The sequence below is a fragment of the Streptomyces sp. NPDC002076 genome, assembly GCF_053593835.1.
Genome location: NZ_JBSFDI010000017.1, coordinates 1 through 57,266 on the forward strand (window position 1 = coordinate 1; position 57,266 = coordinate 57,266).

Annotated in this window: 45 protein-coding genes and 1 pseudogene (1 of these 46 running past the window's edge); 19 read left to right on the top strand and 27 right to left on the bottom strand. The window is 72.5% G+C overall.

Annotated elements, in window-relative coordinates:
* The first annotated feature begins 404 nt into the window (after positions 1-404).
* Positions 405-854 (top strand): PTS sugar transporter subunit IIA, encoded by a 450-nt coding sequence (locus ACWCQS_RS30730; RefSeq protein ID WP_451007480.1) that lies wholly within the window; start codon positions 405-407, stop codon positions 852-854.
* 78 nt (positions 855-932) lie between these two features.
* On the top strand, positions 933-2,603 hold the full coding sequence (gene ptsP / locus ACWCQS_RS30735) for a phosphoenolpyruvate--protein phosphotransferase (RefSeq protein ID WP_451007481.1): 1,671 nt from the start codon (positions 933-935) through the stop codon (positions 2,601-2,603).
* Between the two features lie 130 nt (positions 2,604-2,733).
* Here the strand turns inward: ptsP and ACWCQS_RS30740 are convergent, their stop codons facing one another.
* Entirely contained in the window at positions 2,734-3,627 is an 894-nt protein-coding gene (locus ACWCQS_RS30740; RefSeq protein ID WP_451007482.1) for a hypothetical protein, read from the bottom strand.
* 96 nt (positions 3,628-3,723) lie between these two features.
* The gene (locus ACWCQS_RS30745) at positions 3,724-5,163 is read right to left on the bottom strand and encodes an amidase (RefSeq protein WP_451007483.1); all 1,440 of its coding nucleotides are present in this window, start codon (positions 5,161-5,163) and stop codon (positions 3,724-3,726) included.
* A gap of 96 nt (positions 5,164-5,259) precedes the next feature.
* Here ACWCQS_RS30745 and ACWCQS_RS30750 point away from each other — a divergent pair, with 96 nt between their 5' ends.
* The gene (locus ACWCQS_RS30750) at positions 5,260-6,111 is read left to right on the top strand and encodes a helix-turn-helix domain-containing protein (RefSeq protein WP_451007484.1); all 852 of its coding nucleotides are present in this window, start codon (positions 5,260-5,262) and stop codon (positions 6,109-6,111) included.
* A 219-nt stretch (positions 6,112-6,330) separates the two neighbouring features.
* On the opposite strand, the gene ACWCQS_RS30755 is transcribed toward ACWCQS_RS30750, so the two are convergent.
* Positions 6,331-8,307 carry an acetoacetate--CoA ligase gene (locus tag ACWCQS_RS30755; protein WP_451007485.1) on the bottom strand — a complete coding sequence of 659 codons (1,977 nt, stop codon included), beginning with the start codon at positions 8,305-8,307 and terminating at the stop codon, positions 6,331-6,333.
* Positions 8,308-8,522: 215 nt separating this feature from the next.
* On the opposite strand from ACWCQS_RS30755, the gene ACWCQS_RS30760 reads away from it, so the two are divergent.
* Positions 8,523-10,883 carry a glycoside hydrolase family 31 protein gene (locus tag ACWCQS_RS30760; RefSeq protein WP_451007486.1) on the top strand — a complete coding sequence of 787 codons (2,361 nt, stop codon included), beginning with the start codon at positions 8,523-8,525 and terminating at the stop codon, positions 10,881-10,883.
* 10 nt (positions 10,884-10,893) lie between these two features.
* On the opposite strand, the gene ACWCQS_RS30765 is transcribed toward ACWCQS_RS30760, so the two are convergent.
* Entirely contained in the window at positions 10,894-11,427 is a 534-nt protein-coding gene (locus tag ACWCQS_RS30765) for an NUDIX domain-containing protein (RefSeq protein WP_451007487.1), read from the bottom strand.
* A 46-nt stretch (positions 11,428-11,473) separates the two neighbouring features.
* A complete protein-coding gene (locus ACWCQS_RS30770; RefSeq protein WP_451007488.1) occupies positions 11,474-12,283 on the bottom strand; it encodes a M15 family metallopeptidase in 810 nt (269 codons plus the stop codon).
* A gap of 98 nt (positions 12,284-12,381) precedes the next feature.
* On the opposite strand from ACWCQS_RS30770, the gene ACWCQS_RS30775 reads away from it, so the two are divergent.
* From ACWCQS_RS30775 to glpK, 5 genes are all read left to right on the top strand, one after another.
* Positions 12,382-12,807 (top strand): Zn-ribbon domain-containing OB-fold protein, encoded by a 426-nt coding sequence (locus ACWCQS_RS30775; protein ID WP_451007624.1) that lies wholly within the window; start codon positions 12,382-12,384, stop codon positions 12,805-12,807.
* Positions 12,804-13,994, top strand: coding sequence for a lipid-transfer protein (locus ACWCQS_RS30780; protein WP_451007489.1), 1,191 nt, complete (start codon positions 12,804-12,806; stop codon positions 13,992-13,994). Before ACWCQS_RS30775 ends, ACWCQS_RS30780 begins: the two co-directional genes overlap by 4 nt.
* Positions 13,995-14,150: 156 nt before the next feature.
* A complete protein-coding gene (locus ACWCQS_RS30785) occupies positions 14,151-15,800 on the top strand; it encodes an EAL domain-containing protein (protein WP_451007490.1) in 1,650 nt (549 codons plus the stop codon).
* A gap of 380 nt (positions 15,801-16,180) precedes the next feature.
* Positions 16,181-16,930 (top strand): MIP/aquaporin family protein, encoded by a 750-nt coding sequence (locus ACWCQS_RS30790; RefSeq protein ID WP_451007491.1) that lies wholly within the window; start codon positions 16,181-16,183, stop codon positions 16,928-16,930.
* Between the two features lie 66 nt (positions 16,931-16,996).
* The gene (gene glpK / locus ACWCQS_RS30795) at positions 16,997-18,517 is read left to right on the top strand and encodes a glycerol kinase GlpK (protein ID WP_451007492.1); all 1,521 of its coding nucleotides are present in this window, start codon (positions 16,997-16,999) and stop codon (positions 18,515-18,517) included.
* 169 nt (positions 18,518-18,686) lie between these two features.
* Here glpK and ACWCQS_RS30800 read toward each other — a convergent pair whose 3' ends face one another.
* Genes ACWCQS_RS30800 through ACWCQS_RS30815 form a run of 4 tightly spaced genes read right to left on the bottom strand, consistent with a single transcriptional unit; the run spans position 18,687 to position 23,190 of the window.
* Positions 18,687-19,292, bottom strand: a complete 606-nt coding sequence (locus ACWCQS_RS30800) for a GTP-binding protein (protein ID WP_450983252.1) — start codon at positions 19,290-19,292, stop codon at positions 18,687-18,689.
* Between the two features lie 38 nt (positions 19,293-19,330).
* Positions 19,331-19,726, bottom strand: coding sequence for a DUF742 domain-containing protein (locus ACWCQS_RS30805; protein WP_451007493.1), 396 nt, complete (start codon positions 19,724-19,726; stop codon positions 19,331-19,333).
* A gap of 9 nt (positions 19,727-19,735) precedes the next feature.
* A complete protein-coding gene (locus tag ACWCQS_RS30810; protein WP_450983250.1) occupies positions 19,736-20,170 on the bottom strand; it encodes a roadblock/LC7 domain-containing protein in 435 nt (144 codons plus the stop codon).
* Entirely contained in the window at positions 20,167-23,190 is a 3,024-nt protein-coding gene (locus ACWCQS_RS30815; protein WP_451007494.1) for a nitrate- and nitrite sensing domain-containing protein, read from the bottom strand. Before ACWCQS_RS30815 ends, ACWCQS_RS30810 begins: the two co-directional genes overlap by 4 nt.
* 419 nt (positions 23,191-23,609) lie before the next feature.
* Between ACWCQS_RS30815 and ACWCQS_RS30820 the strand changes: the two genes are divergently transcribed.
* Positions 23,610-24,140 (top strand): hypothetical protein, encoded by a 531-nt coding sequence (locus ACWCQS_RS30820; protein WP_451007495.1) that lies wholly within the window; start codon positions 23,610-23,612, stop codon positions 24,138-24,140.
* 32 nt (positions 24,141-24,172) lie between these two features.
* Here the strand turns inward: ACWCQS_RS30820 and ACWCQS_RS30825 are convergent, their stop codons facing one another.
* The 4 genes from ACWCQS_RS30825 to ACWCQS_RS30840 all read right to left on the bottom strand — a co-directional run bounded on the left by ACWCQS_RS30825 (position 24,173) and on the right by ACWCQS_RS30840 (position 32,164).
* Entirely contained in the window at positions 24,173-28,888 is a 4,716-nt protein-coding gene (locus ACWCQS_RS30825; protein ID WP_451007496.1) for a hypothetical protein, read from the bottom strand.
* Between the two features lie 68 nt (positions 28,889-28,956).
* Complete coding sequence (locus ACWCQS_RS30830) at positions 28,957-29,835, bottom strand: hypothetical protein (protein WP_451007497.1); 879 nt, start codon at positions 29,833-29,835, stop codon at positions 28,957-28,959.
* Between the two features lie 31 nt (positions 29,836-29,866).
* Complete coding sequence (locus tag ACWCQS_RS30835) at positions 29,867-31,396, bottom strand: hypothetical protein (protein WP_451007498.1); 1,530 nt, start codon at positions 31,394-31,396, stop codon at positions 29,867-29,869.
* 78 nt (positions 31,397-31,474) lie between these two features.
* The gene (locus ACWCQS_RS30840; protein WP_451007499.1) at positions 31,475-32,164 is read right to left on the bottom strand and encodes a GntR family transcriptional regulator; all 690 of its coding nucleotides are present in this window, start codon (positions 32,162-32,164) and stop codon (positions 31,475-31,477) included.
* Positions 32,165-32,275: 111 nt separating this feature from the next.
* On the opposite strand from ACWCQS_RS30840, the gene ACWCQS_RS30845 reads away from it, so the two are divergent.
* Entirely contained in the window at positions 32,276-33,115 is an 840-nt protein-coding gene (locus ACWCQS_RS30845; protein ID WP_451007500.1) for a putative hydro-lyase, read from the top strand.
* A 768-nt stretch (positions 33,116-33,883) separates the two neighbouring features.
* Here the strand turns inward: ACWCQS_RS30845 and ACWCQS_RS30850 are convergent.
* From ACWCQS_RS30850 to ACWCQS_RS30870, 5 genes and pseudogenes are all read right to left on the bottom strand, one after another.
* Positions 33,884-34,708: pseudogene (locus ACWCQS_RS30850) on the bottom strand (SGNH/GDSL hydrolase family protein); the annotation flags it as partial.
* Entirely contained in the window at positions 34,705-35,880 is a 1,176-nt protein-coding gene (locus tag ACWCQS_RS30855) for a glycosyltransferase (protein ID WP_451007501.1), read from the bottom strand. The gene ACWCQS_RS30855 and the pseudogene ACWCQS_RS30850, both read right to left, overlap by 4 nt.
* Positions 35,877-37,004: a glycosyltransferase family 4 protein gene (locus tag ACWCQS_RS30860; protein ID WP_451007502.1), complete on the bottom strand. Its 1,128-nt coding sequence runs from the start codon at positions 37,002-37,004 to the stop codon at positions 35,877-35,879. Before ACWCQS_RS30860 ends, ACWCQS_RS30855 begins: the two co-directional genes overlap by 4 nt.
* A gap of 185 nt (positions 37,005-37,189) precedes the next feature.
* The gene (locus ACWCQS_RS30865) at positions 37,190-38,608 is read right to left on the bottom strand and encodes a HEAT repeat domain-containing protein (protein WP_451007503.1); all 1,419 of its coding nucleotides are present in this window, start codon (positions 38,606-38,608) and stop codon (positions 37,190-37,192) included.
* Between the two features lie 301 nt (positions 38,609-38,909).
* Positions 38,910-39,302 carry an ankyrin repeat domain-containing protein gene (locus ACWCQS_RS30870; protein WP_450673428.1) on the bottom strand — a complete coding sequence of 131 codons (393 nt, stop codon included), beginning with the start codon at positions 39,300-39,302 and terminating at the stop codon, positions 38,910-38,912.
* A gap of 318 nt (positions 39,303-39,620) precedes the next feature.
* Here ACWCQS_RS30870 and ACWCQS_RS30875 point away from each other — a divergent pair, with 318 nt between their 5' ends.
* The gene (locus tag ACWCQS_RS30875; RefSeq protein ID WP_055706964.1) at positions 39,621-39,815 is read left to right on the top strand and encodes a hypothetical protein; all 195 of its coding nucleotides are present in this window, start codon (positions 39,621-39,623) and stop codon (positions 39,813-39,815) included.
* A 39-nt stretch (positions 39,816-39,854) separates the two neighbouring features.
* Positions 39,855-41,468, top strand: coding sequence for a hypothetical protein (locus ACWCQS_RS30880; protein WP_451007504.1), 1,614 nt, complete (start codon positions 39,855-39,857; stop codon positions 41,466-41,468).
* 112 nt (positions 41,469-41,580) lie between these two features.
* Here the strand turns inward: ACWCQS_RS30880 and ACWCQS_RS30885 are convergent, their stop codons facing one another.
* On the bottom strand, positions 41,581-43,089 hold the full coding sequence (locus ACWCQS_RS30885) for an SCO1417 family MocR-like transcription factor (RefSeq protein WP_451007505.1): 1,509 nt from the start codon (positions 43,087-43,089) through the stop codon (positions 41,581-41,583).
* 102 nt (positions 43,090-43,191) lie between these two features.
* Between ACWCQS_RS30885 and yczE the strand changes: the two genes are divergently transcribed.
* The 4 genes from yczE (at position 43,192) to ACWCQS_RS30905 (ending at position 46,683) form a co-directional block, all read left to right on the top strand.
* Positions 43,192-43,845, top strand: a complete 654-nt coding sequence (yczE, locus tag ACWCQS_RS30890; RefSeq protein ID WP_451007506.1) for a membrane protein YczE — start codon at positions 43,192-43,194, stop codon at positions 43,843-43,845.
* 17 nt (positions 43,846-43,862) lie between these two features.
* On the top strand, positions 43,863-44,618 hold the full coding sequence (locus ACWCQS_RS30895; protein ID WP_451007625.1) for a glycerophosphodiester phosphodiesterase: 756 nt from the start codon (positions 43,863-43,865) through the stop codon (positions 44,616-44,618).
* 65 nt (positions 44,619-44,683) lie between these two features.
* Complete coding sequence (locus tag ACWCQS_RS30900; RefSeq protein ID WP_451007507.1) at positions 44,684-46,030, top strand: MFS transporter; 1,347 nt, start codon at positions 44,684-44,686, stop codon at positions 46,028-46,030.
* Between the two features lie 278 nt (positions 46,031-46,308).
* Positions 46,309-46,683 carry an RNA polymerase-binding protein RbpA gene (locus ACWCQS_RS30905; protein ID WP_003977404.1) on the top strand — a complete coding sequence of 125 codons (375 nt, stop codon included), beginning with the start codon at positions 46,309-46,311 and terminating at the stop codon, positions 46,681-46,683.
* A 109-nt stretch (positions 46,684-46,792) separates the two neighbouring features.
* Here the strand turns inward: ACWCQS_RS30905 and fxsA are convergent, their stop codons facing one another.
* The 4 genes from fxsA to ACWCQS_RS30925 form a co-directional block, all read right to left on the bottom strand.
* Positions 46,793-47,350 (bottom strand): FxsA family membrane protein, encoded by a 558-nt coding sequence (gene fxsA, locus ACWCQS_RS30910; RefSeq protein ID WP_451007508.1) that lies wholly within the window; start codon positions 47,348-47,350, stop codon positions 46,793-46,795.
* Between the two features lie 67 nt (positions 47,351-47,417).
* The gene (locus tag ACWCQS_RS30915; protein ID WP_451007509.1) at positions 47,418-48,215 is read right to left on the bottom strand and encodes a polyprenol monophosphomannose synthase; all 798 of its coding nucleotides are present in this window, start codon (positions 48,213-48,215) and stop codon (positions 47,418-47,420) included.
* Between the two features lie 558 nt (positions 48,216-48,773).
* The gene (locus ACWCQS_RS30920; RefSeq protein ID WP_451007510.1) at positions 48,774-50,387 is read right to left on the bottom strand and encodes an amidohydrolase; all 1,614 of its coding nucleotides are present in this window, start codon (positions 50,385-50,387) and stop codon (positions 48,774-48,776) included.
* Positions 50,388-50,449: 62 nt separating this feature from the next.
* Complete coding sequence (locus ACWCQS_RS30925) at positions 50,450-50,890, bottom strand: Lrp/AsnC family transcriptional regulator (protein WP_069782031.1); 441 nt, start codon at positions 50,888-50,890, stop codon at positions 50,450-50,452.
* A gap of 244 nt (positions 50,891-51,134) precedes the next feature.
* Here ACWCQS_RS30925 and ACWCQS_RS30930 point away from each other — a divergent pair, with 244 nt between their 5' ends.
* Positions 51,135-51,569 (top strand): hypothetical protein, encoded by a 435-nt coding sequence (locus ACWCQS_RS30930; RefSeq protein WP_451007511.1) that lies wholly within the window; start codon positions 51,135-51,137, stop codon positions 51,567-51,569.
* A 6-nt stretch (positions 51,570-51,575) separates the two neighbouring features.
* On the opposite strand, the gene ACWCQS_RS30935 is transcribed toward ACWCQS_RS30930, so the two are convergent.
* From ACWCQS_RS30935 to ACWCQS_RS30945, 3 genes are all read right to left on the bottom strand, one after another.
* Complete coding sequence (locus ACWCQS_RS30935) at positions 51,576-52,673, bottom strand: phosphotransferase family protein (protein ID WP_451007512.1); 1,098 nt, start codon at positions 52,671-52,673, stop codon at positions 51,576-51,578.
* A 144-nt stretch (positions 52,674-52,817) separates the two neighbouring features.
* Entirely contained in the window at positions 52,818-53,918 is a 1,101-nt protein-coding gene (locus ACWCQS_RS30940) for a hypothetical protein (protein WP_451007513.1), read from the bottom strand.
* Positions 53,919-54,260: 342 nt separating this feature from the next.
* Positions 54,261-55,433 (bottom strand): acyl-CoA dehydrogenase family protein, encoded by a 1,173-nt coding sequence (locus ACWCQS_RS30945; protein WP_451007514.1) that lies wholly within the window; start codon positions 55,431-55,433, stop codon positions 54,261-54,263.
* Positions 55,434-55,766: 333 nt separating this feature from the next.
* Between ACWCQS_RS30945 and ACWCQS_RS30950 the strand changes: the two genes are divergently transcribed.
* Positions 55,767-56,999 (top strand): glycoside hydrolase family 18 protein, encoded by a 1,233-nt coding sequence (locus ACWCQS_RS30950; protein WP_451007515.1) that lies wholly within the window; start codon positions 55,767-55,769, stop codon positions 56,997-56,999.
* A 57-nt stretch (positions 57,000-57,056) separates the two neighbouring features.
* Here the strand turns inward: ACWCQS_RS30950 and ACWCQS_RS30955 are convergent, their stop codons facing one another.
* Positions 57,057-57,266, bottom strand: partial view of a TetR/AcrR family transcriptional regulator gene (locus ACWCQS_RS30955; RefSeq protein ID WP_451007516.1) — the 3' portion only. The gene runs 444 nt beyond the window's last position; 210 of the gene's 654 nt are visible here — the last part of the coding sequence; the start codon falls outside the window, past its right edge; it ends in the stop codon at positions 57,057-57,059.

Consider the following 57,266-nt stretch of genomic DNA (forward strand, 5'->3'; position numbering starts at 1 on the left):
TGATTTTTGGCACGCTGTTGAGTTCTCAAGGAACGGTCGCTTCCTTTGTACTCACCCTCTCGGGCTTTCCTCCGGGCGCTTCCCTTCGGTGTTTCAAACTCTACCAGGCTTTTTCCGTCTCTCTGACCACCCCTCTGCGGACATGCAGAAGCGGATCCAGAGATAGGATCTGACGAGTTTGGGTTCTGCTGAGTGGGCGCTCTTGCGGCGCTCCGCCCCAAGCAGGAGTACGACTGTACACGGAGTCTCGAAGGCGGTGCAAATCCATGGAGCTGGTGGTCTAGACCACTAACTGGTAGCTTCTATACGGAACCACCAGTTCATCTGACATACGCTGCTGCCAGCGCCGTCCGGCACAGGCAGTGACGGCCCGTAAGCAAGCTCCACTCCTTGGGAGGCTTCCCATGACCACCGTGACGTCCCCGCTCGCTGGACGGGCCATCGGACTGGCCGAAGTGCCGGATCCGGTTTTCTCCGGGGCCATGGTCGGCCCGGGCACCGCCATCGACCCCGTGCGTGAGCCGTCCGAGGCCGTGGCGCCCGTGGACGGCGTCATCGTCTCCCTGCACCCGCACGCCTTCGTCGTGGTGGACAAGAGTGGGCACGGCGTGCTCACCCACCTCGGCATCGACACGGTGCAGCTCAACGGCGAGGGTTTCGAGGTGCTCGTCAACAAGGGCGACACGGTGACGCGCGGCCAGGCCGTCGTGCGCTGGAACCCCTCCGCGGTCGAGGCCGCCGGCAAGTCCCCGGTGTGCCCCGTCGTCGCCCTCGAAGCCACCGCCGAGTCTCTCTCCGACGTCCGTGACAGCGGAGACGTGAAGGCCGGCGACAGTCTCTTCGCCTGGAACTGACGGCAGTGCCGTCGTCGGACGGCGATCAGGACAACCACCGCGGCGGCGGGACCCGCCGCACTATCGGAGACGGGTGAGATGGAGACAACGCTGCGAGGCGTCGGCGTGAGCCATGGCGTGGCGATCGGCGAGGTTCGGCACATGGGTACGGCGGTGCTGGAGCCGCCGGCCAAGCAGATCCCCGCGCAGGAGGCCGAGCGTGAGCAGGGGCGCGCCCGCCAGGCCGTGGACGCCGTGGCCGCCGATCTGATGGCGCGCGGCAATCTGGCCGGGGGCGAGGCCCAGGCCGTGCTCGAGGCGCAGGCCATGATGGCGCAGGACCCCGAGCTGATGGCGGACGTGGACCGGCGGATCGCCGTCGGCAGCACGGCCGAGCGTGCGGTGTACGACGCGTTCGCCGCGTACCGGGAGCTGCTGGCCGGTGCCGGTGAGTACCTCGCCGGCCGCGTGGCCGACCTCGACGATGTGCGGAATCGTATCGTCGCCCGGCTGCTGGGCGTTCCGATGCCGGGTGTCCCGGACAGCGACCAGCCCTATGTGCTCGTGGCGCGGGATCTTGCTCCCGCCGACACCGCGCTGCTGGATCCCTCCCTGGTGCTCGGTTTCGTGACCGAGGAGGGCGGGCCGACCAGCCACAGCGCAATCCTGGCGCGGGCGCTGGGTGTGCCGGCGGTCGTGGCGCTGCCGGGTGCCGGTGAGCTGACCGAGGGCACGGTGATCGCCGTGGACGGCAGCACCGGCGACATCTTCGTGAACCCGAGCGAGGCGAAGAAGGCGGAGCTGGAGGCCGCGGCCGCCGAGCGCAAGGCCGCGCTGTCCGCCTCGACCGGGCCGGGTGCGACCGCGGACGGGCACAAGGTGCCGCTGCTCGCCAATGTGGGCGGTCCGGCGGACGTGCCTGCCGCTGTGGAGGCCGGGGCCGAGGGCGTCGGTCTGTTCCGTACCGAGTTCCTGTTCCTGGACGACAGCAAGAACGCTCCTTCCGAGGCGAAGCAGGTGGAGGCCTACCGGCAGGTGCTGGAGGCGTTCCCCGAGGGTCGTGTGGTCGTGCGGGTGCTGGACGCGGGTGCGGACAAACCGCTGGACTTCCTGACCCCGGCCGACGAGCCGAACCCGGCGCTGGGCGTGCGGGGTCTGCGCACGCTGCTGGACCACCCCGAGATCCTGCGCACGCAGCTGACCGCGCTGGCGAAGGCCGCCGAGGGGCTGCCGGTCTATCTCGAGGTCATGGCGCCCATGGTGGCGGACCGTGCGGACGCGAAGGCGTTCGCGAACGCCTGCCGTGAGGCGGGGCTGCAGGCGAAGTTCGGCGCGATGGTGGAGATCCCGTCGGCCGCGCTGCGGGCGCGTTCGATCCTGCAGGAGGTCGAGTTCCTGTCGCTGGGAACCAACGACCTCGCGCAGTACACGTTCGCGGCCGACCGGCAGGTGGGCGCGGTGTCCCGGCTTCAGGACCCGTGGCAGCCGGCGCTGCTGGACCTGGTCGCACTGTCCGCGGAGGCGGCCAGGGCCGAGGGCAAGAGCTGTGGTGTGTGCGGTGAGGCCGCGTCCGACCCGCTGCTGGCCTGTGTGCTGACCGGTCTGGGTGTCACCTCCCTGTCCATGGGTGCGGCGTCGATTCCCTATGTCCGGGCGACGCTGGCGAAGTACACGCTGGCGCAGTGCGAGCGGGCCGCGGCGGCCGCGCGTGCCGCGGACAGCGCCGAGGAAGCGCGCAGCGCGGCGCAGGCAGTGCTGTCCGGCGAGTAGCCGTACCGGCGGCGCGTCGCGTGTGCCGGGTGCAGGGGCGTCCCGCCTTCGGGTGGGGCGCCCCTGGTGCGCTCGGCATGCGTTCGGCGTGCTGTCGGCGCGGTCGGCGGGGACCGGCGCGCCGGTTCGGTCAGTGCCGGTGGCCGGGTGCCGTGTTCTCGTCCCCGAGGTCGGGGGGCTCGCAGTAGTCGACGTCGGGTTCCGGGGCGATGAGGTCGCCGGATTCGATGTCGGTGCAGTAGGCGTCGAACACTTCGGAGGCGGTGAGTGGTTCGAGGCCGCCGGAGCGCAGTCGCCAGCCGTAGACGCGGTCGGGCGTGTCCGGGGCGCTGGTGCGCAGGACGAGTCCGCCGGGGCTTCGGGTGGCGAGGCCGAGTGCGAGGACGCTGGTGAATTCCAGGGCCTCGGCCTCGTCGAGGCGGATGCCGCCGTCGTCGTCCTGGTCGCCGTGCAGGACGGAGACGAGGGTCTCCGGAGATCCGGAGACGCTGCAGACGAGGTGCCGATCGCGGGGCGGTGCGGTGTCGAGGATGCGGACCAGGAGGTCGGAGGCGCGGGTGAAGGCCGCCCTGCCGATGTCCTCGCCGCAGGTGGGGCAGGGTCCGAGGCGGGACAGCAGGGTGGTGGCGTACTCCCATGTCGCCTGACGTACGGCTTCGTCGACGAGGGCGGGTACGAGTGTGGCGAGGGGTTGGCCGTCGTAGGGGATGGTGGGGCCGGTGGCCGCCAGTTCGGCGGTGAAGCGGGTCCGGGTGGTCGGGGCTTCCGGGTCGAGGCCGGTTTCCGCGCAGTAGGCGGCGTAGTCCTCGGGGTCGAACAGGGCGAGTGTGGTGTGGGTGCCCTGGGCTGCGCGGGCTTTGAGAACGGCCTCGACCTGCTTCAGGTAGGTCGCGTGGTCGTCGAAGGTGAAGCTGCGGTAGCGCCGCATGGCGCTGAAGTCGTGTTCGTCGGTGAGCAGGCCGATGGTGCCGGCGATCTCTCGGCGCAGGACGCGTCGCATGGTCTGGTGGTCGGTGTGCACCATGTTTCCCCCAATGTGCGTGGTCGATCAATGCTCACTCACCGTAACCGGCGGCACTGACAACGGGACCTCTGGTCTGCCTTGGGAAGGGCCTCGTGCTCAGCTGACGGGCGGCCGGCGATCGGCCCACGGGTGTGCGAGTTCGAGGGTGCGAGACGCCTGGATCAGGAGGTCCTCCCGCCATGGCGCAGCGACGATCTGGACGCCGACGGGCAGGCCGGTGGTGTCGTCGTGGTGGAGAGGGACCGAGATCGCCGGTTGGCCTGTCACGTTGAACACCGACGTGAACACCCCCATCGGATAGCTGTTCCGCAGCGCCGTCAGGGGATCGTCGTCGCTGCCTGCCCGCCAGGCACCGACGAGCGGCGGGAGGCACGCCATCATGGGCGTGACCAGGAGGTCGAAGCGGGCGAGGAAGCCTTCGACGATGCGCCGCGACAACTGTTGGGTCTTCCTCACCCCTTCCGCGTAGGACCACGAGTCGATCGATCGTGCCGCGTCACGCAGGGCACGGTTGTGGGGCTCGATGCGGTCCGGGTCCGCGAGTGCGATCCCGGCAGCGCCGACGTTCCAGATGGTCGTGAACGCCGCCACCAGCTCGTCGGTCGGGGGCAGCGGAAGGCGCGTGTCGACGACGTGGTGACCGGCCGATTCGAGCGTCCGTAGAGTGACGGCGACGGCTTCGGCACACGCCGGGTGCACGCCTGTCCCGTCGATCGGAGAGTCGGTGAGCGCACCGATCCGCAGCCCGGTCGGCAGGTCCGTCTCCAGCGCGGTGGCCAAGGACCTGTGCGGGGTCCGGGGTGACCACCACGCGGCCGGGTCGTGGCGCGCGAGCACATCGAGGGCGGCCGCGGTGTCCGCCACCGTGCGGGTGAGTACGCCGCTGGTGCCGAGGCCTTCCACGCTGACGGTCGCGTTGGTGACCAGGCCGCGGGTGGGTTTGAGCCCGACGAGGCCGTTGCACGACGCGGGGATGCGGATCGACCCGCCGCCGTCCTCGGCGTGGGCGATGGGCGCCATACCGGCGGCGACGGCAGCGCCCGCTCCGCTCGACGACCCGCCCGGCGTGCGATCGGGGTTCCACGGGTTGCGCGAGATGCCCAGGGCTTCGCTCTCGGTGAAGGGCAGGGCACCGAACTCGGAGGTGGTGGTCTTGCCGAGCAGGATGAACCCCGCGTCCACGAACCGTTGCACGACCGGGTCCGATGCTGCGGCCGGCGCCTGCGCGGCGCCGGCGGACCCATGGGTGGTGGGCCATCCGGCCACGTCGAGCAGGTCCTTGATCGGCAGCGGGACGCCATGGAACGGCGGGAGGTCTTCGGTCGACGGGGTCCGCGCCACCGCGTCGGACGCGGCAGCCGCGGCTTTGCGGACGTCGTCGTCGGCCCGGTGGCAGAAGGCGTTCAGCCGGGGGTCGAGCTCGTCCATCCGCTCGAGACAGCGCTCCGCCACCTCGACCGGGCTCACCTCCTTTCGGCGTATGGCTGCGGCGAGTTCGACGGCCGGCGTGAACGGGTCGATCGGCGAGTGCGTCACGAGCGGTCCTTTCTGGTCCGCGGTGCTTGCAGGAGCCGTCAGTGTCGTCGCGTCGGCGACATCGCGTCTTGGATGAATGTCGCGTAGCTTGACGCCATGCGATCCGCCGAGTCGGCTCATGACGCCGCAACGGTGTGGGACATCGCCACCCCGTCGCGGCCCGGCCTGCTGCCGGGGGCCAGCATGGCCGGATTCCGGGCTCGTACCACGGACTTCGTCGACCTGGGCGTTGTCCCGTATCCGGCTGTCACGGTGGCCATCGACCTGGGCGACGGGCCGCTCGCCGTCGATGACATCAGCGGCTGCCGGCAGAACGGCAGTGTCGTCGTCGGACTCGTGCCCAGCGGCGTTCGAGGGCGCGGCCGTGACATCGAGTGCCTGCAGGTGCGGCTGTCACCGGTGGTGGCGCACGCGGTGCTGGGCGTCTCTTCGGAGTTGGGCGGGATGGTGGTCTCGCTCGATGACCTCTGGGGCCGCGACGCTGCGCGCACCCATGAGCAACTGCGCGCTGCCCGGTCATGGGACGACCGGTTCGCGATCGTGGGGGCCGCGCTGTTACGACGACACGAGGTTGGCCGGGCGGTCGATCCTGAGGTCGCCTTCGTGTGGGGGCAGATGGTCACGAACCTGGGAGGGGTTCGGGTCGAGCCGCTTGCAGCCGAGGTCGGCTGGAGCCGTAAGCGTCTGTGGTCCCGGTTCCGCGCCCAGATCGGTCTCAGCCCCAAGCGCGCCGCTCAGCTTGTCCGTTTCGACCACGCGGCCCACCGCCTGGCCGCGGGTCACAGCGCCGCACAGGTGGCGGCGGAGATCGGCTACGCCGACCAGTCCCACCTTCATCGGGATGTCCTGGCCTTCGCGGGTGTGACGCCCAGGGCCGTTGCGGTTGCGCCATGGCTTGCGGTCGACGACGTCGCGTGGGCCGCCCCCGAATACCTGTCCACGCCTTGACGCGACGGTCTGCACGCGGTGCGGCGTCGACGCTCCGGCGTTCCCGGCGGTGACCGGCGCCGCCGGCCGGGCCCGCGCCTCGCTGCCGGCCAGGCGGCAGGGACGAAACGCGATGGTTGCGTGGGCGGATCAGGGCCGGCGGCTGGAGCCTGCCGACGCCGCGCGGCCGGCCTCGGACGTCACCGCCGTGCCGGGCAGGTCCGAGGCCGCCTACGGGGGTCAGGCGCGCTTGCGGGCGAGTTCCTCGTAGAAGCCGAGCAGGGAGAGGTTGTCGATGGAGCCCGGGTTGACCGCCTTCTCCAGGGGCGTGCCCTGCAACAGGCGCTTGACGGGGACCTCGATGCGCTTGCCGGTCAGGGTGTGCGGGACGCCCGGTACCTCGATGATCTCGTCGGGTACGTGGCGCGGCGACAGCTGTTCGCGGATGGTCTGCCTGATGCGGTTCAGCAGTGCCTCGTCGAGGACGACGCCGGGCGCGAGGTGCACGAACAGCGGCATCCAGTAGCCTCCGTCGGGCTGCTCGATGCCGATGACGAGGGACTCCCTGATCTCGGGCAGGCGCTCGACGACCTCGTAGATGTCGGCCGAGCCCATGCGCACGCCCTGCCGGTTGAGGGTGGAGTCGGAGCGGCCGTGGATGATCACGGTGCCGCGTGAGGTGACGGTGATCCAGTCGCCGTGCCGCCAGACGCCGGGGTAGGTGTCGAAGTAGCTGTCGTGGTAGCGGCTGCCGTCGGGGTCGTTCCAGAAGCGGATCGGCATGGAGGGCATCGGGTTGGTGACGACCAGCTCGCCGACCTCGTCGATGACGGGCTTGCCGCTGGGGTCCCAGGCCTGCAGATCGGTGCCGAGGCCGGGCGCCTGGAGTTCGCCGGTGTACACCGGGAGGGTCGGTACGCCGCCGGCGAAGCAGGAGCAGACGTCGGTGCCGCCGCTGACGGAGGCGATCCACAGGTCGGCCCCGCTCTCCGCGAACTCGTCGTGCAGCCAGCGGAAGCCGTCCGGCGGCAGCGGCGAGCCAGTGGTGGCGACGCACTTCACCTTGGAGAGGTCGTGGTCGCGCGCGGGGTGGACGCCGGCCTTGCGGCAGGCCATGACGTAGGCGGCGGAGGTGCCGTAGAGGGTGGCCCCGGTGCGTTCGGCGACCCGCCACTGGGCGCCCGTGTCCGGGTAGCCGGGACTTCCGTCGTACAGGACGATCGTCGTGCCCGTGAGCAGGCCGGAGACGAGGAAGTTCCACATCATCCAGCCGGTCGAGGTGTACCAGAAGAAGCGGTCCTCGGGGCCGAGGTCGCAGTGCAGGCCGAGCTGCTTGAGGTGCTCGACCAGGATGCCGCCCTGGGACTGGACGATGGCCTTGGGCAGGCCGGTGGTGCCGGAGGAGTACAGCACCCACAGCGGGTGGTCGAAGGGGACCTGCTCGAAGTCGGGCTCGGTGTCCCCGGCCGTCAGCGCCGCCCATTCCAGGGCGCCCTCGGGGGCCGCGGTGCCGAGCAGCGGGATGTGGACGACGGCGCGCACGGTGGGCAGCTCGCGGCGCAGTTCGGCGACGATCTCGCGGCGGTCGTGCTCCTTGCCGCCGTAGCGGTAGCCGTCGACCGTGAACAGGACGACGGGTTCGACCTGCTGGAAGCGGTCGAGGACGCTGCGGGCGCCGAAGTCGGGGGCGCAGGAGGTCCAGACGGCGCCGACGGCGGCCGTGGCGAGCAGGGCGACGACGGCCTCGGGGATGTTGGGCAGGTAGCCGCTGACGCGGTCGCCGGGGCGGACCCCGAGGGCGCGGAGTTCGGCGGCGAGGGAGCCGACCTGGCGGCGCAGCTCGGACCAGGTCACCGGGCGCGGTTCGTGGGTCTCGTCGACGCGCAGGAGGGCGGGTGCGTCCGGGCGGTCGGCCGCGGCGCGCAGGGCGTGCTCGGCGTAGTTGAGGGTGGCTCCGGGGAACCACTGGGCGCCGGGCATGGCGCGGTCGCCGAGCACGCGCGCGTAGGGCGTCGAGAAGCGGACGCCGAACCACTCCGTGACGGCCTTCCAGAAGGTGTCCAGCTGGTCGACGGACCACTGGTGGAGGGCGGGGTAGCCGCCTTCGGCCGGGGCACCGTGGTGCTCGGCGGCCCATGCCTGGAACTGGGTGATGCGTGCCTGGGCGATCCGCTCGGGATCGGGCTGCCAGAGCGGCTGGGGGTTCGCGGTCGTCATGGGGGCGGCTCCCGGGCTGTGCGCGTCGTGTGCGTCGGTCCGCGCACGGGCTGGGGTGTGCGCGTGACGCGGCTGACAGGGACGATGCCATGTGATCGACTTCTGCACCAGGGTGTACCCCACATAGTCGGCGTCGTGAAGATGTGGTCCTGGCACGGGTGAACGGCAGTTGAACGACACGCGCGTGTGGGGTGCTCAGTGGCAGGGTGAGCAGCATGGACGGTCGTGACCTGGTGCGTTCGGTGAGTGTGGTGGGCTCGGGGAGGGCGGCTCGGGGGTTGCGTACCGTACGGGCGGCGTGGCGCAGGCGGCAGATCGACGCCGCCGGGTTGCCGCGGCGGGGTGCCGAGCGGGCGCGGGTTCCGGGGCAGGTGGAGAGCGTGGAGCCGGGGCCGGGTGGCGGACTGATCCGGTTCGGCCGGTCCGAGCTGCGGATCACCGTGGCGGTGAACGGGGCGGTGTTCTGGGGATGGGACGGGGCGGGTCCGCAGCCGTCGTACGCGCTGGCGGGGGGCTGTCCGGAGCCGGATCCGCGCGCGGTGCTGGAGCCGGACAAGGACGGTGGCTGGCGGGTCGTGGCCGAGCGGGTGACGGTCACCGTCTCGCGGCGCGGCGCGGTGGAGGTGTGTACGCCGGGTGGCGTGACCCTGCGGCGGGATCTGCCGCCGCGCTGGTGGGAGCCGGTCGGCGGGGGCACGGCGCGCTGGATGCAGCGGTCGGAGGTGGCGGCGGACGCGCGCTTCTTCGGTCTGGGCGGCCGGTCGTCCGGGCCCCGGCTGCGGGACGGCACGTACCGGCTGTGGAACACCGACCCCGGCCGGGCGTTCGGCCCCGGCGACGATCCCCTGTACGTGACCATGCCGGTGCAGCTGGTGGTGGCCGACGCCGGCACGCATCTGGTGTTCCACGACACCACGTGGGACGGCACGGTCGTGCTGCGCGAGGGCGAGGAGGGCGCCGGGTCCGGGCACGACCGGGCGGGGCGCTGCGAGCTGCGGATGGACGGCGGGCCGCTGCGCTGCTGGGTGATGGTGGGCGCCCCCGCGCGCGTGCTGCACACCTGGGCCTCGCTGACCGGGGCGCCCGCGCTGCCGCCGGCGTGGGCGCTCGGCCATCAGCACGCGCGGTGGGGCTTCGGCAGCCAGCAGGAGGTGCGCCGGATCGTCGCCGGTTACCAGGAGCGCGGGCTGCCGCTGGACGCCGTGCACCTGGACATCGACCACTACGACGACCACCAGGTGTTCACGGTCGACCGGAAGCGGTTCCCGAAGCTGCCGCAGCTCGCCGAGGAGCTGCGCCGGGACGGGATCCGGCTGGTGTCGATCGTCGACCCGGCCGTCAAGGCGGCGCCGGGCAACGCCGTGTACGACAGCGGTTCGGCCGTGGACGCGTTCGTGCGGGACGCCTCCGGGCGGACGGTGCGCGGTGTGGTGTGGGCCGGGGAGTCGGTCTATCCGGACTTCACGCACGCGCGCGTGCGCAAGTGGTGGGGCGGACTCTACGAGGAGCGCCTCGGGCAGGGCTTCGCCGGGTTCTGGCACGACATGAACGAGCCGACGTCGTTCAACGCCTTCGGGGAGCTCACCCTGCCGCGGTCGGCCCGGCACGCCCTGGAGGGACGCGGGGGCGACCACCGGGAGGCGCACAACGTGTACGCGCTCTGCATGGCCCGGGCGGGCTACGAGGGGCTGCGCGAGCTGTCGCCCGGGGAGCGGCCCTTCCTGTTCTCCCGGTCGGGCTGGGCGGGGATGCAGCGGTACGGGGGCACCTGGTCCGGGGACGTGGCGACCGGCTGGCCCGGGCTGCGGGCCTCGCTGTCGCTGGTGCTGGGGCTCGGTCTGTGCGGGGTGCCGTACTCAGGTCCGGACGTGGGCGGTTTCGACGGCAGTCCGTCGCCGGAGCTGTATCTGAGGTGGTTCCAGCTCGGCGCGTATCTGCCACTGTTCCGCACCCATGCAAGTCTGCGGGCGGGGCGTCGGGAGCCCTGGGAGTTCGGCGCCGAGGTGCTGGAGCACGCGCGCGTGGCGCTGCTCGAACGGCGGCGGCTGCTGCCGTACTTCATGACGCTGGCGCATCTGGCGCGGCGCACCGGCGCCCCCTTTGTGCGGCCGCTGTGGTGGGGGGCGCCGGAGGACCGGGCGCTGCGCGACTGCGAGGACACGTTTCTGCTCGGGGATGCTCTGCTGGTGGCTCCGGTGCTGGATCCGGGTGCCGACCGGCGTGCGGTGCAGCTGCCGAGGGGCCGCTGGTACGACACCGCGACGGAGGCGGCGTACGAGGGTCCGGCGCAGGTGCTCGTCGACGCGCCGCTGTCGCGGATACCGGTGTTCGCGCGCGCGGGTGCGGTCGTCCCCGTGCGCGGCGTGGACGACCGGGTCGAGCTGGAGGTGTGGGCACCCGCGCGTGGCCGCACGGGAGGCGGTCTGGTCGTGCCGGACGCGGGCGGCGGGTGGGACGAGCCGGAGATCGAACGCTACGTCGCCCGGAGGCAGGGCCCTCGGGTGGTGGTCACCCGGGAGCGGGAGGGCGGTTCCGCCGAGCCCCCCTACCCGGTGCGGGTGCGGGGGCTCGGCTGAGCCGCGTCGCTCAGTACCGGCCCTCGAACCAGGCCCGTACGGCCACGGTGTGCAGCGGGAACGCGAGTTCCTCGGGCCTGCGCAACAGCTGCCAGCCCTCGGTCTCGTCCGTGGGGGCGGCCGGCGGGAGCCCTTCCACGGGACGCTCCGGGAGGAGTCCGAACAGCAGCAGGTGACCGTCGGGCGAGCTCATGGCGTCCACGAGCCGCACGTCCCGGGCGGCCGCGTCGATGCCGGTCTCCTCCTTGAGCTCGCGTACGACGGCCTGCCTCCAGTCCTCCCGGTCGTCGATGTAGCCGCCGGGCAGTGCCGTGCCCCCGCGCGCGGGGGCGACGGTCCGGGTGATGACGACCAGGGCCGTGCCCTTGGTGTCGTACACGGGCTGGAGCGCGATCGCCACCGGCAGCGGATTGCGGTAGGCGACGGTCCCGCAGGACGGGCAGGTGCGCGGCCAGCCGGAAACGCCCTCTCCGTAGGGCGCTCCGCAACTCGAACAGTGCGAGTCCGGTGCGAAGTTGTCAGTTGAGTGCTGAGTTTCGGACACGCGCGGACTGTATCCGATCAGAGGAGGGACATCTTCCGGAGGTTGCTCACTGGCCGCCGACGAGCGAACTGGAGGACACGGGGAAGTCGAAATAGGTGTCCGGATAGGGCTCGGGCTTGTACGTGTAGTGCCACCACTCCTCGGCGAGGTTCACGAATCCGAGGCCCTCGAGGGTGTTCTTGAGCAGCAGGCGGTTGGCGCGCTGTTCGCCCTGGATGCGCGGGTCAAGTGTGTGCGCGAGGGTGTCGAAGCAGTCGAATCCGGTGCCCATGTCGACGGAGTTGTCGGGGAAACGCTCGTCCTTGGGCGCGAAGCAGGGCACCAGCGGCTGTCCGGGATGGTAGGGCCGGGTCGGCCTGGCGGGGAGCTTCACGATGGTGAGATCCATGGTCGAGCCGCGGCTGTGGCCGGATTTCTCGGCGATGTAGCCGTCCGCGAACAGTCGGGTCTTGTCGACGTTCGGGTAGAACTCGCCCTTCATCGCCTGGTCGCCGAGGTCCTTGGCCCAGCGCACGAAGTGGTTCACGGCCCGCTGCGGCCGGTAGCAGTCGTAGACCTTGAGGGTATAGCCCTTGCGCAGCAGGGTGAGCTGCGCCCTGTGGAGGGCTTCGGCGGCGGGGCGGGTGAGGATGCACATCGGCTGCTGGTAGCCGTCGATGCGCTCGCCGACGAAGTTGTGCGGGGTGAAGTAGCGCATCTCCTGGATGATCGTCGGATCCACGGTTCTCAGGGCCACGAAGTCCTTCGGTGCCTTGGGCTCCGTCGTCGCCCCGGCGGTGGCGGGGGCGGTGGTCACGGCCAGCAGGGCGGCGAGAGCGGTGACCAGCCCGCGTACTGCACTGGTGAGTCGTGTCATGTCTCCTGCACTGCCCAATTCCGGATGCCCGTGACACACTTCTGACGTTCCGTCAGATATCTCGGCAGGGAGGGACGATGTCCCGCACACGTACGCCCGTGGTCGACGGATGGTTCGTCGGCACAGGTGACGATTTCAGGCTTCTCGGCACCCGTTGCACGGCATGCGCCTCGGTGTTCTTTCCCCGCGAGGACTCCCACTGCCGAAATCCCGGGTGTCCCGGCGGAGATCTCGAGGAGGCGCCGCTGTCGCGACGGGGGCGCGTCTGGTCGTACACGGACAGCCGGTACCGACCGCCGTCACCCTATGTGAGCAATCCGGAACTTCCGTGGGTGCCGTACGCGTTGATCGCGGTGGAGCTGGCAGCCGAGCGGATCGTGGTGCTGGGACAGGCGGCTCCCGGCGTCACCGTCGCCGATCTGACGGTGGGCATGGAGGTGGAGGTCGTCCCCGGAGTGCTCCACGAGGACGTGGAGACGACCTGGGCGACCTGGCACTGGCGGCCGACGGGGGTGAGGGCGTGACGACGGACGTGGCGGTGCTCGGCGCGGGCATGCACCCGTGGGGCAAGTGGGGCCGCTCCTTCGTGGAGTACGGGACGGCGGCGGCCCGCGCGGCGCTCGCGGACGCCGGTGTCGACTGGCGCGAGGTCGGCTCGGTCGTCGGCGCCGACACGGTGCGGGGCGGGTATCCCGGGTATGTGGCGGGAGCGACCTTCGCCAGGGCCCTGGGCTGGCAGGGGGCCAGGGTCGCCAGTGTGTACGCGGCGTGCGCTTCCGGGGCGCAGGCGATCGCCACGGCCCGGGCACAGATACTCGCCGGGCTCGCGGACGTCGTCCTCGTGGTGGGGGCGGACGCGGCGCCCAAGGGCTTCTTCCGGCCGGCGGGCGGCGACCGGCCGGACGATCCGGACTGGCTTCGCTTCCGGGTCCTGGGAGCGACCAATCCGGCGTACTTCGGGCTGTACGCGCGGCGGCGTATCGCGGTGCACGGAGACACACCGGAGGACTTCGCCCTGGTCAAGGTGAAGAACGCTGCGATGGGCGCGCTCAACCCGTACGCGCGCTACCGCAAGCGGGTCACCGCCGAGGAGGTCGCCGCGTCCGCGGTGGTCGCCGATCCGCTGCGGCTGCTCGACATCTGTGCCACCTCCGACGGCGGGGCCGCCCTGGTGCTCTGCAGCCTGGAGTTCGCGCACCGGCACGGGGTGACCCGGCCGGTGCGGATCCGGGCGGTGTCGACGGTGACCCCGTGCTTTCCGAACACGGTGCTGGACCTGCCGGACATCGCCACGGACTCCACCGTGGCGGTGGGCGCCCCCGAGGAGACCTTCCGGGCTTCCATCGCCCGGGCCGCCTACGAGGAGGCCGGCGTCGGCCCCGGCGACCTTTCCCTGGCCGAGGTCTATGACCTGTCCACCGCGCTGGAGCTGCAGTGGTACGAGGACCTGGGGCTGTGCGGCGAGGGCGAGGGCGCGAAACTCCTGCGGGAGGGCGCGACGGCCCCGGACGGCCGCATACCCGTCAACGCCAGTGGCGGGCTCGCCTCGTTCGGGGAGGCGGTGCCCGCCCAGGCCATCGCCCAGGTCTGCGAGCTGACCTGGCAGTTGAGAGGCTCGGCGGGCGACCGGCAGATCGCCGGGGCGCGCGTGGGGATCTCCGCCAACCAGGGGCTGTTCGGGCACGGATCGTCGGTGATCGCGGTGAGGTGACGGCGCGGGCGGTCACGGTGGGGCGATGGGTCGGGCAGGCGGCGTACGACACCAGAGGCCACAGAGGTTTTCCACGCTGTGTGATCACCCCGGAATCCTGCGTGAACGTCTCATGAACTGCGCCTGGGCGCACGCGGGCAGCGCCATCATGCTCCCGTGCACTCCTGGACGGATACTCTCCGCTTCGCCTTCCAGCCAGTGGTCAACCTGAGGACGGGCGCGGTCACCGCACTGGAGACACTCGCCCGCCCGGAGACCGGTGACATCCTGGCCGAGGCCCGCCGAGACCCCGAACTCGACGGCAAACTGACGGTGTTGGCTCTCCGCGCCGCGACACACAAGGAAACCCTGCTGCCGCTGCACCTGAACGTCTTCGCGGCCACCCTCGCCGACCTCGGCGGCCTCACGCCGCTGCACGACGCCGTGCGCGCGGCAGGGCGCCTGCCCTGGGAGGTGACGCTGGACGTGGTCCCGCCCTACACGCATGTGCCGCAACGGGCCCTGCTGGAGGCGGTGTCCGCGCTGCGCGAGCAGGGCTTCCGGATCAGCGCGGACGGCATCGGGGACGGCGACGTACCGCTCCGGCTGCTCACCGACCTCTCCCCCGACCTGGTCAAACTCGACGCCTCGCTGCTGTCCCGGCCGGCCGCGGTGCGGGCCATGCGGACCCTGTGCGAGGAACTGGGTGCCCTGGTCGCGGTGGAGGGCGTGGAGACCGAATTGCAGTACGCGGCGGCGTTGGCGGCCGGGGCGCAGCTGGGCCAGGGCGAGTTGTTCGCGCCCCCGGCCCGGATCCCCGCCGCGGACGTATACGTTCCGCCCCGCTCCCCCGGCACCGTAGGTGTGCCCCGGTCCGGGCCGTCGGTGCGGGAGTTCGTGCGCCCGGCCGCCGTACTGCCGGTGACCGCCTCGGCGGGGCAGGTGCGGGCGCTGCTGACCGGATCGCCGGACGTGTCCGGTGTGCTGCTGGTGGACCAGGCCGGCCGGCCCGTACGCTCGGTGCACCGCTCACGCTTCCTGCTGTCGATGTCCGCCCGCTACGGGCACGCGCTGTACGCCGACCGGCCGGCCTTCAAGCTGGGGGACGCGCCCCGCACGGTCGGCGTCGACGCCACCGCCTGGGAGGTGCTGGACGTCGTCGCGATCGGCGGCCGGGACCGGACCTCCGACGATGTGGGGGTGGTCGACCGGTACGGCCGGTGCGTGGGCGTGGTGCGGCTCGCGGACCTGGTGCGGGCCCTGGCCGAGAGCCGGGTCGAGGAGGCCGCCGGGCTCAATCCGCTGACCCGGCTGCCCGGTTCGGACGCGATCACCAGCGAGGTGGACCGGTGGATCGCGGACGGCCGGACCTTCGCGCTCAGCTGGCTGGACATCGACCATTTCAAGCAGGTCAACGACGGTGCCGGCTTCGCCATGGGCGACGAGCTGATCCGGTCGGTCGGGCGCGCGCTGCAGCAGGCGGCCTCGGGGCACGCGCGCGTGGGGCACATCGGCGGGGACGACTTCCTGGTGCTGGCCGAGGAGGCGGCGCTCGACCCGCTGGTCACGGCCGTGCTCGACACGCCCTGGTCGGCGGGAGACCGGCCGGTCACGCTCTCCCTCGCGACCGTGGTGTGCGCGCCGGGAACCGTGGGCGACCACCGGCAGGCCGCGGCCCAGCTCGCTCCGCTGAAGCGGGCGGCCAAGGCGCTGCGCGGCGCGAGCTGGGTGCTCGGACGGGCCGGACTGCCCGGTCACGAGGTCCGGCGCGGCACCGGGGTGGCACCGGCGCCGGCCGGGTACGCCACCGTCGAGCCAGGCCGGTGAACATCCGTCCCGACTGGGTCCGTTGCGGCCCGGCGGCGGTGACCTGGGCGTCGAGTGCGTCGCGGGCACCGTCGCCGCCGGGCCGCAGTGCGAGTCGCCGTCACCGTCGCTGTCGGCAACCTTGACGCCCCCGGGGCGCCGGTGAACACTTCCCGGTGTCAGCCGACATCGCCGTACATTCTCGCGTTATCAGGCGCGCTGCGCCACGGGTCCGTCCTGCTCCACGGCCCCTCCCTACCTGGCGATACGGCTGCGACGGCACGCTCGTCACAAACGCCGGGCGGGGCGCGGGTCTGCCTGCCTACGGCTGAGACGCCAACGGAACGTTCCTGCACGGAGGCCGGGGCTCACCGCCCCCTACCGGCGCCAAGGGAGCCGTCATGAGCAACGGAGACATCTTCGTCGGCGAGGTCATCGGCACCGCGATCCTGATCCTCTTCGGTGCCGGAGTCTGCGCCGCCGTCACTCTCAGATACTCCAAGGCGCGGGCCGCGGGCTGGGTCGTCATCGCGTTCGGCTGGGGCTTCGGCGTCCTCGCGGGCGCGTACACCGCCGCTCCCCTCTCCGGCGGCCAGCTCAATCCGGCGGTCACCCTCGGCATCGCCGTCGACACCGGCAAGTGGGGCAAGGTCTGGGTGTATCTGCTGGGCCAGCTCGTCGGCGCGATGCTCGGGGCCGTGCTGGCCTATCTGGTCTACCTCGCCCAGTTCCAGGCCAACATCCGCAAGGAGGGCACGACGGAGGGCACGGCCGACGAACCGGTGCCCACGCTCGGCATCTTCTCGACCATCCCGGAGATCCGGAACCCGGTCGCCAACCTCATCACCGAGATCATCGCGACCATCGCGCTCGTGCTGCCGATCCTCGCGTTCGGGCTGACGAAGGGGCTCGGCGAGTCCGGCACCACTGTGCTGATCGTCTCCCTGCTCGTCGTCGGCATCGGGCTCTCCCTCGGCGGGCCCACCGGCTACGCCATCAACCCGGCCCGCGACCTCGGGCCGCGCATCGTCCACACGTTCCTGCCGATCCCCAACAAGGGCACGTCGGACTGGGGTTACGCCTGGATACCGGTCGTCGGGCCCCTGATCGGCGGGGCACTCGCCGGCGTCATCTACAACGCGGCGTTCTGATCGCCCGTACCTCACTGCGCGATCCGTACGCCACGTTCCGTACACCCAGCGACCCAGGGGACTGCCATGACGGACACCGCCGACACCTATGTCGCCGCCATCGACCAGGGCACCACGTCAAGCCGCTGCATCGTCTTCGACCACAGCGGCGCCATCGTCGCCGTCGACCAGCGCGAGCACCGCCAGATCTTCCCGAAGCCGGGCTGGGTGGAGCACGACGCCACCGAGATCTGGTCCAAGGTGCAGGCCGTGGTGGCCGGGGCACTCGCCAAGGCCGGGCTGCGCGCCGACCAGCTGAGCGCGCTCGGCATCACCAACCAGCGGGAGACGACCGTCCTGTGGGACCGCGCCACGGGCAAACCCGTGCACAACGCGATCGTCTGGCAGGACACCCGCACCGCCGCCCTGTGCAACGAACTGGGCGGCACCGACGGCCAGGACCGCTTCCGTGAGCAGACCGGGCTGCCCCTGGCCAGCTACTTCTCCGGGCCCAAGGCGGCCTGGCTGCTGGACCATGTGCCAGGCCTCAGGGAGCGGGCCGAACGCGGCGAGATCGCCTTCGGGACGATCGACTCCTGGCTGATCTGGAACCTCACCGGCGGTACCGAGGGCGGCCGGCACGTCACCGACGTCACGAACGCCGGCCGCACCATGCTGATGAACCTGGAGACGCTCCAGTGGGATCCCGCCATCCTGTCGGCCATGAACGTGCCCGAGGCGGTGCTGCCCGAGATCAGGTCCTCCGCCGAGGTGTACGGCACGGCGGTCGGGCAGCTCGCCGGGGTGCCGGTGGCCTCCGCGCTGGGCGACCAGCAGGCCGCCGTCTTCGGGCAGGCCTGCTACGACGTGGGCACCGCGAAGAACACCTACGGCACCGGCAGTTTCCTGCTGCTGAACACCGGCACCCGGCCGGTGCCGTCCAAGAGCGGACTGCTGACGACGATGGGCTACAAGATCGGCGGGGAGGCGCCGGTGTACTGCCTGGAGGGGTCCATCGCGATAACGGGCGCACTGGTCCAGTGGTTCCGCGACCAGCTCGGGATCATCAGCACCGCCGACGAGATCGAGACGCTGGCGGCGAGCGTCGAGGACAACGGCGGCGCCTACATCGTGCCCGCGTTCTCGGGCCTGTTCGCGCCCTACTGGCGCTCCGACGCGCGCGGTGTCGTCACCGGCCTCACCCGCTACGTCACGAAGGCCCATCTCGCACGGGCGGTGCTGGAGGCGACGAGCTGGCAGACCCGGGAGGTCGTGGACGCCATGTACCAGGACTCCGGGGTGCGGATCACCACCCTCAAGGTCGACGGCGGCATGACGAAGAACAACCTCCTCATGCAGCACCAGGCGGACGTCCTCGGCGTCCCGGTCAGCCGGCCCCGGGTGTCGGAGACGACCTGCCTGGGCGCCGCCTACGCGGCCGGCCTGGCGACGGGCGTGTGGAGCGACCTGGACGAGCTGAAGTCGCACTGGCAGCAGGACGCGGAGTGGACGCCGGCGATGGAGCCGTCGGTACGCGACCGCGAGTACCGCAACTGGCGCAAGGCCGTGGAGAAGAGCCTCGGCTGGCTGGAGGAGGACGGCGCGTGACGGTGCGCGGCACGCGCGCGTGAGCGTTCATCCCTTGGCACGCGCGCGTGAGGGCTCCTTGTGCGGCACGCCCGCGTGAGGGCTCCTTGTGCGGCACGCGCGCGTGAGGGCTCCTCACCGGACCACGGCCCGTACCCCGGTCGGCGGGGGTACGGGCCGTGCCCGTGGATCAGCCGAGGGCGGCCTGGCGGCGATCGGCCGCGTACTCCATCGCATGCCGGACGACTCCGATGAGTACCTCCTTGACCGATTCCCGCTCCCGCGCGTCACAGTGCAGGACGGGTACGCCGTCGTCCAGGTCGAGGGCCTGCCGGACCGCCTCGGCCGGATAACGGGCCGCTCCCTCGAAGCAGTTGACGCCGACGAGAAAGGGGATGCCACGCCGCTCGAAGTAGTCGACGGCGGCGAAGCAGTCCTCGAGGCGCCGTGTGTCGGCGAGGACGACGGCGCCGAGCGCGCCCTCGGACAGCTCGTCCCACATGAACCAGAACCGTTCCTGCCCGGGAGTGCCGAAAAGGTACAGCACCAGGTCCTCGCGCAGGGTGATACGGCCGAAGTCCATGGCCACGGTGGTGGTGTGCTTGGCCTCCACACCGCTGGTGTCGTCGACCGGGCGGCCGGCCTCGGTGAGCAGTTCCTCGGTGCGCAGCGGCCTGATCTCGCTGACCGCTCCGACGAGGGTGGTCTTGCCCACGCCGAAGCCGCCGGCCACCAGGATCTTGAGCGTGACGGGCTCGACCGGGGGCTTGCCGCGCTCAGAACGCCCGAGGATCATCGGATTCTTCTCCTGCTCGAGAGGTCTTGCCGGACGGGTCACAGCGCCCGGAGGCCGTTGATCACATCGCGCAGAATGCTCTCGTCGGGCAGTTCGGCCGGTGGCACCGGGCGCGTGACATGGACGAGTTCCGCATGCACCAGGTCGCCGATGAGTACCCGCACCACGCCGATCGGCAGGTCGAGGCCGGCGGCGAGTTCGGCGACCGACTGCGGTTCGCCGCGGCAGAGCCCGACGATCTCCACGTGCTCGGGCGACAGCGCCGGATCCGTTTCCGGGTCGCCCGCGCCGGATTCCGTGACGACCACCGCGATCAGATCGAGCCGGTGCTGGGCCGGACTCGTGGTACGGCCGCGTGTCATGGCGTACGGACGGACGACCGGTCCGGCCTCGTCGTCGAACCAGTGGTTTCTTACCTGACCGTCTGCGCTCATGTCATCCCACTACCCGCCTGCGGGCAGATCGGTGCGCGGGGCGGTGCCCAGATGCACGCCGACCCGCTTGACCAGGAGCGTCATCTCGTAGGCGACCTGTCCGACGTCGGAGTCGGCGTCGGACAGGACGGCGAGGCAGCTGCCGTCCCCGGCGGCGGTGACGAACAGGAAGGCGTCGTCCAGCTCGACCACCGTCTGCCGGACGCCGCCCGCGTCGAAGTGACGGCCCACGCCCTTGGCGAGGCTGTGGAAGCCGGACGCGACGGCGGCCAGATGCTCGCCGTCCTCCCTGGTCAGATCCTTGGACACCCCAGTCGGGAGCCCGTCGCCGGACAGGACGACGGCCTTGCGGATGCTGGCGACCCGGTCGACCAGGTCGTCCAGAAGCCAGTTCAGCCCCCCGTTGTCGGTCGCCGTGTGGCCGGTCGCCTTCGGTGCGGTCATCGACCGTCCCCCTTAGTCGTTCCTTGTGCTGTGCCGGTCTGGTCTCCGTCGCCCCCTGCGTTCTCCTCCCGGCCGCGCTGCCAGCCGCGCTGAAGCGAGGCCATACGGCTGCGGACCTCCTCGGCGTCGCGGTCGGCGGGCTGCGCCGCGCGCTCGGCGCGCGGGGCGGTGTCCTGCTTGAGCTGCGGGGCGAGGCTGGCCTGACGTATGCGCCGGGGCAAGGGCCCGGTGGCCGGCTCGTCGCCCGACGCTTCGGCGGGCTGTCCGGGCGTGTGGCCGCTGGGGCCACCGGGACGGGACTCCTCACCGGCGTGCTCGCCCGGGTCGACGCGCTCGACCGGTCCGGCGCCGGACCGGCCCGTGGCGCCCGGGCCGTCGGCGGCGGGGGGCTCGGACGGCCGGGTGCGCCGGGGCAGAGCCGGGACGTCTGGCGCCCTGTCGATGTCGGCGGCGGAGGGCTCGGACGGCCGGGTGCGCCGGGGCAGAGCCGGGACGTCGGGCGCCGTGCCGGCGCCATCGGCGGAGGCCGCACCGGGTTGCTGGACTCGGTCGGTGAGTTCGGCGGGGGCCGCGTCGCGCTCCTGGAACCCGTCCCTGAGTTCGGCGGGAGCCACATCGTGCTCCTGGAACCCGCCCCGGCGGGAGGACGTGGTGCGCCGGCGGGAGGGCAGCGGGGCCGGTCCGCCCGTCTCGGGGCGACGGGACGAGACGGAGGGCAGCTGGTCGGGTTCGTCGCGGCGGGGGCGCTGGCCGGTGACGGGCCTGCCGTGCGAGCTGACCAGTTTGGGAGTCTGACGCCGCGGTAGCGGTACGGGACCGCGGTCGTCGGTCTCGTCGCGTGACGCGCGGTCGGCGAACGGGGACGACGCCTCGTCGCCGGCGCGGGTGCGACGGGGCCGGAACAGTCCTCCGCGCTCGCTGTCCTCGTCCCCCAGGACGCCGGGGAAGTCGTCGATGGCGTCGAGATCCACCGGCGCCCCCAGTTCGACCGGGCCGTCCAGCAGTGAGGTGGGCACGCCGGGCAGCTGCGCCGGTGCCGCGGACCGTCCGGCGCCGCGGCCCGCCTGCCCGATCCCCTTCGCCGGGCGGTCCCGGTCGAGGCGGAAGCCGAGGCCGTTGGTGTCCGGTACGTCGTCGCTGAGCAGTGCGTCCGGGATGAAGACGACCGCGGTGGTGCCGCCGTAGGGCGACGGCTGGAGCGAGACCCGTACGTTCTGCCGCTGGGCGAGGCGGCTGACCACGAACAGGCCGAGCCGGTCGGTGTCGGACAGTTCGAACTCGGGGGTCTCGGCGAGGCGCAGGTTGGCGTCCAGCAGCGCCTCGGCCGTCATGCCGAGACCCCGGTCGTGGATCTCCAGCGTGAAGCCGTTGGCCACCCGCTCGCCGAGGACCTGGACCGCGGTGTGCGGGGGCGAGAAGACCGTGGCGTTCTCCAGGAGTTCGGCCGCGAGGTGGGTCAGGTCGGCGACTGCCGGGCCGGTGACGGCGATCCGCGGCAGCCGCCGTACCTCGATGCGTTCGTAGTCCTCGACCTCGGCGACGGCGGCACGTACGACGTCCATCAGCTGCACCGGGCGGCGCCACTGCCGGGAGGGGGCGGCGCCGGAGAGGATCACCAGGCCCTCGGCGTGCCGGCGCATACGGGTGGTGAGGTGGTCCAGGCGGAAGAGGTCGGCGAGTTCGTCGGTGTCCTCGGTGCGGCGCTCCATGGTGTCGAGGAGCGTGAGCTGCTTGTGCAGGAGCACCTGGCTGCGGCGGGCGAGGTTGACGAAGACCTCGGAGACTCCGGAGCGCAGTTCGGCCTGTTTGACGGCGGCCTCGACGGCGGCCCGCTGCAGGGTGTTGAGGGCCTGGCCGACCTCGCCCATCTCGTTCTTGTCGTACTCCAGGCGCGGAACCTCGGTCTCGACGTCGACCTGCTCACCCGCGGACAGCCGGCGCATCACGCTGGGCAGCCGCACCCCGGAGGCCTCGTGCGCCTCCAGCCGCAGCTGGCGCAGGTCACGGATGAGGCCGCGGCCGATCCGGACCGACAGGAAGACGGAGAACACGAGCGCGACCAGGCCGAGCAGGCCCGCGACGGCCGCCTGCAGGATAACGCCCATGGCCACCGGGTGGGTACGGTCCTGGAGGCGGTCGCCGACCTGGTCGTCAAGGGTGCCGAGTGCGTCCAGGACGCTCGCCGCCGCGGAGTCCCAGCTCTGCGCGGTGACGCCGCGGGGCGTGCCGGAGTCCGTGCCGATGACGGTCTGTTCGGCCGTGCGCAGCGGGGCGGTGGTGGCGTCCTTCCAGAAGCGTTCGTAGCGTTCGCGGTCGGCGGCCGGCAGCAGCGGCAGGCTGACGTCGTACAGGACGCTGCGCTGGGCGGCGAGGGCGGAGATGTCGCGGGTCTCCTCGCGCGTGAGCCGCCCGACGACGAGGGAGGAGCCGAGCAGGGCGTCCTCGCGGGAGAGCAGTTCACGGGCGCGGCTGACGTTCACCAGCGCGCGTTCCTGCGTGTCCAGATCGACGTCGTCGATGCCTTCGAGGGCGGCGAACAGCGTGAAGCAGGGGTCGACCAGGCGGTTGTAGAGGCCGAAGGCCTGAGCGCGGGTGACCGTGCGCTGCTCGACGTCACGGCGCAGGGAGCCGAGGCCGTCGAAGGCGTCGAGGACGGCGGTGAGGCGTTCGCTGTCGTCCGCGTCCATGTTGTCGACGACGTCGTGGTCGCCGGCGTTCTTGCGGATCGTGGCGATCGCCCGGTCAGTGGCGGCGCGGGTGCGCTGCAGCGCGGACAGGCTGTCGGCGGCTCTCGGATCGGCGAGGTAGACGAGGGTCTGGCGGCGCTCCTGCTGCAGTACGCGGACGGTGTCCTCGGCGGGGAAGCCGATGTCCTGCTTGACGTCCGTCACCTGGAACAGGCGGGCGACCTCGCGCCCGGTGAGTACCGTTGCGAAGCCCCAGATGGCGGTCAGGGACACCAGCGGCACGAGAAGCAGCGCCACGATCTTCCGGCGGATCGACTTCCCGCGAAAGCGCATGGCCTCCCCCAGCTCGACCCCCGCCGGTCGGGGGCGCACATGTCCGTCAACAAACGGCGCGAGCCTACTACCGCCTCACAGTTAACTCGAAGACATGTCCGGAGGACGAACTTCCGCTCCCGCGGCGAGAGATGGCGAGTTGTCCGGGCATTGCGGGAGATTGCCACCGCGATCCCGCCGCCGCGCCCGGCCGGACGGAGATGTCTTGACCGGGCGGTTGGCTGGTTTTCTTCCCCGTCGGGAATCTTCCGGCGAGGTCGTTCGTCCTTCTGTACGGGAAATGGGGGCGGAATGGGCCACAGGTGCCGCATCCCGCATCCCGGCGGCGTAAAACAGCGCAAGCCGGGCAGCCACTGGGGAGCCGGGGTCTTGTGACACCGGGGCGAGCGGTCTGCTGGCGGTGGGGAGTGACACGGGTGATGGGCACGACGGAGTGGCGCGAAGCGCCCGAGAAGAGCGTGGCGGGGCGCTCGGCGGCCCGGCGGGGCCCGGAGGCACCGGATCGCGACATTCCGGCGCAGGGGCGCGCCAGGGAGTCCACCGGCGGACAGCAGCGGTACTCCCGGCCGTTGTGGGTCGAGGAACCCGCCAGACGCCATCCGATGCCGGATCCGGTGCGTACGGCGGCGGTGCGGGCGCTGCTGATCATCGCGGTGACGCTGATCCAGGCGATGGTGGCGTTCCTGTGCACGCTGGCCGAGTCCTGGCTGGCCTTCCCCATGGTGATCAGCAGTGTGGCGAGCACGGTGGTGGCCACCTGGGCCGTGGTCGACGTGTGGGTGACCCGCCAGGTGTGGAACCAGCGGTACGGCGTGGTCTCCGAGCCGAGCAGCACGGCCCGGGCACTCCGCCGCGAGCGGCGCGCCCGCCGGCGCGCGGAGCGCGCGGCCCTGCGCGAGCAGGACCGCATACGCCGCCGGGGCGGCACCGGGCAGCTGTCCCACCTGTGATGCCGCGCCCTTGAGTTCCTCGCGGCCGGCTGCTACGGCGTGTTCGACACCGGCTTCCTGAACATCCGCGTCGCCGTGATCTCGCTGTGCACCGCCTCTCCGGCCTGCGGCTGCTGGGGCAGTCCGGGCCGGAGGTGTTCCTCCACGCTGATGTACTTCAGGCCGGCCCTGAGGTCGGCGTCATTGCGCAGGCGGATGACCAGCGGGAACTCGGCGAGGGCGGTCGTGTCGAACAGACCGGTGGTGTACAGCAGCTGCACACCGAGCGCGTCCGACACGGCCCGCTGCAGCTCCAGCAGGTAGGTGGCGTTGGCACGGCCGATCGGGTTGTCCAGGAACAGCGTGCCGGCGTGCCGCTGCTTGTCCCGGCCCCGGTCGTTGCTTCGCAGCGCGGCCATCGTGCAGTACAGGGCGATCGCCGCGGTGAGCAGCTGGCCGCCGGAGAAGACATCGCCCATCTGGCCCACGGGTACGCGCTCGGCGCGCAGTACGGCGTCGGGCTTGAGGATCTCGACGGCCACGCCCTTCGGCTGAAGTGCGGCCGCGACTCCCCGCAGCAGCAGCGACATGCCGTCCCGGCGCAGGTCGGAGTTCTTCTTCACGGCCGCGCGTGTGGCGTCGTCGATGACCTCGCCGAGCCGTTCGGTGAGCGTGGCCTGGTCGGGCTCCTCGAAGCGGATGCGCAGGAACTCCTGGCCGGACCACTCGCCGAGACCCTCCGGCAGCCGGGACAGCCGCTGGGCCGACCTCAGCGTGGCGAGGGCCGACTCCACCAGGCCCCTCAGGCGGTCCACGATCGAGTCGCGGTTGCGCTCCAGCTGGGCCAGCTCGTCGGTCAGGACGCGCAGCCGGGGCGCGAACGCGTCCGCCCACTTCTGCGCGTGCTCCGGCAGTGCGGACGCGGGCAGTTCGCGGATCTGCTGGCGGGCGGGGGTGCGGACCTGCTCGTAGCGCGTGGAGTTGGCGTGCCGGACGAGGACGTCGCTCGCCTCGCGCACGGCCGACTCGGCGGCGGACAGGTCGGCGGCGCAGCCCCGCAGCGAGCGGCGGGCCTCGGCCGCGGAGTGCCGGGCCTCCTCCAGGCTGCCGGGGTACGGCTCCGGCTCCTCCTGCTCCTCCTCGGGGGCGTGTTCGCGCAGCAGGTCGCGGAGCATCGCGGCGATCTCGTCGAAGCCGCCGGCCGCGTCCTCGGCGGCCCGGTGGGCCTCCAGCAGCTCCGCGTGTGCCTCACGGGCCTCGGCCAGCGCCTCGGTGCGGGCGGCGAGCTCGCCCGTCGCGGTGCGCAGCAGCGCCTGGGCGTGTTCGGCGTCACGCGGGACGAGTTCCTCGGGCAGCTCGGTGTGCGCCTCACCGTCCTCGGGGGCGTGCCGCTCGGCCTCGCCGCGCAGCCGGCCCAGCTGCTCGCTCGCGCTGGACATACGGGTCTCCAGGAGCTGCACCAGCTCCTCAGCCCGGGCGGCGGCGGCCTGCCGGGAGGGTCCGTCGGAGCCCTCGGGCGACTGCAGCAGCTGCTCGGCGCGGGTGCGGACCTTGTTGCTGAGCCGGTCCAGCTCGGCCCGGGCGGCGCTCTCGTCGCTCTCCGCGCGGGCCTGCTCGGCGCGCAGGTCGGCACCGACGCCGACCTTCTCGTACACCTGCGAGGCGGCCCGGTAGGCCTCGCGGAGGGCGGGCAGGGACGCCTTGGGGGCGTCCGCGTCCTCGACGGGTACGTCGTCGGGGGCGCCGGCGATCTCGGAACGCTCGGCGCGCAGGGCTCGTGCGGTGCGGCGGGCGTCGTCGGCGGCTCGCTGGGCGGCGCGGCGGTCCTCGTCGGCGGCGCGGGCGCGCTCCAGGCAGGCCTGGGCTCGGGCCTCGGACTCGGCGGCCTCGTCGGCGAGTTCGCGGAGTTTCACCTGCCAGCCGGCGCGCTCGCGGAGGCGGTAGGCCAGGCCGGCGAGGGCATCGGCGGCGCGGCGGGCCTTCTGCGCGGCCTCCTGCCGCTCGTCGCGGACCTGCGCGGCCTCGGCGGCGGCCTCGTCGGCCTCCGCGCGCGCCGTGCGGGCCTCGGCCAGCTCGGCCTCGGCCTCCTCGGCGAACGCGCGGGTCTCCTGAGCGGCCTGAGCCAGTTCAAAGAGGCGTCCGGCGGGGCAGCCGGTGCGCCAGGAGGCGAGCCGGGCGGCCAGTTCGCGGTCCTTGCCGAGGCGGGCGGCGAGCGTGCGGATCTCCTCGTCCCGCTCGGTGGCCCGCGCCCGCAGTGCCTGCCGTTCCTCGTCGGCGGCGTGCTCGTCGTGCATGGCCGGGTTAGGCGGCACGAGGAAGACGTCCCCGGAGGCGGCGCTGTCGGCGGGCGGCGGGGCGAGCAGGGCGGCGGCCGTGCCGACGGCAACGGCGGAGCGGGGCAGCAGGGCGGCGTCGCCGAGCGCCTCGCGGGCACGCGCGTGCGTGTCGGGGTCGGTGATGATCACGCCGTCGACCAGTTCCGGGCGTGCGGCGAGCACACGCGCGTGGTCGGCGGGGTCGACGGCCTGGGCGAGATAGCGCCAGCCGGGCAGCGCCGGGATGCCGTGCTCGCCGAGGAACTCCACCGTGGCCAGGACGTCCGGGCCGGGCGGCAGCAGTCCGCCATCACCGAGCGCGCCAAGGATCCGGGAGTCGTCGGCGGCGGCGGTGCGCAGCTCGAACAGGTGCCGTTCGGCGGTCGAGACGGCGTCATCGAGCAGTTCACGCAGTTCGTCGGCGAAACGGTCGAGTTCCTCGGGGGTAAGGGGGCCTTCGCCTGGGGGCCGGCCGTGCGGGGCCGTCCCGGTTTCGGAACGGGCACCGGACGCGCCTGCTCCGGACGTTGCCGGGCCGGCCCCGCCGCCGGGGTTGTCGTCGGCTCCGGTCCGGGGTCCGGGCACGTCGGCCCGGCCCGTCCCGGGCGCACCGGGCAGGCTGAGCAGTTCCGCCAGCCGCTCCTCGGCGGCCAGGGACTCGGCGAGGCGCCGCTCGGCCTCGTAGGACCGCTCGGCCGCCGTCGCGGCGTCCGCCGCGCGGGCGGCGGTCAGTTCCGCGCGGGACTCGGCGGCGGCCGCCTCGCGCGCGTGCTCGGTGACCTTGCGGGCGGCCTCGCGGGCCGTGTCCCAGGCGGCGACGGCACTCTTCTCGGCGTCGCTGGCGGCGAGCGCGGCCCGTGCCGGGTCGGCGTCCGGGGCGCTGTCGTCGAGCCAGCCCGCCCGGACTGCCTCGGCAGTCTCCTGCTCGACCTCGGCGAGGCGCTGGCGCAGATGCCCGGCCTCACTGCGGGCGCGCTGTGCCTCGGTGGCGGCGGTGGTGGAGTCGCGGTAGGCACAGTCGCCGACCTCCTGGAGGGCGCCGGAGCGCTCCTCCTCCTCGTTGGCGAGGGTCTCGGCGCTCTCGGCGGCCGCGTGCAGGGCTCGTACGAGGTCCACGGCGGCCTTGGCACGTGCGGCGAGCGCGGGCGCGGCGTCCCGCTCGGCCTCCTGGATGGCGGCGGACACGCGCGCGGCGCGGTCGGCGGCGGCACGGTGGCGCAGCACGGCCTCGGCGGCCTGCCAGGCGGAGTGCAGGGTGCGGGCGTCGGCGAGCTCGCGCTTCTGCGCGGCGGCGGACTTTTCGGCGGCGGCGAGCGCCAGGGAGGCGTGCCGGTAGGCGAGTTCGGCCGCGATCAGCGCGCTGCGCTCGCGGGCGCCCTCGGAGTGCGTGACGGCGTAGGCGGCGGCCGTGACCCGCTGGGCGAGGTCGGCGGCGCGCACCCGCTCCTGCACCGCCCGCGCGGACAGCCGCCGGGCGAGGGTGCGGGTACGGCGTTCGGCGCCCGCGTGGATGTCACGCGCGCGTGAGCGGGCCTCGGCGGCCTCGACGATCCGCCCGAGCAGGTCGACCGACCCGGCGGTGAAGTCCCGTTCGGCGATCAGCTCGGCACGCCGGCCGAGCTTGTTGCCGAAGCCGCTGACCAGGTCGGCGAGGCCGTCGGTGTCACGCGTGTCGGTGACGGCGCGCAGCAGCAGGTCGGTGAAGTCGGAGTCCTTCTTGACCGCGAAGAGCCCGGCCGCCTCACCCTCGTCGGCGTTCATCTCCCGCTGGTAGCGGAAGAGTTCGGGGTCGAGGCCGAGGTCGCCGAGGTGCTCGATCCAGCGGTCGTGGATCTCCTCCCAGTGCACCTCCAGGTGCGGGTAGGCCTTGCCGGCCTCCATGAGGGCGTCGCGGAAGCCCTTCATGGTGCGGCGCCGGCCCTGGGCGCCCGAGGTGCCCTCCACGGGCGGCCGTACGGCGGTGGACTCGGCGACGGGCAGGTTGTCCAGGCTCAGTCCGGGGCCGGGCCGGAAGGAGTACCAGGCCTCGGCGAACTTGCGCGGGTCGTTGGACACCTGCCGTCCGCGCCACTCGCTCACCTTGCCGACGACGACGCACTCGCCGGTCTGCACATGCTGCCACTCCAGCGCCACGTGCCCGCAGTCGTCGGCGAGGAGGAACTTGCGCAGCACACCGGAGCTGGCGCCGCCGAGGGTGTTGCGGTGGCCCGGCAGCATCACCGAGAAGATCAGCTTGAGCAGGACGGACTTGCCGCCGCCGTTCTCCAGGAAGAGCACGCCCGCGGGCGCGGGCCGGCGCGGCGGGCCGGACGGCTCCGCCTCGAAGAACTCCGCCTGTGTGGGCGCCGGGTCGGGCACGGGCTCGCCGACGCCCCGCAGGTCAAGCACGGTGTCGGCGTAGCGCGCACCGGCGGGACCGATGGAGTAGAGGCGGACCCGGGACAGCTCGTACATGGCGGACTCTCGTAAGTCTGGTGAAACGTGCGGTGGTTCAGGAAATGTGCGGGCTCGGCGGCCGGCCCTCAGGAGTGGAAGGGCAGCCCGGCGTCGGCCACCAGCTCCAGGTCCTCGGTGTCCTCGGCGGGCAGCAGGCTGGCCGTGCCGTCGGTCACCGGTACGACGCCCAGCTCGAGCAGTTCGGCCATGGCGGCGCTGCCGGCCATGTCGCGGACCTGGAGCTGGTAGCGGGCCGTGGTGCGGTAGGTGCCGCCGCCGTCGTCGCCGGTGCGCTGCAGGAAGCCCGAGTCGGTGAGGAAGGCGAGGGCCTTGGCCACGATGCCGGTGGTGGAGGCGGCCGGGCGGCGGGCGTCCTTGGTGGCGCCGGTGGCGCTGCGTCTGGCCCAGATGCGCCAGGCGGCCTCGAGGCCGGGCGCGTCGGTCGCCGGGTCGGTGTTCTCGCCCAGTTCCTCGGCCCGCTCCTCCAGGCGCCGGCAGGCCTGCCGTACGAAGGCGTCGACGCCGTTGACGGTGACGCGGCCGATGTAGGTGTCGTCGGCCAGGTCCTCCGGGCGTGGGAAGGCCAGCGCCGCGACGGCGAGATGGGCGAGCCCGTGCAGGAAGCGGTCGCCGGAGTCGGCGGCGGTGCGACGCGCGTAGTCGCCCATGCGGACGGCGAACACCGAGTCCTCGGCGGCCGTGACGGCCATGCCCGCGCGCGGGGACACCTCCAGTACGACGAGGCCCAGGCCGGCGGCCACGGCGTCGGCGAGCCGCGCGAACGCCGGGTCCTCGCGGTACCGGCGCAGCAGCTCCGTGTACTCCTGGTCCCGCGCTGGCTGCAACTTGGGCTGCAGCCCGAAGGCGACGAGCCGCGCCGCGTCGGCGGCATCGGCGGGGGTGACGGCGGCGGGCGCCGACGGCGCCGACGACTCCGCCTCACTCCACTCGACGTGCTCGCTCACGGTTGGTGCTCCTTGTCGCGCTGTTGTTGACTCATGCTGCTTCCGTCCGGTCCGCCGCCATCCCGGCCGCGTCCAGCAGGGCGGTTCCCACGATCAGGTCCGCTCCGCCGAACTCGGGATCGTCCAGCTCCGTCCCGTCGTCCACGGCGAACAGCAGCTTCTCCTCGCCCTGCCGGTACGCGGTACCGACCGCGGGACTGGCCGCATGAACCGCCAACAGGGCCACCAGATAGGCCAGATCGGGGTCCCCGGTGCGCCGGGCCTCGGACAGCAGCCCCGACAGCCTGCGCGGCGCGTCGGCCGGCAGGTCCAGCAGTTCCATCGCGGCGGCCAGCTGCTCCTCGCTGAACCGGCTGTCGTCCGGCGTGGCGATCAGGTCGGGTTCGGGCATCTCCGCGCCCAGGTGCTCCCGCTCCACGGGCGGCGTCAGCAGTATGTCGACGAGGTCCGCCACCCGGACGGACACCGGCGTGCGCAAGCCCGTGCCGTGGGCGAAGAACGCGTCCGTGACCCGGATCGCCTGCTCCAGGGGCAGCGGCAGGAGGGGGGCGACGAGATGGCCGTACAGGTCGATACCGGATGTCGTCGCCGGTGTGGCGAAGGCCTGCCGGTCCTGCTCGGCGCGGAACAGCGGGCCGGCCTCCAGCAGCCTCGACTGGAGCTGGGTGTGCCGCCGGATGCAGTCCTTGACGATGTCGACCAGTTCGGCGGCGCGGCGCTTGTGCTCGGGCTCCTCGGTCTCGTCGCGGGCCTTGCGGATGTTGGTGAGGATCGCGTTCTCGTGGCGGTAACGGTCGGCCACGTGGTCCAGGGCCTCGGAGATCATGTCGGGCACGGCGCTGAGCCAGTCGACCGCACGGACGTTGCGCCGGGTTGCCTCCAGGGCGCGGCGCAGGGTCTCCGAGTACTGCACGGTGCGGTAGCGGGCCTGTTCGGCGGCCAGCTGAGCGTCGGCGAGCCGGCCGCGGCTGATCAGCACCTCCAGCTTGACCTCGGCGGCGATCTGGGCGCTGGTGACGTCGGTGTCGAGGGCGCCGACCAGGACGTTGACCGCCTCGTCCGTCGTGCGCAGGTACACCGTGCCGCCGGGGCCGGGGACCTCTTCGATCAGCTTGAAGTCGTAGTCCCGGCGGACGTACGTGCCGTCCGGCGCGAAGGTGCCGTAGACGGCGCGGAAGCCGCGGTCGACGCTGCCGACGTTGATCAGGTTCTCCAGGACCCAGCGGGCCACGCGCTCGTGCTCGGCGGTCGGCCCGTGCGGGGCCTGGGCGGCGATGCGCGGGACGAGCCGGGCCACGATCTGCTCGTGGTCGGCGCCGGTGTCGAAGTCCATGTTGAGCGTGACCAGGTCGATGGCGGCGAGGGCCACCTCGGCCATGCCGTACACCGAGTACTCACCGGCCAGGTTGGCCTTGCGCGCGTCGAGGTCGTGCAGCGGCGCGGTGCAGGCGAGCGCGCGCAGCCGCCGCGCCAGTCCTTCGTCGGCGGCCGGGCCCAATGCGGGGCGCGGCCCCGCGCTGAGCTGGGGCGGAACGCTGTCCGTCGATGCAGGCGAAGTCACGGTGCACAGACTAGGTCCTGGGTCTGACATCGACCCAAACGGCAGGCTCCGCCGGTTTGTCGACAGGGTCGCGGGTCGTTACGGGGCGACCCGCCGCCGGTAGACCTCCACCATCCGCTCCAGTGAGTCCGCGAGGTACGTCTCCAGCTGCCGCTCCGCCTCGCTCTTCTGGCCGGCCTCCAGCGCCTGCAGGATCTCGCGGTTGCGGGCGAGGTACGGCTCGTGCAGCCGGCGCGGGTCGTCGACCACGTGGAAGGCGAGCCGCAGCTCGGCGAAGACGCTGCGCATCAGTTCGTCGGTGCGTTCGCTGCCCGCGAGGGCGACCAGTTCCCGATGGAAGTGGATGTTGGCGGTGCCCAGCGCCGTCCAGTCGTTCTCCGCGGCCGCCCGTTCTCCTGCGGCGACCGCCGCGGCGACGCCCTCCAGCCGGTACGGCGGCTCGCCGAGCCCGCGCACGACGGCGCACTCGACCAGGGAGCGCGTGCGGTGGATGTCCTCGACGTCCTCGACGGTCAGGACCCGCACGAACACCCCGCGGTTGAGCTCGTGGACCAGCAGGCGTTCGTGTGTGAGCAGCCGGAACGCCTCGCGCAGGGTGTTGCGGGAGACCCCGAGCGCCCCGCCGATGCCGTCCTCCGACAGCCGGGTGCCGGGCGGGAAGTACCCGTCGGCGATGCGGCTCCGGAGGATGTCCGAGACCCGCTCCGCCGTGCTGGTACGCCCAAGGAGCGCACGGTCGTCGGCCAGTGCGGTCGGCTGCTCTGTCATGCCGGAATTCAATCGCACGGACCGGAACGAAACAACATGGGTATTGAAGGATCGTTGAACGATCCTCTACGGTCTCGGAGACGGCATTGCTCTCATTCCCGAGGAGCCGGCATGACGCTGACACCGCGTACCGAGGACCTCCCCGTCACAGCAGTCGACCAGCGCGCGCACGCGTGGAGTCCGAAAAGCGCCCGGGCCCGCTTCCGGGAGGGCCTCGCGGGTCCGACGGCCGGGGTCGCGGCAGGCCACACACAGGCCAACCTGATCTCGGTGCCGGCCGACTGGGCCTACGACATGCTGTTGTTCTGCCAGCGCAATCCCAAGCCGTGCCCGGTGCTGGACGTCACGGACGCGGGCTCCACGTCGACCGTTCTGGCCGAGGGCGCCGACCTGCGCACGGACGTGCCCCGCTACCGGGTGTGGAAGGACGGCGAACTGGTCGAGGAGCCCACCGATGTACGTGCGCACTGGCGGGACGACCTGGTCTCGTTCCTGCTCGGCTGCAGCTTCACCTTCGAGTGGGCGCTCGCCCGGGCGGGCGTGCCGATCCGGCATGTCGAGCAGGGCCGCAACGTGCCGATGTACGTCACCACGCGCGCGTGCCGGCCGGCGGGCCGACTGCGGGGGCCCATGGTGGTGTCCATGCGGCCGGTGCCGCCTGAGCACATCCGCGCCGCGATCCGGGAGAGCAGCCTGTTGCCGGCCGTGCACGGCGGTCCGGTGCACTGCGGCGACCCCGATATCCTCGGTATCGAGGACCTGGCCCGCCCCGACTTCGGCGATCCGGTGACCGTCGCGCCGGATGACATCCCGGTGTTCTGGGCCTGCGGAGTGACCCCGCAGGCGGCCGTGATGGCGTCCCGGCCGCCGTTCGCCATCACTCACGCCCCGGGCCGGATGTTCCTGACCGACGCCCGCGACGAGCAGTACCGGCTGGCCGGCATCGTCTGAGGCCGGTACGCCTGCGGTGGGACCTGGACCTCGGCACGGCCGGGCCCCGGACATCCGGTCACCTTCCCGAAGGGCCCACCGACCGCCCGGAGTCACCAGGTGAAGCAGTCGTCCGCGCCGTTTGCGGCCTGGCGGCCGCGTGGGCGTGTCCGGCGCCGTGGCCCCGGGACGGGGCTCAAGGCCCCCCTCCCGGCCGGCCCTCCGCCCCGTCGGGCGCTACCCGGTGACCACGGTGGTCCGCCCCGGGTGCGCCCCCACGGCCGCACAGGCCGAACCGGGCGCCGGGGCCTCGCGGCCCGCATCCGCCACGACGGCCGCGCTGCCCGGCGCCGGCCTCGCCTCATGGGCCGCGCCCACCGCCGAGACCGTACGCACCGCACCAGCACCCGGCGCTCCGGCCTCGCCGGCCGCACGGACCGTCGAGGGCCTCACTTCGCCGGCCACACGAACCACCGACGGACCCACCTCACTGACCGCCCTGACCCCGGTAGGACTCATTTCGCCCGCCACACGAACCACCGACGAACCCACCTCACCGACCGCGCTAACCCCGGAAGGGCCCACCTCGCCCGCCACATGAACCACCGACGGACTCACCTCGCCGGCCTCACCGGTGAGCGTCGTGGCACGGGCCGTGCCGGCCCCACCGGTGAGCGTCGCCGCGAGGGCCGTGTCGGCGCCGGCGGCCCTTCGCGCCGGACTCGGTACGCCTGGTGCCGCGTTGGTGCCCGCAGGGCGCCGCTGAGCCTCGGCGTCCCGACCGGGGCCCAACGCGGCCAGGGCCGCGGACACCGCCGCCGCGGCGCTCAGGTCGAGTCGGGCACTGGTGCCCCGGGCCCGGTGGTGCAGTTCGTCGGCGGCCAGGCGCAGCAACTGGGGCAGCAGGTCCTTGCAGCGCCGGGCCACCCAGGCGGTGCCGGCCGTGGCCAGCCACAGCAGGCTCGCCGCCCGGGTCGGGGCGGGGAACTCCGGTTCGGGGGACGGCGGCTGTCCCGTCGCACGGCCCGCCTCGGTGAGCAGGGCGTGGAAGCGGACGGCGAGCTGCCGGTGCCCGCGCTCGCCCGGGTGCAGCCGGTCGGCGCTCCACAGGGTCCGGTCGGTGATCCAGGCACCGTCCGCGGCATGCAGGTGGACCGCTCCGTAGCGCTCGGACAGCGCGTGGACGATCGTGTTGACGGCCCGTTGCCGGCGGGCCAGCGGACGCGCCAGGGCGCTCGGCAGGCCCAGCATCGCACCGGGGTCGGGCAGGCAGGCGGTGAGCACGGTGGCGCCCTCGCGGGTGAACGCCGCGTAGACCGCGTCGAGGTGGGTGGCCACCGCCTGGATGTCGAAGGTATGGCGCAGCGTGTCGTTGACGCCGATCACCACCGACACCAGGTCGGGACGGAGTTCGAGGGCGGCAGGCGTCTGCCGCTCCAGCACGTCACGGGTCTGCGCGCCGCTGACCGCGAGGTTGGTGAACTCCACGGCGTCGGCGGTCTCGGCGAGGGCGGGGGCCAGCAGCCCGGCCCAGCCCCGCCAGCCGTCCCCGGCGGGGTCGCCCACGCCCTCGGTGAGCGAGTCCCCGAGGGCGACGAAGCGGACGGAGCTCATGCCACGCCCTCCGGCACGATGCGACGGACGCCGGTCGGGCGGAGCACCTCCGCGTCGTGGGCGGCCAGGAACGCCTCCACGGCCGTACCCCAGCCGAAGCACTCCGCACGCGCGCGTGCCGCGTCCCGTCGTGCGCGCTCGCCACGGTCCAGCAGCAGTTCGACGGCGTCCGCGAACGCCTCGCCGCGGTCGGCCGCGGTCGCCCCGGCGGAGCCGATGACCTCGGGCAGCGCGGACGAGGCGCTCGCCACGACGGGCGTGCCGCACGCCATGGCCTCCAGGGCGGCGAGCCCGAAGGTCTCGGCGGGCCCGGGCGCGAGGGCGATGTCCGCGGTCGCCTGGAGGGCGCCGAGCGCGGCCCGGTCGGAGACGTGCCCGAGGAAGGTCACGGGCAGCCCGTGCTCCCGCGCACGCTGCTCCAGCCGGGCCCTGAGCGGCCCGTCCCCGGCCACCACGAGCACCGCCCGGCGCCCGCGCCGTATCAGCCCCTCCAGGGCGTCCAGCGCGGTGCCGGGGCGCTTCTCGACGGAGAGCCGGGAGCACATCACGAGCAGCGCCTCGTCCCCGCGCGCGTGCAGGGTGCGCAGGCCCGGGTCGCGCAGGGCGGGGTGGCGTTCCGTCAGGTCGACGCCGAGGGGGGCGCGTACGACGTTGCGCGCGCCTATGCGCACGAACTCGCGCTCGGCGAACTCCGTGGTGCACACCACCCGCGAGTAGACGTGCGCGGTACGGGTGTTCAGGGCGTCGGCGGCCCGGCGGGAGAGGTGCTCGGGCAGGCCCCAGGTGCGCAGCACGCCGTCGGCGGTCTCGTGGGAGACCATCACGGCGGGCACGCGCGCGCGGCGGGCCCAGCGGCCGGTCCAGCGCAGGGTCGTACGGTCGGAGACCTCCAGGCGGTCCGGGGCGAGTTCCTCCAGGAGGGCGGCGACGCGCCGCTTGTCGGTGAGGACGCGGTAGCCGCCGGTGCCGGGCAGCAGCGGGCCGGGCAGGGTGATGACCCGGCCCTGCTCGGTGTCGCGGTCGGTGTGCCGCTCGCCGGGCACGATCAGGACGGGTTCGTGGCCGGCCGCCCGGAAGCCCTTGCCCAGCTCGCGCAGCGCGGTGCGCAGGCCGCCGGAGGCCGGGGCGACGAAGTTGGCGAGCCGGACGATGCGCAGGGACTGGCCGGTCATGCCGCCACCGCCGTCTTCCGTGCCGCGAGCACGTCGCCGTAGTGGGCGATCAGCTGGTCGCCGACGGCGGCCCAGGTGCGGCCCTCGACCATGGTGCGGGCGGCGGCGCCGAACGCCGTCCGCCGCGCCGCGTTGACGGCCAGTTCGCGGACGGCCTCCGTCACGGCTGTGACGTCGCCCGGCGGGACGAGGTATCCGGTGCGGCCGTGGGCGACCAGGTCGAGCGGGCCGCCGGCGGCGGGTGCGACGACCGGGACTCCGCTGGCCATGGCCTCCTGGACGGTCTGGCAGAACGTCTCGAAGGGGCCGGTGTGCGCGAACACGTCCAGCGAGGCGAAGATCCGCGCGAGGTCGTCGCCGGTGCGGCGGCCGAGGAAGACGGCGCCGGGCAGGGCCTCGGTGAGGTGGGCGTGGCTGGGCCCGTCACCGACCACCACGACCTTGACGCCGTCCAGGCCGCAGGCGCCGGCGAGGAGTTCGACGTGCTTCTCGGGGGCGAGCCGGCCGACGTAGCCGACGATCACCTCGCCGTTCGGCGCGAGTTCGCGGCGCAGCGCCTCGTCACGCAGATCTGGCCGGAAACGTACGGTGTCCACCCCGCGCGGCCACAGCCGGACCCGGGGTACCCCGTGTGCCTCAAGGTCACCGAGGGCGGCGCTGGAGGGGGCGAGGGTGCGGTCGGCGGCGGCGTGCACGGAGCGGATCCGCCGCCAGGCGGCCGCCTCGCCGGCACCCATGTAGGTGCGGGCGTAGCCGGCGAGGTCGGTCTGGTAGACGGCGACGGCGGGGATGCCGAGTTTGGCGGCGGCGGCCATGCCGCGCACGCCGAGGACGAAGGGGCTGGCGAGATGTACGACGTCAGGCCGGTGTCCGACGAGCGCGGCGGCGAGCCGCCGGCTGGGGAGGGCGACGCGGACCTGGGGGTAGCCGGGGAGCGGGAGGGAGGGGATCCGGACGACCGGGCACGGGGCGTCCGTGTCCGGTCCGCTGCCCGGAGCGGGGGCGGGGGCGACGACGAGCGGATGGTGACCGCGATCTACGAGGTGCCGGGCGGTCTGGAGCGCGCAGTGGGCCACGCCGTTCACATCGGGGGGAAAGGATTCGGTCACGATGACGACACGCATACGGGTGTTGTCGCCGCGCGGGGCGTGGCGGCGTCGACTTGGATCTTTCCGCCCGGGGAACGTCCTGTGAGCGTTGGGCTGCGCACCCGGGCAGGTCAGACGGCCGTCATGACCGCCTGACCTGCGGGACACCCGGTGTTCACACGGCGGGCGGTCGTCGGCCCGGGCCGTGTGTGTGCGTGGGGTCAGCCGAGGGCGGCGTCGGGTCCGAAGCGGCTGCGTACCGCCGTCTGCACTTCCGCCTCCTCGGCCGGATCGGCTGCCAGGCGGCGCAGGCGCTCGACGACCCGGGCGTCACCGGTCTCGGCATGCCGGGCGGCGAGTTCGCGGGTGGTCTCCTCGCAGTCCCACAGGCATTCGACGGCGAAGCCGGTGGCGAAGGAGGGGTCGGTGGCGGCCAGTGCGCGGGCGGCACGGCCGCGCAGATGGGAGGAGGCCGTCTCACGGTAGATGTGGCGCAGTACGGGGGCGGCGCAGGCGATGCCGAGGCGTCCGGTGCCGTCGACGAGGGTCCAGAGTGTGGGCGCGTCGGGGCCCTCGCCCCGCACGGCCTCGCGGAGGGCGCCGAGGACGAGGTCGCGGTCCTGAACTCCGCCGCGGCAGGCGAGCATGCGTCCGGCCGCGGCGCCGAGCACGTCAGGGCGCTGGGCCCAGCGGCGGGCACGGTCGACGGCGGCGAGACTGCGCATCCGTTCGAAGGCGTCGGCGGCGGCCTCCACGACGACGGACGTGCCGTCGGCGACGGCGGCCTCGATCAGATCGAGGGCCTCGGGGTCGTTGCTGTCGGCGAGATAGCGCAGCGCGGTGCAGCGGGCCCCGTCGATGCCGGTCCGGGCGGCCTGGACGATCTCCGGCCGGTCCTCGGGGCCGGCCACGGCGACCAGACAGCGGGCGGCCGGCACATGGAGGGCGGCGCCGCGGTCCATGCCCTGCTGGGCCCATTCGAAGACGGCGCGCACGCTCCAGCCGGGCCGCGGGCCGGTGGGCCGCATCTGCCGCTGCCAGCGGTCGAAACAGCCGGTCTCCTGGGCGGCACGCACGCGTGTGGCGATCGATTCGCGCGGATCCTCGGCCCACAGCCGCCAGGGCCGCGGCTCGAAGGCGTCGCGTACGGCGGCGGCCAGCTCGGCCTCGCCCTCGGGGTCGGTGCCGAAGCGGGCCAGAACGGGCGCGGCGAGGGCGCGCAGGCCCGCGTCGTCGTCCCTGAGGGCCAGCTCGTCCAGGGCCCAGGCCCAGTTGGAGCCGTGGGCGGCGTACCTGCGCAGCAGCACGAGGGCGTCCCGCCTGCCGTAGGAGGCGAGGTGCCCGAGCACGGCCAGGGCGAGGCCGGTGCGGGACTCGTCGGTGTCGAGGACGTCCTCGGGGTCGAAGAGGTGCGCCTCGATCGCGTCCAGCTCGCCGTTCAGGTCGAGGTAGAGCCGGGCGTAGTAGAGCGAGCGGTTCTCCACCTGCCAGTCGTGGCGGGGATCGCGCAGTACACAGTGGTCCAGGGCCGCGAGGGCTTCGGCGCGCGGGGCGGTGAGCGCGTGCAGCGTGCCGTCGCCGCGGCCCCGCTGGAGCAGGCCGAGCAGCGTACCGCTGGGCGCTATGACCGGATCGAACATGGGAAACAGCCTCACATCAAGCGTCGACGCAACCGGAGAACACGCACTACCTGGCCGCGTGACACAACGTCGGAGCGCCCGCCGTCTCTTGCTTGCCGAAGACCATTTCTCTCTGCCTCTCGTCGGTGGCCCATGCGGACCGCATCACGGTCCGCGCGGTGCGGCATCACCTGCCCAGCCATCGCGTCCGTGAATCACGTCGTCATGATGACCCGGCGGTTTGTGCTGCCGCGACCGTATTTCCGGCGGCCTCTTACCGCCTCCCCCGTTTTTCGTGTCGTACCTGCTCAGGACATGCGCGTCAGTGCGCGCCGAACAGCTCCAGGAGTTCCGTCTTGCCGAACATCCGGGCGGTGTCGACGGCCGACGGGGTCCCCGCGGCCGGGTCGGCTCCACCCTCCAGGAGCGCCTTGATCACTTCCGTCTCACCCTTGAAGACGGCACCCGCGAGCGGGGTCTGGCCTCGGTCGTTGATCTGGTCCGCGGCGGCGCCCCGGGCGAGCAGGGCGCGTACCGCGTCGGCGTGCCCGTGGTAGGCGGCGAGCATCACCAGGGAGTCGCCGCGGTCGTTGGTGAGGTTGGCCGGAACGCCGGCGTCCACGTAGGCCACGAGCGCCTCGGTCTGCCCCTGCCGGGCCAGATCGAAGATCTTGGTCGCCAGCTCCACGACCTCGGGGTCGGGGGCTTCACTCATCGGCCGGACCGCCTCTCCTGCGAACTTCGGGGACTTCAGGGAGCGTACGGCAGCGAGAGCGGAACGCAGCCGTACGAGTGAATCGCCAGCGTACTGGCTGGCGCGGCACATGACCCGATGTGCCCGAGGTAAAGATCACCGACAGCCCCGTCGGGGGGCAACCACCCAGCTCAGCCGGGCCGGACGTGACCACTGTGCCAGGTGGGTGAAATCTGCCGAATTTCACTCAGTTGCACCTTTAATCGTATGGATACATCCTGTGATCCTGGAAGAACTCATGGTGACTGTCCCCCACCCAATGACACCAGGAGGCCCGAAATGATCCTCTCCATCTCAGGCGTCATGCTGCTCGGCGTCGTCGTCTTCCTCTTCTTCCGCAAGGACGGCCTCAAGGGCTCGCACGCATGCACATCGGCCCTGTTCGGCTTCTACCTCGCCAACACGGGCATCGCCCCGAGCATCAAGGCCGGCGGAGAGAGCCTGGCGAGCCTCCTCGGCGGCATCAAGTTCTGACCGCCCGTCCCGCCCCGCACGCACCGTCAGGAGACAGCAGTGGCCCGGCGCCCTCTCCCCCGCATCCTGAGCAAGGACAGCGCCCAGATCGCCCGGACACAGCTCGCCCGGAGCCGGGAGCTGGCCCGGACGGCGGCCGACAGCGCCTCCGATGTCCTCCACCCGCTGATCACCGTCACGCGCGGGTTGCGCCTGCTGGCCTCGGCCGGACGGCGCAGATGGGCCGACACACCGCAGGACAAGCGTGGGCCGCTGCTCTTCCTGGCAGCCTCGGTGGTCCTGGCCGTGGCGCTGATGCCGTACGGGCCGCTGCTCGCCGTCATCACCCTGATGGCGGCGGCGGCCTGGCAGGGCCGCGACCGCACCCCGCCGGCCCCGGAGGGACCCGACGAGTCCCAGACCGAACGGCTCCAGTCCCTGTACGAAGCCCTGGTGCCGTACTTCTCCACTCCCGAGGACCCGGCGCCGCTGTACGCGCACGGCGGGGAGTGGGAGAACGCCTTCACCGCCCACGAGTTCGACGACGCGGGGCGGGTCGGCCATCTGGAGATCCGTTACCCCGCGTACTTCCCGGACGGCGAGCCCGAGGCCCGCATGCGCATCGAGCAGCTGCTCACCGCCAAGGCCGGCCGGGGCCGCGAATACCGCTTCACATGGGACGAGGAGGGCAACCAGCTCACCGTCACCGTCCTGCCTCCGCTGCCCGCCGACATCCCGGCCCAGCACTTCGTCACCGCGCCCGGCGAGACCGTCCTCGGCTTCACCGACCCCAGCGAGGTGCAGCGCACGCTCCCCCTCTCCTACGGAGAGGAAGAGATCGACGTGCCGCCGGTCGTCTGGCGCACCGGCATCCGCTCCACCGAGCCGCACCTGCTGGCCATGGGGCACCCCGGCAGCGGCACCTCGACCCTGCTGCGCTCCATCGCCCTGCAGGCCCTCCAGTACGGCGACGTCCTGATCGTCGACGGCGGCGGCACCGGTGAGTACGCGTGCCTGACCGGCCGGGACGGCGTCCTGTCCGTGGAGTGCGCGCTGCCCGGTGCGCTGGCGAGCCTGGAGTGGGCGGCGCACGAGACCGAGCGGCGGCTCATCGCCATCAACCTGGCCCGGCAGGCGGGCGACCCGCCACCGGCCGACGCCCGCCGCCCGCTGTGGATCATGCTGGACCGCCCCTCCGTCTTCGCCCACCTCGCCGCGATGGACGGCCGCAAGGACCCGCAGGCGCTGCTCCAGGTGCCGCTGCGGCACGGCCGTGCGGCGAACGTGACCGTCGTCGTGGCCGAGCAGTTCGACAGCGCGGAGGCCTTGAGCGACGCGGTACGGCAGCACACACGCGCGCGTGTCGTGCTCGGGCCCGCGGCGCCTCGGCAGGTGGAGGCGGTACTGGGCGCTCGACCGCACACCACGCCGATGGGCCACGTGCCGCCGGGGCGCGGGTATGCGCGGCTGGGGTCGGGTCCGGTGCACCGGCTTCAGGTGCCGCGTACGCCGGATCCGTACGACGACGAGACCAGCGACGCCGATCGGCAGGCGGTGCTGGAGTTGCTGCCGGCGCGGGCCACCGCCGTGGGGGCTCAGCCGGCTCGGCCGACACAGGCTCCGGAGCCGGCGGATCTGACGAAGCCGGGGGTGCCCGCGGAGGCGGCCGGATAGCGCCGTCGGGGTTCGGACCTTCTGCCGGGTGCGGGTCCGTCGTGGCCGTCGCGGCCACGACGAACCCGCAGCCGCCGACGCGCAACGCGCCCCGAGCCACCAGGCGCCCGGCCTACGCCACGAACGTGCCCGGCGCCTCCACACCCCCTGTGACGCCCGTCTCCACCAGTCGGACCGCCGCGGCCAGCCGGACCGCCGCCTCCTCCGCCACCGCTCCCCCGACCGTGAACGGCAGCCGGAGGTAGCCCTCGAACGCGCCGTCCACGCCGAAGCGGGGGCCGGAGGGGACGCGGACGCCGGTCCGCTCGCCCGCCTCGGCGAGCCGGGAGCCGGACAGGCCGCCGGCGCGGACCCACAGGGTCAGGCCGCCATTCGGCAGGTCGAACTCCCAGGTCGGCAGCTCACGCCGGATCGCCGCCACCAGCGCGTCCCGGTTCTCGCGGGCCTGGGCCCGGCGCAGCTCCACCGCCTGTTCCCAGCCTCCCGTGCTGAAGAGCCAGTTGACGGCGAGCTGTTCCAGCACCGGCGTACCGAGATCGGCGTACGCCCGCGCGGCGACCAGGCTGCGGATGACGTCCGGAGCCGCCCGCACCCAGCCGATCCGCATGCCCGCCCAGAACGCCTTGCTCGCCGAGCCGACCGTGATGACGGTCGAGCCGGCCGGGTCGAAGGCGCAGACCCGGCGCGGCATCCCGCGGTCCGCGAGCTCCTCGTCCAGCCACAGCTCGGTCATCGTCTCGTCGGCGACGAGCACCGTGCCGGCCGAACGCGCCGCGTCCACCAGCCGGCGCCGCTGGTCCTCGTCGGCGAGCGCGCCGGTGGGGTTGTGGAAGTCGGCGACGACGTACGCGAGCCGGGGCGCGGCCTCGCGCAGGACCTGGCGCCAGCGGTCCATGTCCCAGCCGGACAGCCCCTCGGCCATCGCGACCGGGACCAGCCGGGCACCCGCCTCGCGCATCAGCTGCAGGATGTTGGCGTACGACGGGGACTCCACCGCGATCCGCTCGCCACGGCCGGCGAAGAGATGGCAGATCGCGTCGATGGCGCCCATCGCACCGGTCGTCACCATGATCTGCTCGGGCATGGTGGGGATCCCGCACGCGGTGTAGCGCTCGGCGATCATCGAGCGCAGCGCGGGCAGGCCGGCCGGGTAGTCGCCGTGCGTGTGGGCGTACGGCGGCAGTTCCTCCAATGCGCCCTGCACGGCGCGGGTCAGCCAGGGCTCGGGGGCCGGCAGCGAGGCGCAGCCGAGGTCGATCATCGAACCGAGGGCCTCGGGGGGCAGGGGTTCCAGGCCCCGGGCGGGCAGCGGGTTGCCGGCCGGTACGGCGGTCCAGCTGCCGGCTCCGCGCCGGGACTCCAGGAAGCCCTCGCCGCGCAGCGCCTCGTACGCGGCCGCGACGGTGGTGCGGCTCACGGACAGGGCGAGGGCGAGTTCGCGTTCGGCGGGCAGGCGGGCGGCCACCGGGACGCGCCCTTCGAGCACCAGCAACCGGATGCCGTCGGCGAGGGCGCGGTAGGCGGGCGGACGGCGGGTGCCGGGGCCGGCCGGGCGGTCCTGCTGGGACTTGAGGAGCCGGGCGAGCTGCGCGGCCCCCATGGCAGAGGTCCACTGCGCCATGTCGATCAGTCCACCTTCCCCGAATTGGCCATGGATGGAGATTGTTCCCAAGCCACAGAGTGACATGCGTCAGGCCACCGCCACCACCCAGGGGGGTACTTCATGTCCACTCGGCGCCGTCTCGGACGGCGGTTGATCCAGCTGTACACCGGGCTCGTGCTCTACGGCGTGAGTTCCGCCCTGCTCGTCGAGGCGGGCCTCGGCCTGGAGCCCTGGAACGTGCTGCACCAGGGCCTCGCCGAACTCACCGGGCTGACCATCGGCGTGGTGTCGATCCTCGTGGGCGCGGCGGTGCTGCTGCTGTGGATCCCGCTGCGCCAGCGCCCCGGGCTCGGCACGGTCTCGAACGTCTTCGTCATCGGGCTCGCCATGGACGGCACACTCGCGCTCGTCCCGGAAGCGCACTCCCTCGTCGTACGCGTCCCGCTCCTGCTCGCGGGGATCGTGCTGAACGGTGCGGCGACCGGCCTCTACATCGCGGCGCGCTTCGGTCCGGGCCCCCGCGACGGGCTGATGACCGGGCTGCACCAGCGCACCGGCCGCTCGATCCGGCTGATGCGGACCGGCGTCGAGGCGGCGGTGGTGGTCAGCGGGTTCCTGCTGGGTGGCAGCCTCGGCATCGGCACCGTGCTCTACGCCGTGGCCATCGGGCCGCTGGCGCAGCTGTTCCTGCGGGTGTTCGCCGTCCCGGCGGCATCGCTTGGCAGCACGGTCGTTGCCACCGCGACACCGGAGCGGGCCATACTGCCAGGGTGACCCTCCCGACTTCGCGCATGCGCCACCCCTACCTCGACCACCCCGGTCCCATCGCCTTCGCCCACCGCGGTGGCGCCGCCGACGGCCTGGAGAACACCACGGCGCAGTTCCGGCGCGCGGTCGAGATGGGCTACCGCTACATCGAGACCGACGTGCACACCACGGCCGACGGCCGGCTCGTCGCCTTCCACGACTCCACACTGGACCGGGTCACCGACGGTGCGGGCCGCATCGCGGACCTGCCATGGGAGGACGTACGGCACGCGCGCGTGGGCGGCCAGGAACCGGTGCCGCTGTTCGAGGAGCTGCTGGAGACCTTCCCCGAGGTCCGCTGGAACGTCGACATCAAGGCGGAGCCCGCGCTGCGCCCCTTCCTGGAGCTGATCGAACGCACGGACGCCTGGAACCGGGTCTGTGTCGGCTCGTTCTCCGAGGCGCGCGTGCTGCGCGCCCAGCGGCTGGCCGGGCCGAAGCTGGCCACCTCCTTCGGCACCCGTGGGGTGCTGAACCTGCGGCTGCGCTCCTGGGGGCTGCCGGCCGCCGTGCGCAGGTCCGCCGTCGCCGCGCAGGTGCCCGAGGCCCAGTCGGGCGTTCCGGTGGTCGACCATCGCTTCGTCCGCGCCGCCCACGCGTACGGACTGCAGGTGCACGTGTGGACGATCAACGAACCCGAGCGCATGCACCGGCTCCTGGACCTCGGAGTCGATGGCATCATGACCGATCACATCGACACATTGCGCAAGGTCATGGAGGAGCGCGGCGTCTGGGTCTGACCACCCGGCCGCCGCGCCCGAGCCTTCGCACTTGAGGCACTTGAGCGGGGAAAGCGAGGGCACGGGTGAGCACGGACACCGTGCGGACGGACGCGGCGGACGACGCCGCCGGCCTCCGGCGCGAGCAGCGCGGCTGGTACTTCTACGACTGGGCCTGCTCGGTCTATTCGACGAGCGTGGTCACGGTCTTCCTCGGGCCCTACCTCACCGCGGTCGCCGAGCGGGCCGCGGACGCCGACGGCTATGTGCATCCGCTGGGCGTCCCGGTCCGGGCCGGCTCCTTCTTCGCCTACTCGGTGTCCCTGTCGGTGATCGTGGCGGTCGTGGTGATGCCGATCGTGGGCAGTGCGGCCGACCGCACCGGGCGCAAGAAGCCGCTGCTCGCGGCGGCGGCATACACCGGGGCGGCCGCGACCACCGGCATGTTCTTCCTGGACGGCGACCGGTATCTGCTCGGCGGGGCGCTGCTCGTGGTGGCCAACGCGGCGCAGTCCGTCGGGATGATGCTCTACAACTCCTATCTGCCGCAGATCGCCCCGCCCGAGGAGCGCGACGCGGTCTCCTCCCGGGGCTGGGCCTTCGGCTACGCCGCGGGCTCATCGGTGCTGGTCGCCAACCTGGTGCTCTACTCGGCGCACGACTCCTTCGGCCTGACCGAGACGGCCGCGGTCCGGGTCTGCCTGGCCTCGGCGGGCCTGTGGTGGGGCGCCTTCACCCTCGTACCCCTGCGCAGGCTGCGTGACCGGCACGCGCGCGTGGAGCGCGCCTCGGCACCCGGGCTCAGACAGCTGGCGGCGACGGTCCGGGACATGCGCCGGCACCCGCTGACGCTGTCCTTCCTGCTGGCGTACCTCATCTACAACGACGGCATCCAGACAGTGATCACCCAGGCCTCCGTCTACGGCTCGCAGGAACTGGGACTGTCCCAGTCGACGCTCATCGTGGCCGTGCTGCTGGTACAGGTGCTGGCCGTGGCGGGGGCGCTGGCGATGGGGCGGCTGGCGCGGACGTACGGCGCCCAGCGCACGATCCTGGGTTCGCTGGTGGCCTGGACGGTGACCCTGGCGGCCGGTTACTTCCTGCCCGCGAAGGCCCCGGTGTTCTTCTTCGTGCTGGCCGCCGGGATCGGCCTGGTCCTCGGCGGCAGCCAGGCGCTGTCCCGGTCGCTGTTCTCCCATCTCGTGCCGCCCGGCAAGGAGGCCGAGTACTTCGCGGCGTACGAGCTGAGCGACCGCGGGATGAGCTGGCTCGGACCGCTGCTGTTCGGCATGACCTACCAGCTGACCGGAAGCTATCGGTCCGCGATCATCTCGCTGGTGGCCTTCTTCGTCATCGGCTTCGCGCTGCTCGCGCGGGTCCCGGTGCGGCGGGCGATCGGCGAGGCGGGCAATCCCGTTCCGGAGAAGATTTAGCGCCGGTTTAGCGCTTAAGGCGAAAGGGCGGTAGTGTACGCCTTTGGCCTGCCAGGCGTACCGTTACTGCGCGTCAAAGATGCCGAAACGCTGGGTGACATCTGCTAGCAGATGTGACAAACCGGGCGCGGGTGGGTAGAACAAGGGGCGGCTACGACGGCGACGCATGACCCGGAACGGGACACGGAACGGGAATCTTTACCGCCGACCGGACGTTGACCGGATGACGACGACAGCGACACCTGTCCTGTGGGCGACAAGCCCGGGAGGCACGATTCATGAGTGAGCGAGCTCTTCGCGGTACGCGCCTCGTGGTGACCAGCTACGAGACGGACCGCGGTATCGACCTGGCCCCGCGCCAGGCCGTGGAGTACGCATGCGAGAAGGGGCACCGCTTCGAGATGCCCTTCTCGGTCGAGGCGGAGATCCCGCCGGAGTGGGAGTGCAAGGTCTGCGGGGCCCAGGCACTCCTCGTCGACGGCGACGGCCCTGAGGAGAAGAAGGCCAAGCCCGCGCGTACCCACTGGGACATGCTGATGGAGCGGCGCACCCGTGAGGAGCTCGAAGAGGTCCTCGAGGAGCGCCTGGCGGTTCTGCGCTCGGGGGCGATGAACATCGCGGTTCACCCTCGGGACAGCCGTAAGTCGGCCTAGTCCCTGCGGGCTGGGCGCAGACACAGCGCAGACGAAACCGCGGGCGCCGTACGTTCACGTACGGCGCCCGCGGTTTCGTGTGTCCGGGTTCGCAAATCCGGGGGCTTGCTCAGTGGGTCAGCGGCGGACGCTGCTGCTGCTCCCCCGGCTCGGTCCGGTCCTCGCGGATGACCTCGCCCTGCACCACCTTGCCGTCGGGACGGTGGATGCGGACCTGCTGGAAGGCGTCGCCGAAGCTGCCCGGGGCCGCCGTGCGCAGCCGCTTGTCCAGGGCGTTCTCCGCGTACCGGCTCACGGCCTTCTGCACCGGCGGCAGCAGCAGAAGCAGGCCGGCCGCGTCGGAGACCACACCCGGGATCATCAGCAGCAGGCCGCCGAGCATCATCAGGCCGTTGCCGCCACCCTGCTCCGGCGAACCACCCCGCTGCAGCGCCTCGTTCAGGCTCTGGAAGGCACGGCGGCCGGCCCGCTTGATGACCACGGAGCCGGCCACGAAGCCCGCCACGAGCAGCAGGAACACGGCAAACCCCCCGGCCGCCCCCGCGACCAGGGTCAGCAGCCAGATCTCCAGCACCAGCCAGGCGGCGATGCCCAGCGGCAGATACCTGCGCAGCCGGGAACGCCGGGGCCGTGCGGTGTACGGAGAGGTCGGAGCGCCAGTCGTCATGCTCCCAGTGTGCCTGGCGGCGGCTCAGCGCGGGATAAGCGGATGTTGGCCAACGGCCGACGCGAGACTACTTGGCCCGCTTGTTCTTGCCGGTCAGCTTGGCGACCCGCTCCCCCGCGCCCCAGGCGGTGACCCGCCACAGCGCCTCGATGAGGATGTCCTTGCTCATCTTGGAGTCGCCGAGTTCGCGCTCCACGAAGGTGATCGGCACCTCGACCACGTGGTAGCCGGCCTTGACCGCGCGGCGGGCCAGGTCGACTTGGAAGCAGTAGCCCTGCGAGGCGACCTCGTCCAGCCCCAGACCCTCAAGGGTCTCGCGGCGGAACGCGCGGTAGCCACCGGTGATGTCGCGCAGCGGCAGGCCGAGGGCGAGCCGGGAGTAGAAGCTGCCGCCACGGGAGATGAACTCACGCGACTTGGGCCAGTTCACCACGCGGCCGCCGGGCACCCAGCGGGAGCCGAGCACCAGGTCGGCGCTCTTGAGGGCGGTGAGCAGCCGGGGCAGCTCCTCGGGCTGGTGGGAGCCGTCGGCATCCATCTCGACCAGCACGCCGTAGTCGTGCTCCATGCCCCAGCGGAAGCCCGCGAGATATGCGGCGCCCAGGCCCTCCTTGCCCTTGCGGTGCATCACCTGGACGTTCTCGTCCTCGGCGGCCAGCTCGTCGGCGAGCTTGCCGGTGCCGTCCGGGCTGTTGTCGTCCGCGATCAGCACGTGCGCCTCGGGAACGGCCTTGCGCACCCGGCCGACGATGGTCTTGATGTTCTCCGCCTCGTTGTAGGTCGGGATGATCACCAAGGCCGTGCCGAGCGGACCGAACTGCCTCCCCTGGGCCTTGGCCGCGAGGGTCCCGTCGCCGTCGTTCACTGCTGCCCCTTCTGGTCGTACGCAGGGGTCCACCATAGTGGCCGCCGCCTGGCGTGCGGCGCCGACTCGTTCGTATGGCGGTGTCGATTCCACAAGAGTGGGGTAAGAATGCGTTTTTCGGCACCTTCACGGCGCGCCTGGGCCGCTCGCCCGCCGCGGCGGATGGGGGCCCGGCGCCCTTCGGGCCGACCTGGGACCCGCTGGCTGCGGATCGACCGAAAGCCGTTGTCTACTGAGCGCACGGGCCCCACCCGGGTCACACCTTGCCGACCGGCCGGAACGCTCCCTCGACGGCGCGGGCGCTGAGCCTGGCTCCCAAGCGACGGTGCCCCGGTGCGGCACACCGTCCCTGACCCAGCAGCGCTGCGACGAGTTGGGCGAAGTTCCCCGGTCGGGCGTCCGGTGGTGGACTCGGACGAACCTACCGGCCCCCGGCCGTCGACTGTCAACAGCCCTCTGGCCTGCGACAACGGCCCGGACGGCGCAACGTTCGGGGAGGATGCGCAGGTCGGGCGGCGGGACGGGGGCGAGCGAGCGCCGCCGCGCCACCCCCGTAGATCACTCGCCCGGCCGTACGAACACCGTCCGCCCGCCCACCACGGTGCGCAGGCAGACCGGCAGGTCACGGCCCGGGGTGAGGTCGGGCAGGCCGGGCGTGCCGGAGCGCGGGTCGGTCGACCAGCGGGCCACTCGGTCGTCGGGGGCCTGGACGACCAGCTCGTCGGTGCGCCAGACGGCGTAGTCGGCGGGCGCCCCCGGCACCAGGACGCCGGCGTCGTCCCGGCCCACGGCCCGCCAGCCGCCGCGCGTGTGCGCGGTGAACGCGGCCCGGACGGAGACCCCGTGCTCGGGCGTGTGATGGAACGCGGCGGCCCGGACGGTGCCCCACGGGTCGAGCGGGGTGACCGGGCTGTCGGAGCCGAAGGCGAGCGGCACGCCGGCGCGCAGCAGGGCCGCGAAGGGGTTGAGGGTGCGGGCCCGTTCGGCGCCCAGCCGCCGGGCGTACATGCCGTCCGCGCCGCCCCACAGCGCGTCGAAGGCGGGCTGCACGGAGGCGATCAGGCCCAGCTCGGCGAAGCCGGCGACGGTCTCGGGGGTGAGCATCTCGGCGTGCTCGACACGATGCCGGGCGGCGCGGATCCGGGCGAGGCCGAGCTTGTCCGCCGCGGCGCGCACACCCTCGACCACGGCGGTCACGGCGGCATCGCCGATGGCGTGGAAGCCGGCCTGCAGGCCCGCCTCGGTGCAGGCGACGACATGTGCGGCGACGGCTTCGGCGTCCAGGTAGGCGGTGCCGGTGTGACCGGCGTCGGCGTACCGCTCGTGCAGACAGGCGGTGTGCGAGCCGATCGAGCCGTCGGCGAACAGGTCGCCCGCGGCGCCCACGGCGCCCAGGTCCCGGGCCCGCTCGACGTTCTGTTCGGCCCAGTAGCCGACGACCCTGGGGCCCGGCACCTCGGCGGCGAGCTTCAGCAGGCCGGTGAAGTCGTCCTCGGAGGAGATCCGCGGGCCGCCGCACTCGTGCACCGAGCCGATGCCGAGGGAGGCCGCGCGGGCGAGTGCGGCGCGCTGGGCCTCGGCGCGCTGGGCCGGGGTGACGGCGGCGAGGGCGGCCTCGCGGACGGCGTGGTGGGCGTCGGCGGTGAGCGGGGCGTCCTCGCGGGGGACGTCCGCGGCGATCAGGTCCAGCAGGGCGGTGGTGACGACCGCCGAGTGCACGTCGATGCGGGACAGGTACAGCGGGCGGCCGCCGGCGGCCTCGTCGAGTTCGGCACGGGTCGGCGGGCGGCCGCCGGGCCAGCGGGCGGCATCCCAGCCGTGGCCCAGCAGGACGCGGTCGTCCGGGCGGGCGGCGGCGAAGTCGCGGACCAGGGCGAGGGCGGCCTCCAGAGAAGGGGCGCCGGACAGGTCCAGGCCGGTCAGGGCCAGGCCGGTGGCGGTGGTGTGCACATGGGCGTCGGTGAAGGCCGGGGTCACCAGGGCGCCGTCGAGGTCGACCACCTCGTCCACGCCGTCGGCGAAGGCGTCGGCGGCACCCTCGGAGCCGACCCAGGCGACTTGGCCGCGCTCCACCACCATCGCCGTGGCGAAGGGGTCCGCGGGGCTGTGCACCTCTCCTCGGCGCAGGAGGACGGTCTTGGGGGGCTGGGGGTCGGCGGTGCGGTCGCTCATAGCGGACAGTTTCTCCTGCCGCCGGGGAGGCGCCGCACCTGGGGCGTGTCGAAGGGCAGGGCTCAGATCCGGGGCGGCCGTGCCTCGTACGGCGTCGACAGGACCACCGTCGTCCGCGTCGAGACGCCCGCCAGGCTCCGCAGCCTGGCCAGCAGCTCTTCCAGCTCGTGCGGGGTGGCCACCCGCACCTTGAGGATGTAGTTCTCGTCGCCCGCGACGCTGTGGCAGGCCTCGATCTCGGGGACGCCGGCGAGGCGGTCCGAGATGTCGTCGGGGGCGCTGGGGTCGAACGGTTTCACCGAGATGAACGCGGTGAGCGGCAGCCCCACGGCCTCGGGGTCGACCACCGCGGCATACCCGCGGATGACGCCACGCTGTTCCAGCCGGCGCACCCGCTGGTGCACGGCGGACGTGGACAGGCCCGTGGCCTTGCCCAGGTCTGTGTAGCTCATCCGCCCGTCCTTGACGAGCAGCTGCACGATCTGTCGGTCCAGCTCCTCCATGGCGCCAAAACCTACAGTGCGCTTGATCTCCGGGGATAGCCGAGAGCGCAGGTCATAGCCGGTTCGATACAAAAAGCGGTGCATAAGGCCCGCATCGCGCACCTGCACGCGGCATGTGACGAACGCCACACACCACGAACAGGCTCCGTGATGTTCTCGTGATTACCGCCGAGGGCTGACGGGAAGTGCTTGCTGTGGTCGAGGCCGCAGCGCCGTAACGGCCCAGCCTTAGGGGGAGAATCCCATGCAGAGTGCCCATCACCCTGGTCGATCCGCGTCCAAGCGGCAGCAGCCGGTCGTCGAGCCCCAGCCGGAGGGCGTCGAACCCGACGCCTTCGAGGACGATCTGGACGCCTACGACACCTTCGAGATGTACCGGGTGATCTGCCCGGACTGCGCCCAGCCGATCGCGCTGCTGGCGGACGAGCAGGTGCTGCCCGAGCACGCGCTGTGCGCCTCGCCGTGGAACCCGTTCGGTCTCACGGTCTGTGCGGGCACGGGCCGTTCGGCGTCCGACGCCCGCCCCGCGGACGAGTCCTTCGAGCCGCAGGAGCAGGACACCGCCCTGCTGCTGACGCTCCCCCAGGGTCTGGATTGGCGTACGCAGCCGTTCTCGCACGTCGGCGGCCCGGGCTCGCGTCCGATGCGCGTGCCGGCGATGCGCCGCCAGGCCGCCTGAGCCGCCTCACCGCGTCCAGTACGTCCCCTGCACCATGGCACGCAGGCTGTCGTGGTGCAGGATCAGTGTGTCCGGGTCCGCCGGGATGGTGACCTCCCCGAAGCGCACCTGCCGGTAGGCGACGCGCAGCATCACGATCGCATGCCGCAGGGCCGCGTAGAGGGTGTGGAAGTCCATGTCGCGCGGGGTGTGGCCGGTCAGGCGCGCATAGCGGGCCTCGACGCGGTCGCGGCGCAGGAAGTCCGGCAGTCCGCGCTGTTCGGAGGCGACCGTGAGGTCGTGGAAGAAGCGGTGCAGATAGATCATCCAGCCGAGGTCGACCTCGCGCGGGGCGAGTGCCGCCATCTCCCAGTCCAGGACGGCCGCGGGGTCGAAACCGTCGTAGACGATGTTCCCGATGCGGGCGTCACCCCAGCTGAGGACGGGCTCGCCGACCTCGCGCGGCCACAGCTCCGCCAGCCGGTCGAAGGCGGCCTCGATGAGCGGTGAGCGGGGCAGGCCGTCGATCACCCAGGCGTAGTAGGCGCGTTGGGCCGTCACATGGCGGCGCAGCGTGTCCTGCGCGCCGGGCGGGGCGAGGAACTGGGCCTCGGCAAGGGGAACTTGGTCGTGCAGGCGGGCCAGCAGCCCGATGGTCTCCGCCTCCAGGTGCTCGCGCTCGGCGTCGCTCGCCCCGTGCAGCCAACTGCCCTCGTAGGTGTACGGCATGACGTCGGGCGGCACGCGGCCGGCGACCCGCTCCATGACGAAGAACGGCGCCCCGAGCGGGCCCGGGTCCTCCTCCAGCCACAGCACACGGGGCACGGGCACGTCGGTGTGTTCGGCCACCAGGCGCAGGGTGCGGTACTGGCGGGCCATGTCGTACTCGGGGAAGACGGCGTACGCCGCCGGGTCCGCCGCGAGCCGCAACGCACAGGCCCCGAAAGGCGCTTCGGGGTGTTCGAGGTCGAACAGCAGGGTCTCGCTGGACATGCCGTTGGAGGCGGGGACGGTCACGCCGGTCGCCTTGGCTCCGGGCAGCCGGGTGCCGAGCCAGGCGGTGAGGCGGCGGGTCAGCTCGTCCGGGTCGCGGGTGGTGGTGCGGGGACGCGGTGCCGTGGCCATGCGGGCTCCTTCCTCAGGTGCGACCGATGTCTCAGGCCCGGCCGATGCCTGAAGACGCAACCGGTGTCTCAGCGCACGTTCGACGTCTCAGCGCACGTTCGACGTCTCAGCGCACGTTCGACGTCTCAGCGCACGACCGGCGTCTCAGGGCGCGACCGAGTCGAAGCCGGTGAAGCCGCTCGGGTCGTGCCGGCCGAACGAGCCGTGCTCGAAGATGCCGTGACCGGTCTGCCCGTCGAGCCGGAAGCGGGCGGAGTGGTCGGTGACGCCGTACCCGGCCAGCGGGTGGGGCAGGGTCATGTCGTAGGTGCGCCGGTCGGTCCAGCCGGGCCCCCGCCAGGTGCCGTGCTGCCAGTCGTCCGCCGGCGGATAGCCGGCGCCGAGGGCGAGCGGCGAGGAGGCCAGGATCTCGACGTCAAGCTGCTGCGATTCCCGTGCGTCCCCCAGATGGATGACCGCCCGCTCCGGGTGGCGGGTGCCGGAGCGATAGCCGATCTCGGCCTGCGGCCAGCCCAGCTGGCGGTCGCGCCGGCCGGGGCGGACCAGGGTCGCGTCGTTCAGGGTGCGGTGTCCGTCGGCGTCCTCCTGGGTGATGACCATCAGGAAGCGGTCGTCGAAGCGGACCGGGCACCAGATCCAGTGGAAGCCCTCGGTGGGGTGGTCCGTGGCGAGCCGTCCGCCGTCCTCGCCCGGGACGGGCCGCACGCCCCAGCTGCGGTCCCGGGTGCCGGTCCAGCCGTCCGCGCCGACCCCGAACTCCGCTCCCCCGGCCCGGATCACACCCTCCGCGGTGCCCGCCTGGACGAAGCGGCGGCCCTCCAGGGTGAGCCGCTCGCCGCGGCGCTGGAGGTGGTGCGGCTCCCAGAGAGCGGGGAAGGCGGCCGTCCAGGTGAGGTCGTACGACAGCTGCTCGTCCTCGCAGATCAGACGCAGCTCCTCCAGCGGCCGCGGGACCTCGATGCGCAGCGGTCCGACGGCGAGCCGCATCCGGTCCTCCCCCAGCGCGTCCGAGGCGCGGACTGCGTGCAGGGTGTCCCCGGTGCGCAGGGTGGCGTACGCGTCGATCACGCCGAGGTTGGGGTAGACGCCGAGGCCGAGGATGAGCAGGGCGCGGCCGGCGTGGTCGAAGACGTGGAAGATGCAGCGGTCGTAGGCGTTCCGGTCGCCGGTCGCCACGTGCTTCATGGACAGCGGCACCTGGTGCACCGGGTACTCGTCGAGCGGTACGGGACGGTCGTCGGCCACGGGCACCCCCTGAGCGTCGGTCGGCTGACGGTACGTCAGTTGACCGGAGGAGGCCAGGGCGGGGACCGGATGGGCCTGAACTGACGCCCGATTCCGCGCGACGGTGACCTGTCCGGGAGCTGCCGCGTTGTTCAGGCATGACCCCCATGCACTCGGCCACCGGGCGTCAGCGCCGCATTTTCGTCCCGCGCCCCGCAGAATCGGTTCCGCCGCCTGCCCCGCAGGACCCGCCCATCTACCGCGATCTCATGCGGGCCTGGGCCGACCGGGGCCGGACCCTGCCGGGCCGCCACGATCCGGAGTGGATCAGGCTGGCGGCCCCGACGGTTCTCACGGGGCAGTTCAGCGGCCCTCGGGTCCCGCCACGTGACGGGCGATGACCATCCGCTGGATCTGGTTGGTGCCCTCGACGATCTGCAGGACCTTGGCCTCGCGCATATAGCGCTCGGCGGGGAAGTCGGCGGTGTAGCCGTAGCCGCCGAGTATCTGCACCGCGTCCGTGGTCACCTTCATGGCCGTGTCGGTGCAGTGCAGCTTGGCCATGGCGGCCTGCTTGGCGAACGGCTTGCCGGCGTCGCGCAGCCGGGCCGCCGCGAGGTAGAGAGCGCGGCCGGCCTCGATCTGGGTGGCCATGTCGGCGATCATGAAGCGCAGGCCCTGGAAGTCGGCGATGGGGTGGCCGAACTGCCGGCGCTGGGTGGCGTAGGCGACCGCCTCGTCCAGGGCGGCCTGGGCGAGACCGATCGCGCAGGCGGCGATGCCGAGCCGCCCGGAGTCCAGGGCGGACAGGGCGATGAAGAAGCCCTGGCCCTCCTCGCCGATCCGCCGGTCGTCGCCGACGCGGACGCCGTCGAAGTGGACCTGCGCGGTGGGTGAGCCCTTCATGCCCATCTTCTTCTCGGGCACCGCGCCGCTCAGGCCCGGCGCGTCCCCGGGCACCAGGAAGGCGGTGATCCCGCGCGGGCCCTCCTCGCCGGTGCGGGCCATCACGGTGTAGAAGTCGGCGATGCCCCCGTGCGTGATCCAGGCCTTGCTGCCGTTGATCACCCACTCGTCACCGTCACGCACCGCCTTGGTACGCAGCGAGGCCGCGTCCGAGCCCGAGGACGGCTCGGAGAGGCAGTACGCGCCCAGCAGACCGCCGCCGAGCATGGCAGGCAGATGCTCGACCTGCTGCTGCTTGGTGCCGTAGGTGGCGAGCGCGTAGGAGGCGAGCGTGTGCACGCTGACGCCGAGACCCACCGTGAGCCGGGCCGCTGCCAGCTCTTCCAGTACCTGGAGGTAGACCTCGTAGGGCTGGTCGCCGCCGCCGTACTCGGAGTCGTACGGCAGGCCGAGCAGGCCCGATTCGGACAGCAGGGTGAAGACCTCGCGCGGGAAGCGTCCCGCGTCCTCCTCCTCGGCCGCCTTCGGCGCTATCTCGCGCTGGGCGATGTCCCGGACGAGGGCGAGCAGATCCCGCGCCTCCTCCGTCGGCAGCTGACGCTCCACCGGCTGCGGGTCGCGGTCGGACATGGCGTCGGTCTCCTCCCTGGTCGGGCACCGGCGGTCTGGCCCGTGGGTGGGGGCGGCTCCGCCTGATCTTTCCGGATGGCCGAAGGCGCCCTCTCCCGGGTCTCGGAAGCGGCTGACCAGCGGCTGTGCGCTGTGAGTATGCCCGATCAGCCACCTCCAGTCACCAGTTAACGACCGCTCACTTCAAGAATCCAGTCGGACTCTGCCGCGAGCCCGAAATTGGTCCGAACCATTGACGCTGTGGTCTAGTCCTCCCTACTGTGCATGACCAACGCTTTACCGCGTTCATGCCAATCGGCGCGCGTTCGCCTCTCCCCCAGGAGGAGACACCCGATGCACACTCCCCACCGCTCGCGGCTGCGTGCGTTCGTCGCGACCGCCTGTACCGCCGTCCTCGGCGCCGGACTGCTCGCCGGCGCGGGCACCGCCACCGCGGCGGCCCCGGCCGCACCGCAGGTCAAGGCCGGCTCGAAGGTCGTCGGCTACTTCACCGAATGGGGCACCTACGACCGCAAGTACTACGTCAAGAACGTCGAGACCTCGGGGTCGGCGGCCAAGCTGACCCACATCAACTACGCCTTCGGCAACGTGACCGGCGGCAAGTGCGCCATGGGCGACTCCTACGCGGCCACCGACCGCGCCTACACCGCCGCCGAGTCGGTGGACGGCGTCGCCGACACCTGGGACCAGCCGCTGCGCGGCAACTTCAACCAGCTGCTGAAGCTGAAGAAGAGGCACCCGGGCCTGAAGATCCTGTGGTCCTTCGGCGGCTGGACCTGGTCGAGCGGCTTCGGCGAGGCCGCGAAGAACCCCGCCGCCTTCGCCCAGTCCTGCTACGACCTGGTGAAGAACTCCAAGTGGGCCGGGGTGTTCGACGGCATCGACATCGACTGGGAGTACCCGAACGCCTGTGGCAACACCTGCGACACCAGCGGCCGGGAAGCGTTCAAGAACGTGCTGGCGGCCCTGCGGTCGAAGTTCGGCAGCAGCGCGCTGGTCACGGCGGCGATCACCGCGGACGCCTCCGGCGGCGGCAAGATCGACGCGGCGGACTACGCGGGCGCCGCGCAGTACGTGAACTGGTACAACCCGATGACGTACGACTACTTCGGCGCCTGGGACGCGAGCGGCCCCACCGCCCCGCACTCCCCGCTCACCTCCTACCCGGGCATCCCGAAGGCGGGGTACACCACCTCCGCGACCATCGCCAAGCTCAAGGGGCTCGGCATCCCGGCGTCCAAGCTGCTGCTCGGCATCGGCTTCTACGGCCGCGGCTGGACCGGGGTCACCCAGGCGGCGCCCGGCGGGACGGCCACCGGCCCGGCGGCGGGAACGTACGAGCAGGGCATCGACGACTACAAGGTGCTCAGGACCAAGTGCCCGGCGACCGGCACCGTGGGCGGCACGGCCTACGCCAAGTGCGGCAGCGACTGGTGGAGTTACGACACCCCGGCGACCATCGCCGCGAAGATGACGTACAAGAACCAGCAGGGCCTCGGCGGCACCTTCTTCTGGGAACTCAGCGGCGACACCGCGCACGGTGAGCTGATCAAGGCCATCCACTAGCCCCGCACCAGGGGGATTCGGGAGCGGAGGACCACGAGACCTCCGCTCCCCGGTGTGTCAGGAGTCGCGGCGGGCCGGCAGCGGCGCCGGGTAGGCCGGGTCCAGTTCCTCGACGGCGCGCAGGGCTCCGCCGAGCGTCTTCACCAGCAGCTCGCGCATGGTGTCACGGGACAGCTCGGGGCGGTCGATCCAGTCCAGGGTCGCGCCCTCGACGCTGCACACCCAGGAGAGCAGGCCCATTCGGGCGAGCGGGGCGATGTCGCTGCG

What these genes read in the sequence shown, in the direction of transcription:
- ACWCQS_RS30730 (WP_451007480.1), top strand. Translation starts at nt 405, where the DNA reads ATGACCACCGTGACGTCCCCGCTCGCTGGACGGGCCATCGGACTGGCC.
- ptsP (WP_451007481.1), top strand. Translation starts at nt 933, where the DNA reads ATGGAGACAACGCTGCGAGGCGTCGGCGTGAGCCATGGCGTGGCGATC.
- ACWCQS_RS30740 (WP_451007482.1), bottom strand. Translation starts at nt 3,627, where the DNA reads ATGGTGCACACCGACCACCAGACCATGCGACGCGTCCTGCGCCGAGAG.
- ACWCQS_RS30750 (WP_451007484.1), top strand. Translation starts at nt 5,260, where the DNA reads ATGCGATCCGCCGAGTCGGCTCATGACGCCGCAACGGTGTGGGACATC.
- ACWCQS_RS30755 (WP_451007485.1), bottom strand. Translation starts at nt 8,307, where the DNA reads ATGACGACCGCGAACCCCCAGCCGCTCTGGCAGCCCGATCCCGAGCGG.
- ACWCQS_RS30760 (WP_451007486.1), top strand. Translation starts at nt 8,523, where the DNA reads ATGGACGGTCGTGACCTGGTGCGTTCGGTGAGTGTGGTGGGCTCGGGG.
- ACWCQS_RS30770 (WP_451007488.1), bottom strand. Translation starts at nt 12,283, where the DNA reads ATGACACGACTCACCAGTGCAGTACGCGGGCTGGTCACCGCTCTCGCC.
- ACWCQS_RS30790 (WP_451007491.1), top strand. Translation starts at nt 16,181, where the DNA reads ATGAGCAACGGAGACATCTTCGTCGGCGAGGTCATCGGCACCGCGATC.
- glpK (WP_451007492.1), top strand. Translation starts at nt 16,997, where the DNA reads ATGACGGACACCGCCGACACCTATGTCGCCGCCATCGACCAGGGCACC.
- ACWCQS_RS30800 (WP_450983252.1), bottom strand. Translation starts at nt 19,292, where the DNA reads ATGATCCTCGGGCGTTCTGAGCGCGGCAAGCCCCCGGTCGAGCCCGTC.
- ACWCQS_RS30805 (WP_451007493.1), bottom strand. Translation starts at nt 19,726, where the DNA reads ATGAGCGCAGACGGTCAGGTAAGAAACCACTGGTTCGACGACGAGGCC.
- ACWCQS_RS30810 (WP_450983250.1), bottom strand. Translation starts at nt 20,170, where the DNA reads ATGACCGCACCGAAGGCGACCGGCCACACGGCGACCGACAACGGGGGG.
- ACWCQS_RS30815 (WP_451007494.1), bottom strand. Translation starts at nt 23,190, where the DNA reads ATGCGCTTTCGCGGGAAGTCGATCCGCCGGAAGATCGTGGCGCTGCTT.
- ACWCQS_RS30820 (WP_451007495.1), top strand. Translation starts at nt 23,610, where the DNA reads ATGGGCACGACGGAGTGGCGCGAAGCGCCCGAGAAGAGCGTGGCGGGG.
- ACWCQS_RS30825 (WP_451007496.1), bottom strand. Translation starts at nt 28,888, where the DNA reads ATGTACGAGCTGTCCCGGGTCCGCCTCTACTCCATCGGTCCCGCCGGT.
- ACWCQS_RS30840 (WP_451007499.1), bottom strand. Translation starts at nt 32,164, where the DNA reads ATGACAGAGCAGCCGACCGCACTGGCCGACGACCGTGCGCTCCTTGGG.
- ACWCQS_RS30845 (WP_451007500.1), top strand. Translation starts at nt 32,276, where the DNA reads ATGACGCTGACACCGCGTACCGAGGACCTCCCCGTCACAGCAGTCGAC.
- ACWCQS_RS30855 (WP_451007501.1), bottom strand. Translation starts at nt 35,880, where the DNA reads ATGACCGGCCAGTCCCTGCGCATCGTCCGGCTCGCCAACTTCGTCGCC.
- ACWCQS_RS30860 (WP_451007502.1), bottom strand. Translation starts at nt 37,004, where the DNA reads ATGCGTGTCGTCATCGTGACCGAATCCTTTCCCCCCGATGTGAACGGC.
- ACWCQS_RS30865 (WP_451007503.1), bottom strand. Translation starts at nt 38,608, where the DNA reads ATGTTCGATCCGGTCATAGCGCCCAGCGGTACGCTGCTCGGCCTGCTC.
- ACWCQS_RS30870 (WP_450673428.1), bottom strand. Translation starts at nt 39,302, where the DNA reads ATGAGTGAAGCCCCCGACCCCGAGGTCGTGGAGCTGGCGACCAAGATC.
- ACWCQS_RS30875 (WP_055706964.1), top strand. Translation starts at nt 39,621, where the DNA reads ATGATCCTCTCCATCTCAGGCGTCATGCTGCTCGGCGTCGTCGTCTTC.
- ACWCQS_RS30885 (WP_451007505.1), bottom strand. Translation starts at nt 43,089, where the DNA reads ATGGCGCAGTGGACCTCTGCCATGGGGGCCGCGCAGCTCGCCCGGCTC.
- yczE (WP_451007506.1), top strand. Translation starts at nt 43,192, where the DNA reads ATGTCCACTCGGCGCCGTCTCGGACGGCGGTTGATCCAGCTGTACACC.
- ACWCQS_RS30895 (WP_451007625.1), top strand. Translation starts at nt 43,863, where the DNA reads ATGCGCCACCCCTACCTCGACCACCCCGGTCCCATCGCCTTCGCCCAC.
- ACWCQS_RS30905 (WP_003977404.1), top strand. Translation starts at nt 46,309, where the DNA reads ATGAGTGAGCGAGCTCTTCGCGGTACGCGCCTCGTGGTGACCAGCTAC.
- fxsA (WP_451007508.1), bottom strand. Translation starts at nt 47,350, where the DNA reads ATGACGACTGGCGCTCCGACCTCTCCGTACACCGCACGGCCCCGGCGT.
- ACWCQS_RS30920 (WP_451007510.1), bottom strand. Translation starts at nt 50,387, where the DNA reads ATGAGCGACCGCACCGCCGACCCCCAGCCCCCCAAGACCGTCCTCCTG.
- ACWCQS_RS30925 (WP_069782031.1), bottom strand. Translation starts at nt 50,890, where the DNA reads ATGGAGGAGCTGGACCGACAGATCGTGCAGCTGCTCGTCAAGGACGGG.
- ACWCQS_RS30930 (WP_451007511.1), top strand. Translation starts at nt 51,135, where the DNA reads ATGCAGAGTGCCCATCACCCTGGTCGATCCGCGTCCAAGCGGCAGCAG.
- ACWCQS_RS30935 (WP_451007512.1), bottom strand. Translation starts at nt 52,673, where the DNA reads ATGGCCACGGCACCGCGTCCCCGCACCACCACCCGCGACCCGGACGAG.
- ACWCQS_RS30945 (WP_451007514.1), bottom strand. Translation starts at nt 55,433, where the DNA reads ATGTCCGACCGCGACCCGCAGCCGGTGGAGCGTCAGCTGCCGACGGAG.
- ACWCQS_RS30950 (WP_451007515.1), top strand. Translation starts at nt 55,767, where the DNA reads ATGCACACTCCCCACCGCTCGCGGCTGCGTGCGTTCGTCGCGACCGCC.